This window comes from Streptomyces sp. MBT65 (assembly GCF_016612545.1).
Lineage (GTDB): Bacteria > Actinomycetota > Actinomycetes > Streptomycetales > Streptomycetaceae > Streptomyces.
Genome location: NZ_JAENRY010000018.1, coordinates 1 through 56,922 on the forward strand (window position 1 = coordinate 1; position 56,922 = coordinate 56,922).

Annotated in this window: 50 protein-coding genes, 3 pseudogenes and 1 riboswitch (1 of these 54 only partly in view); of the genes and pseudogenes, 29 read left to right on the forward strand and 24 right to left on the reverse strand. The window is 70.4% G+C overall.

From position 1 onward, the window contains the following. Window positions 1-126: 126 nt before the first annotated feature. Both JHN63_RS06725 and JHN63_RS52455 read right to left on the reverse strand, forming a co-directional pair. Window positions 127-336: pseudogene (locus JHN63_RS06725) on the reverse strand (response regulator transcription factor); the annotation flags it as partial. 70 nt (window positions 337-406) lie between these two features. After that, window positions 407-514 (reverse strand): annotated as a pseudogene (locus JHN63_RS52455) (ATP-binding cassette domain-containing protein); the annotation flags it as partial. Window positions 515-590: 76 nt separating this feature from the next. Here JHN63_RS52455 and JHN63_RS52460 point away from each other — a divergent pair. The 5 genes from JHN63_RS52460 (at window position 591) to JHN63_RS06750 (ending at window position 5,090) form a co-directional block, all read left to right on the forward strand. Further along, window positions 591-1,094 (forward strand): hypothetical protein, encoded by a 504-nt coding sequence (locus JHN63_RS52460; RefSeq protein WP_234476227.1) that lies wholly within the window; start codon window positions 591-593, stop codon window positions 1,092-1,094. A 331-nt stretch (window positions 1,095-1,425) separates the two neighbouring features. After that, entirely contained in the window at window positions 1,426-2,127 is a 702-nt protein-coding gene (locus JHN63_RS06735; RefSeq protein ID WP_234476228.1) for an ABC transporter permease, read from the forward strand. 146 nt (window positions 2,128-2,273) lie between these two features. Then, entirely contained in the window at window positions 2,274-3,206 is a 933-nt protein-coding gene (locus tag JHN63_RS06740) for a UTP--glucose-1-phosphate uridylyltransferase (RefSeq protein ID WP_200677909.1), read from the forward strand. A 100-nt stretch (window positions 3,207-3,306) separates the two neighbouring features. Then, window positions 3,307-4,215, forward strand: a complete 909-nt coding sequence (locus JHN63_RS06745; protein ID WP_200677911.1) for an RNA polymerase sigma-70 factor — start codon at window positions 3,307-3,309, stop codon at window positions 4,213-4,215. Between the two features lie 128 nt (window positions 4,216-4,343). Next, window positions 4,344-5,090: an SDR family oxidoreductase gene (locus tag JHN63_RS06750; RefSeq protein WP_200677913.1), complete on the forward strand. Its 747-nt coding sequence runs from the start codon at window positions 4,344-4,346 to the stop codon at window positions 5,088-5,090. Window positions 5,091-5,156: 66 nt separating this feature from the next. Here JHN63_RS06750 and JHN63_RS06755 read toward each other — a convergent pair whose 3' ends face one another. From JHN63_RS06755 to JHN63_RS06775, 5 genes are all read right to left on the reverse strand, one after another. Next, window positions 5,157-5,822: a nitroreductase gene (locus tag JHN63_RS06755; protein WP_200677915.1), complete on the reverse strand. Its 666-nt coding sequence runs from the start codon at window positions 5,820-5,822 to the stop codon at window positions 5,157-5,159. 61 nt (window positions 5,823-5,883) lie between these two features. Next, window positions 5,884-7,473, reverse strand: a complete 1,590-nt coding sequence (locus tag JHN63_RS06760) for a cytochrome bc complex cytochrome b subunit (RefSeq protein ID WP_200677917.1) — start codon at window positions 7,471-7,473, stop codon at window positions 5,884-5,886. 176 nt (window positions 7,474-7,649) lie between these two features. Then, window positions 7,650-8,999 (reverse strand): NAD(P)/FAD-dependent oxidoreductase, encoded by a 1,350-nt coding sequence (locus tag JHN63_RS06765; protein ID WP_200677919.1) that lies wholly within the window; start codon window positions 8,997-8,999, stop codon window positions 7,650-7,652. A gap of 66 nt (window positions 9,000-9,065) precedes the next feature. Next, window positions 9,066-10,130 carry a tartrate dehydrogenase gene (locus JHN63_RS06770; protein WP_200677921.1) on the reverse strand — a complete coding sequence of 355 codons (1,065 nt, stop codon included), beginning with the start codon at window positions 10,128-10,130 and terminating at the stop codon, window positions 9,066-9,068. A gap of 96 nt (window positions 10,131-10,226) precedes the next feature. Then, entirely contained in the window at window positions 10,227-11,135 is a 909-nt protein-coding gene (locus JHN63_RS06775; protein WP_200677923.1) for a LysR family transcriptional regulator, read from the reverse strand. A gap of 115 nt (window positions 11,136-11,250) precedes the next feature. Here JHN63_RS06775 and JHN63_RS06780 point away from each other — a divergent pair, with 115 nt between their 5' ends. Further along, complete coding sequence (locus JHN63_RS06780; RefSeq protein ID WP_200677925.1) at window positions 11,251-12,153, forward strand: alpha/beta fold hydrolase; 903 nt, start codon at window positions 11,251-11,253, stop codon at window positions 12,151-12,153. Between the two features lie 92 nt (window positions 12,154-12,245). On the opposite strand, the gene JHN63_RS06785 is transcribed toward JHN63_RS06780, so the two are convergent. Together JHN63_RS06785 and JHN63_RS06790 are read right to left on the reverse strand one after the other, a co-directional pair. Beyond that, window positions 12,246-13,181: an SDR family oxidoreductase gene (locus JHN63_RS06785; RefSeq protein ID WP_200677926.1), complete on the reverse strand. Its 936-nt coding sequence runs from the start codon at window positions 13,179-13,181 to the stop codon at window positions 12,246-12,248. Window positions 13,182-13,238: 57 nt separating this feature from the next. Continuing rightward, window positions 13,239-13,871 carry an NADPH-dependent F420 reductase gene (locus JHN63_RS06790; protein ID WP_200677927.1) on the reverse strand — a complete coding sequence of 211 codons (633 nt, stop codon included), beginning with the start codon at window positions 13,869-13,871 and terminating at the stop codon, window positions 13,239-13,241. Window positions 13,872-14,107: 236 nt separating this feature from the next. Here JHN63_RS06790 and JHN63_RS06795 point away from each other — a divergent pair, with 236 nt between their 5' ends. Beyond that, window positions 14,108-15,010, forward strand: a complete 903-nt coding sequence (locus JHN63_RS06795) for a LysR family transcriptional regulator (protein ID WP_200677928.1) — start codon at window positions 14,108-14,110, stop codon at window positions 15,008-15,010. Window positions 15,011-15,214: 204 nt separating this feature from the next. Here JHN63_RS06795 and JHN63_RS06800 read toward each other — a convergent pair whose 3' ends face one another. Both JHN63_RS06800 and JHN63_RS06805 read right to left on the reverse strand, forming a co-directional pair. Then, window positions 15,215-17,605, reverse strand: a complete 2,391-nt coding sequence (locus JHN63_RS06800; RefSeq protein WP_200677929.1) for an ABC transporter permease — start codon at window positions 17,603-17,605, stop codon at window positions 15,215-15,217. 31 nt (window positions 17,606-17,636) lie between these two features. After that, window positions 17,637-18,329 (reverse strand): ABC transporter ATP-binding protein, encoded by a 693-nt coding sequence (locus JHN63_RS06805; RefSeq protein WP_200677930.1) that lies wholly within the window; start codon window positions 18,327-18,329, stop codon window positions 17,637-17,639. A gap of 249 nt (window positions 18,330-18,578) precedes the next feature. On the opposite strand from JHN63_RS06805, the gene JHN63_RS06810 reads away from it, so the two are divergent. Both JHN63_RS06810 and JHN63_RS06815 read left to right on the forward strand, forming a co-directional pair. Next, window positions 18,579-19,901: a sensor histidine kinase gene (locus JHN63_RS06810; RefSeq protein WP_200677931.1), complete on the forward strand. Its 1,323-nt coding sequence runs from the start codon at window positions 18,579-18,581 to the stop codon at window positions 19,899-19,901. After that, window positions 19,898-20,578 carry a response regulator transcription factor gene (locus JHN63_RS06815; protein WP_200677932.1) on the forward strand — a complete coding sequence of 227 codons (681 nt, stop codon included), beginning with the start codon at window positions 19,898-19,900 and terminating at the stop codon, window positions 20,576-20,578. Before JHN63_RS06810 ends, JHN63_RS06815 begins: the two co-directional genes overlap by 4 nt. 64 nt (window positions 20,579-20,642) lie before the next feature. On the opposite strand, the gene JHN63_RS06820 is transcribed toward JHN63_RS06815, so the two are convergent. From JHN63_RS06820 to gcvT, 7 genes are all read right to left on the reverse strand, one after another. Continuing rightward, window positions 20,643-21,806 (reverse strand): DUF6183 family protein, encoded by a 1,164-nt coding sequence (locus JHN63_RS06820; protein ID WP_200677933.1) that lies wholly within the window; start codon window positions 21,804-21,806, stop codon window positions 20,643-20,645. A gap of 136 nt (window positions 21,807-21,942) precedes the next feature. Continuing rightward, window positions 21,943-26,739: an RICIN domain-containing protein gene (locus JHN63_RS06825; RefSeq protein WP_307781836.1), complete on the reverse strand. Its 4,797-nt coding sequence runs from the start codon at window positions 26,737-26,739 to the stop codon at window positions 21,943-21,945. 370 nt (window positions 26,740-27,109) lie between these two features. Further along, window positions 27,110-27,364: a hypothetical protein gene (locus JHN63_RS06830; protein WP_200677937.1), complete on the reverse strand. Its 255-nt coding sequence runs from the start codon at window positions 27,362-27,364 to the stop codon at window positions 27,110-27,112. A 152-nt stretch (window positions 27,365-27,516) separates the two neighbouring features. After that, window positions 27,517-28,884, reverse strand: a complete 1,368-nt coding sequence (locus JHN63_RS06835; RefSeq protein WP_200677939.1) for an L-serine ammonia-lyase — start codon at window positions 28,882-28,884, stop codon at window positions 27,517-27,519. Window positions 28,885-28,995: 111 nt separating this feature from the next. After that, window positions 28,996-30,255, reverse strand: coding sequence for a serine hydroxymethyltransferase (gene glyA, locus JHN63_RS06840; protein WP_200677941.1), 1,260 nt, complete (start codon window positions 30,253-30,255; stop codon window positions 28,996-28,998). Between the two features lie 15 nt (window positions 30,256-30,270). Further along, the gene (gcvH, locus tag JHN63_RS06845; protein WP_200677942.1) at window positions 30,271-30,648 is read right to left on the reverse strand and encodes a glycine cleavage system protein GcvH; all 378 of its coding nucleotides are present in this window, start codon (window positions 30,646-30,648) and stop codon (window positions 30,271-30,273) included. 111 nt (window positions 30,649-30,759) lie between these two features. Next, window positions 30,760-31,881, reverse strand: a complete 1,122-nt coding sequence (gcvT, locus tag JHN63_RS06850; protein WP_200677943.1) for a glycine cleavage system aminomethyltransferase GcvT — start codon at window positions 31,879-31,881, stop codon at window positions 30,760-30,762. Window positions 31,882-32,025: 144 nt separating this feature from the next. Beyond that, window positions 32,026-32,139, reverse strand: a riboswitch (glycine riboswitch). A gap of 148 nt (window positions 32,140-32,287) precedes the next feature. Between gcvT and JHN63_RS06855 the strand changes: the two genes are divergently transcribed. The 10 genes from JHN63_RS06855 to JHN63_RS06900 all read left to right on the forward strand — a co-directional run bounded on the left by JHN63_RS06855 (window position 32,288) and on the right by JHN63_RS06900 (window position 43,708). Then, window positions 32,288-32,977, forward strand: a complete 690-nt coding sequence (locus JHN63_RS06855; RefSeq protein WP_200677992.1) for an AAA family ATPase — start codon at window positions 32,288-32,290, stop codon at window positions 32,975-32,977. 64 nt (window positions 32,978-33,041) lie between these two features. Further along, window positions 33,042-33,827 carry an enhanced serine sensitivity protein SseB gene (locus JHN63_RS06860; RefSeq protein ID WP_200677944.1) on the forward strand — a complete coding sequence of 262 codons (786 nt, stop codon included), beginning with the start codon at window positions 33,042-33,044 and terminating at the stop codon, window positions 33,825-33,827. A 123-nt stretch (window positions 33,828-33,950) separates the two neighbouring features. Next, window positions 33,951-34,739 carry an enhanced serine sensitivity protein SseB C-terminal domain-containing protein gene (locus tag JHN63_RS06865; RefSeq protein WP_200677945.1) on the forward strand — a complete coding sequence of 263 codons (789 nt, stop codon included), beginning with the start codon at window positions 33,951-33,953 and terminating at the stop codon, window positions 34,737-34,739. 336 nt (window positions 34,740-35,075) lie between these two features. Then, entirely contained in the window at window positions 35,076-36,083 is a 1,008-nt protein-coding gene (locus tag JHN63_RS06870) for an ABC transporter permease (protein ID WP_200677946.1), read from the forward strand. Window positions 36,084-36,156: 73 nt separating this feature from the next. Further along, window positions 36,157-37,956, forward strand: coding sequence for an ABC transporter substrate-binding protein (locus tag JHN63_RS06875; protein WP_200677947.1), 1,800 nt, complete (start codon window positions 36,157-36,159; stop codon window positions 37,954-37,956). Between the two features lie 110 nt (window positions 37,957-38,066). Further along, window positions 38,067-39,065 carry an ABC transporter permease gene (locus JHN63_RS06880; RefSeq protein WP_200677948.1) on the forward strand — a complete coding sequence of 333 codons (999 nt, stop codon included), beginning with the start codon at window positions 38,067-38,069 and terminating at the stop codon, window positions 39,063-39,065. Continuing rightward, on the forward strand, window positions 39,062-40,159 hold the full coding sequence (locus JHN63_RS06885) for an ABC transporter ATP-binding protein (protein ID WP_200677949.1): 1,098 nt from the start codon (window positions 39,062-39,064) through the stop codon (window positions 40,157-40,159). The genes JHN63_RS06880 and JHN63_RS06885 overlap by 4 nt, the downstream gene beginning before the upstream one ends. Before the next feature lie 23 nt (window positions 40,160-40,182). Beyond that, on the forward strand, window positions 40,183-41,445 hold the full coding sequence (locus JHN63_RS06890; protein ID WP_200677951.1) for an ABC transporter ATP-binding protein: 1,263 nt from the start codon (window positions 40,183-40,185) through the stop codon (window positions 41,443-41,445). A gap of 191 nt (window positions 41,446-41,636) precedes the next feature. After that, window positions 41,637-43,028 (forward strand): M1 family metallopeptidase, encoded by a 1,392-nt coding sequence (locus tag JHN63_RS06895; RefSeq protein ID WP_200677953.1) that lies wholly within the window; start codon window positions 41,637-41,639, stop codon window positions 43,026-43,028. Window positions 43,029-43,051: 23 nt separating this feature from the next. Beyond that, complete coding sequence (locus JHN63_RS06900) at window positions 43,052-43,708, forward strand: trimeric intracellular cation channel family protein (protein WP_200677955.1); 657 nt, start codon at window positions 43,052-43,054, stop codon at window positions 43,706-43,708. On the opposite strand, the gene JHN63_RS06905 is transcribed toward JHN63_RS06900, so the two are convergent. Further along, window positions 43,617-44,855, reverse strand: coding sequence for an esterase family protein (locus JHN63_RS06905; RefSeq protein ID WP_200677957.1), 1,239 nt, complete (start codon window positions 44,853-44,855; stop codon window positions 43,617-43,619). The genes JHN63_RS06900 and JHN63_RS06905 overlap by 92 nt on opposite strands. A gap of 163 nt (window positions 44,856-45,018) precedes the next feature. Here JHN63_RS06905 and JHN63_RS06910 point away from each other — a divergent pair, with 163 nt between their 5' ends. Then, entirely contained in the window at window positions 45,019-45,882 is an 864-nt protein-coding gene (locus tag JHN63_RS06910) for a thioesterase family protein (RefSeq protein WP_200677959.1), read from the forward strand. Window positions 45,883-46,044: 162 nt separating this feature from the next. Here JHN63_RS06910 and JHN63_RS06915 read toward each other — a convergent pair whose 3' ends face one another. Next, window positions 46,045-46,632: a TIGR03086 family metal-binding protein gene (locus tag JHN63_RS06915; protein WP_200677960.1), complete on the reverse strand. Its 588-nt coding sequence runs from the start codon at window positions 46,630-46,632 to the stop codon at window positions 46,045-46,047. 78 nt (window positions 46,633-46,710) lie between these two features. Between JHN63_RS06915 and JHN63_RS06920 the strand changes: the two genes are divergently transcribed. After that, the gene (locus JHN63_RS06920; RefSeq protein ID WP_200677961.1) at window positions 46,711-47,697 is read left to right on the forward strand and encodes a YafY family protein; all 987 of its coding nucleotides are present in this window, start codon (window positions 46,711-46,713) and stop codon (window positions 47,695-47,697) included. Window positions 47,698-47,837: 140 nt separating this feature from the next. Beyond that, entirely contained in the window at window positions 47,838-48,206 is a 369-nt protein-coding gene (locus JHN63_RS06925; RefSeq protein ID WP_200677962.1) for a hypothetical protein, read from the forward strand. 86 nt (window positions 48,207-48,292) lie between these two features. Here JHN63_RS06925 and JHN63_RS06930 read toward each other — a convergent pair whose 3' ends face one another. Beyond that, window positions 48,293-48,934 carry a TetR family transcriptional regulator gene (locus tag JHN63_RS06930; RefSeq protein WP_200677963.1) on the reverse strand — a complete coding sequence of 214 codons (642 nt, stop codon included), beginning with the start codon at window positions 48,932-48,934 and terminating at the stop codon, window positions 48,293-48,295. A gap of 141 nt (window positions 48,935-49,075) precedes the next feature. On the opposite strand from JHN63_RS06930, the gene JHN63_RS06935 reads away from it, so the two are divergent. The 3 genes from JHN63_RS06935 (at window position 49,076) to JHN63_RS06945 (ending at window position 50,841) form a co-directional block, all read left to right on the forward strand. After that, window positions 49,076-49,243 carry a hypothetical protein gene (locus JHN63_RS06935; protein WP_200677964.1) on the forward strand — a complete coding sequence of 56 codons (168 nt, stop codon included), beginning with the start codon at window positions 49,076-49,078 and terminating at the stop codon, window positions 49,241-49,243. Window positions 49,244-49,315: 72 nt separating this feature from the next. Further along, window positions 49,316-49,603 (forward strand): DUF4190 domain-containing protein, encoded by a 288-nt coding sequence (locus JHN63_RS06940; protein WP_200677965.1) that lies wholly within the window; start codon window positions 49,316-49,318, stop codon window positions 49,601-49,603. A 74-nt stretch (window positions 49,604-49,677) separates the two neighbouring features. Continuing rightward, window positions 49,678-50,841, forward strand: coding sequence for a cysteine desulfurase family protein (locus JHN63_RS06945; protein WP_200677966.1), 1,164 nt, complete (start codon window positions 49,678-49,680; stop codon window positions 50,839-50,841). 14 nt (window positions 50,842-50,855) lie between these two features. Here the strand turns inward: JHN63_RS06945 and JHN63_RS06950 are convergent, their stop codons facing one another. Next, on the reverse strand, window positions 50,856-52,421 hold the full coding sequence (locus tag JHN63_RS06950; protein WP_200677974.1) for a multicopper oxidase family protein: 1,566 nt from the start codon (window positions 52,419-52,421) through the stop codon (window positions 50,856-50,858). Between the two features lie 214 nt (window positions 52,422-52,635). Beyond that, window positions 52,636-53,412, reverse strand: coding sequence for an N-acetylmuramoyl-L-alanine amidase (locus JHN63_RS06955; RefSeq protein ID WP_200677976.1), 777 nt, complete (start codon window positions 53,410-53,412; stop codon window positions 52,636-52,638). A 60-nt stretch (window positions 53,413-53,472) separates the two neighbouring features. Here JHN63_RS06955 and mnmA point away from each other — a divergent pair, with 60 nt between their 5' ends. Then, window positions 53,473-54,603 (forward strand): tRNA 2-thiouridine(34) synthase MnmA, encoded by a 1,131-nt coding sequence (mnmA, locus tag JHN63_RS06960; protein WP_200677978.1) that lies wholly within the window; start codon window positions 53,473-53,475, stop codon window positions 54,601-54,603. 49 nt (window positions 54,604-54,652) lie between these two features. On the opposite strand, the gene JHN63_RS06965 is transcribed toward mnmA, so the two are convergent. Beyond that, window positions 54,653-54,976 (reverse strand): DUF427 domain-containing protein, encoded by a 324-nt coding sequence (locus JHN63_RS06965; RefSeq protein WP_200677979.1) that lies wholly within the window; start codon window positions 54,974-54,976, stop codon window positions 54,653-54,655. A gap of 51 nt (window positions 54,977-55,027) precedes the next feature. On the opposite strand from JHN63_RS06965, the pseudogene JHN63_RS06970 reads away from it, so the two are divergent. The 3 genes and pseudogenes from JHN63_RS06970 to ureG form a co-directional block, all read left to right on the forward strand. Beyond that, a pseudogene (locus JHN63_RS06970) lies at window positions 55,028-55,598 on the forward strand (TIGR00730 family Rossman fold protein). A gap of 7 nt (window positions 55,599-55,605) precedes the next feature. Next, window positions 55,606-56,304, forward strand: a complete 699-nt coding sequence (locus tag JHN63_RS06975; protein ID WP_200677981.1) for an SDR family oxidoreductase — start codon at window positions 55,606-55,608, stop codon at window positions 56,302-56,304. A 209-nt stretch (window positions 56,305-56,513) separates the two neighbouring features. Next, on the forward strand, window positions 56,514-56,922 hold the 5' portion of the coding sequence (gene ureG / locus JHN63_RS06980) for an urease accessory protein UreG (RefSeq protein ID WP_200677983.1). The gene runs 269 nt beyond the window's last position; only the first 409 of its 678 coding nucleotides appear in the window; its start codon is at window positions 56,514-56,516; the stop codon falls past the right edge of the window.

Below are 56,922 nucleotides of genomic sequence, written 5' to 3' on the forward strand. Positions count from 1 at the left end.
CGGCGCGCGAGCGCGTTGTCCTCGTACGCGGGCGGGCGGATCGCTCTGCGGCGGACCACCGCGTCCGACCCCTGCGTGGTCGCCGAGTTCTGGGTTTCGCCGGTGAGAAGTGCGGAAGTGCGGGGGCTAGACCAGCCCCGCGTAATGGACGGTCAGGGCGATCTGGACCCGGTTGGTGTGGTCCAGCTTGGTGAGGATGTGCGAGACGTGGGCCTTGACGGTGGCCATGCTCATGTACAGCTCGGCCGCGATCTCCGCGTTGGTCTTGCCCTGGCCCACGGCCACGGCGACCTCCCGTTCCCGTTCGCCCAGCCGGTCCAGTCGGACGCGGGCCTCGGCGGACTCCGGTCGGCGCGGGCCGGTGCCGTCGCCGTTCCGGCTGCCGGCCGGCCGGATCTGCGCGCTGCCGGACGGTGCCGGTGCTCGGTTCCAGCAGCCCGGCGGCCAGCGACAGCAAGGTCGTCTTGCCGGCGCCGTTCGGGCCGACCAGCGCGCAGATCCGGCCGGCCGGCAGCCGGAACGGCGACGNCGGCCATGGGTTCGTCGAGCAGCAGCAGCCGGGGCCGTTTGCCCAGGGCCAGCGCACCCGGGTGGCCTTCGCGCTGGCCCTGGGCAAACGGCCCCGGCTGCTGCTGCTCGACGAACCCATGGCCGATCTCGACCCGCTGGTCCGGCGCGAGCTGACGGACCTGCTGCCGGCCGAGGCCGACCGGCACGGTTCGACCGTCGTGATCTCCTCCCACCTGGTCGCCGAACTGGAGGGAGCCTGCGATTTCCTGGTGCTGATCGACGGTGGCACGGTCAGGCTCGCCGGCGACGTGGCCGAACTCATCGGCGCGCACCGGACCGTCTCCGCCCCCGACGAGCAGGCGGACCGGCTGGTGAGACTGCCCGGCCAGACGACGGTCGAGCCCCGCAGCGCGGCCGGCCGCACCACGGCACTGATCCGCCCGAGGGGCCCGCTCCCGGCGGAGCACGACCCCGCCCCGCCGAGCCTGGAGGAACTGCTCCTGGCCCATCTGCGAACAGCCGACACACCCCCGCTGATCACACCCGCGGCACGCGCCGGCGCACACCACGAGGTGACGGTATGAGCGGTTCCCCGACCACCGACACCCCCTCGCGTACGACGAGTTCGGGGCCGCGTCCACGTCTGAGACCGGTGCCGCGGCTGCGCGGGCTCACCTGGCTGGTCTGGCGGCAGAACCGGCTGGCGTTCTGGATCGGTATCGGCGCGGCGGTCGCCGTGGCGGCGTACGCGATCGTGCGCCACCAGGAGATGACGACCGCCATCGCACAGGGGCATCTCGACGCCTGTCGGGGCACCACCGTCCCGGCCGGGGACTGCTCCCACAAGCTCAACGCCTTCGCGCAGCGGTACCAGTTCCCGATGCGCCGCCCGCTCCAGGCCATGCCGGCGCTGCGTTGGTCTTCGGCCTCTTCCTCGGCGGTCCCCAACTGGCCCAGGAGTGGGAGTCCGGCACCTACCGGACCGTGTGCACGCAGTCCGTCACCCGGCTGCGCTGGTTCGCGGCCAAACTGCTCCTCCCGGTGACTCTGACGGTACTGATCAGCGGCACGATCGCCGCCGCGACGACCTGGTGGTGGCGGCCGGCGGGCTCCCTGCTGGGCGGCTGGTTCCCCTGGTGGCAGTGGTATCCGTACGACGGTGTCGGCCCCGTCGTGGTCGGTCTCTCGGTGCTGTCCCTGCTCATCGGCGTGACCGCGGGCCTGATCCTGCGCCGCACCGTCCTGGCGATGGGCGCGACCGTGGTGCTGAGCGCGGCCGCGATGTACCTGCTGGAGCAGGTCCGCGCCCATCTGCTGCCCACCACCCTCGCCACGGTCCAGCACACGACGGACTCGGCGGCCCCGTCGAACGCGTGGGTCCTCGCCGAGGGCGCGGTCGACGCGGCCGGCCGCAAGGTGTCCGATCCGCCGGGTTGCTACGCGGTCGACGACTACACGAAGTGCCTTGTCCGGCACGGCAGGACGGGCCGCTGGGCGGAGTTCCATCCGTCGTCCCACCTGTGGCCCTTGCAGTGGGCGGAGACGGGCCTGTGCCTGCTGGCGGCGGGGGCGCTGGCGGGGGTGTGCGTCGTGTGGATCCGCCGCCGCACGGTCTGAACCGTCACCCGATTCCCGATTCCCGGCTCCCGTCCCCGAACCACTGCCTGAAGAGCGCCCAGGTCACCGACTCCGGCGACGGCGGGTGAACCGGCCTCGCTTCATGAAAGTGTGAAGGCCGCCGCACCCGACCGGAGAGAGACGTGATGTCCCCAACCATTCGCAGGGCCGTGATTCCCGCCGCCGGGCTCGGCTCCCGGCTGCTGCCCCTGACGAAGGCGACGCCGAAGGAGATGCTGCCGGTCGGTGACAAGCCGGTCATCGAGCACACCGTCCGCGAGCTGGTGGACTCCGGCATCACCGACATCACCATCGTCGTCTCGGGCGGCAAGTCCCTGATCCAGGAGCACTTCCGCCCCAACCCCGCCCTCGTCGAGCAACTCCGCGAGGACGGCAAGACGGCCTACGCGGACGCCGTGGAGGAGGTCGCGGAGCTGGCCCGGCAGGGGCACATCACCTACCTCGACCAGTACGGTCCCTACGGCAACGGCACCCCCGTACTGAACGCGGCCCGTTCCTTCGGCGACGAGCCGGTGCTCGTGCTGTGGCCCGACGACGTCTTCGTGGCCGAGGTCCCGCGGGCCCAGCAGCTGATCCGCGCCTACGAGCAGACCGGCTGCCCGGTGCTGGCCCTCATGCCGATGGACCCCGTCGACTCCCAGCGCTACGGCGTGCCCGTGGTCAAGGAAGACCTCGGGGACGGTCAACTGCGCATCACCGGCCTGGTCGAGAAGCCCGAGCCCGCCGCCGCGCCCTCGGCGTACGCGGCGATCGGCGGCTATGTCGTCACGCCCGGGATCATCGACGAACTGCGCGAGCAGACCCGCCGCTGGTACGAGCTCAGGACCGGCGAGGTCTATCTGACCGACGCCATCAACGCCTACGCCGCCTCCCGCGCGGTGTACGGGCAGGTCATCCAGGGCCGCTGGTACGACACCGGCAACCCGGCCGACTACCTGGTCGCCCAGATGGCCTTCGCGCTCGCCCACCCGCAGTACGGCCCCATCGTGCGCGGCCTGGTCGCCGAACTCGACGTCGACCGTGCGGCCGCCGTTCACCGGGCGGGGACCGGCACCTGACCCGTCGCCCGTCGCGGCCGTACCGCCCGCAGCGCCGTGACCTGCGCCGCCGGGCCGCGCAGACGCTTGCGCGAACCGGGTCGGAACGAAGGCGGCACGCATGGGTATCGGGGACGGTACGGACTCCCTCGACGAGGCGACGGACGTGTTCATGGCGGCGCGTCCCCAGCTCTTCGGCATCGCCTACCGCGTGCTCGGCAGTGCCACGGAGGCCGAGGACGTGGTCCAGGACGCGTGGCTGCGGTGGCAGGGCACCGACCGTGACGTGGTCCGTGAGCCCAAGGCGTTCCTCGCCACCGTCACCGCCCGGCTGGCGCTCAATGTCGCCCAGTCCGCCAGGGTGCGCCGCGAGTCGTACATCGGACCCTGGCTGCCGGAGCCGGTCGACACACGCGCGGATCCGCAGTTGGGCGCCGAGCGGGCCGAGGCGCTCGACACGGCGGTGCTCCTCCTGCTGGAGCGGCTCAACCCGGTGGAGCGGGCCGCGTATGTGCTGCGGGAGGCCTTTGACTACCCGTACCAGCAGATCGCGGACATGCTGGAGACCAGCGAGACCAACACGCGCCAGTTGGTGAGCCGGGCGCGCCGACACCTCGCGTCGGAGCGCCACAAGCCCGTCGACGTCACCGAGCACCGACGGCTGATGGAGGTGTTCCTCACCGCCGCACAGACCGGTGATCTGGCCGTGCTCGAAGGCATCCTCGCCCAGGACGTGGTCAGCTACACCGACGGGAACGGACTGCGCGGGGCGTCCAGGATCCCGGTCGTCGGCCTGGTGCACGTCTCCCGCTACCTGGCCGCCTTCGCGCCGCGCTTCTGGCCGGGCAAGGAGATCCACTGGGTCGAGGCCAACGGCGGACCGGCCGCCCTCGTCACGGCCGAGGGGACACCGGTGCTGCTGCTCACCCTCGACATCTCGGAGCGCGGCATCGAGCGGGCCATGTGGGTCATGAACCCGGAGAAGCTGGCACCGTACGTGGCCTCCCTGGACGGCGGCGCCACGTCCTGAGCTGTCACAACGCACCGGAGGGGCCGGCTGTCGAACAGGAGGTGTCACAGACGGAGCCCGTGCCCGGTCTTCAGTGGTGCAGGCGCCAGCTGGTGCAGGCATCAGTGAAACCCGAAAGGAAATCCGTCATGAAGGTCGTAGTGATCGGTGGCACCGGGCTCATCGGCTCGAAGGTGGTCGCCGGGCTCGGGGAGCTCGGGCACGAGGCGGTCGCGGCGGCGCCCAGCACCGGCGTGAACACGCTGACGGGCGAGGGACTGGCCGAGGTCCTGGAGGGGGCGTCGGTGGTGGTCGACGTGTCGAACTCGCCCTCGTTCGAGGACCAGGCGGTCATGGACTTCTTCCGCGCCTCTACGACGAATCTGCTGAAGGCGGAGACCGAGGCGGGCGTCGCGCACCACGTGGCGCTGTCCGTGGTCGGCACCGAACGCCTCCTGGGGAGCGGGTACTTCCGCGCCAAGCAGGCCCAGGAAGACCTGATCAAGGCGTCCGGCAACCCCTACACCATCGTCCACGCCACCCAGTTCTTCGAGTTCGCGAAGGGACTCGCCGACGGGGTCACCGTGGGCGACACCGTGCACCTGCCCGACGCGAAGATCCAGCCCATCGTCTCCGACGACGTGGCCGCGGCCGTCGTCCGCGCCGCCGTTGGGGACCCGGTGGGCGGCGTGGTGGAGGTCGCCGGTCCCGAGGCGTTCCAGCTGGAGGAGTTCATCCGCATGGGACTCAGCGCGCAGGACGACCCCCGCAAGATCGTCACCGACCCCCAAGCGACGTACTGGGGCGCCGAGTTGGAGGAGGACACGCTCCTGCCGGGGCCGGGCGCGCAGATCGCCGGGACGCGGTTCGCCGACTGGCTTTCGCGGCAGAAGTAGGGATCAGTAAGTAGAGACCGTTCACTCCGGGTGGCCCTTTCCTTCGAAAGGGCCACCCGCGCTGTCTCATCCCTCGACGAACGTGACCGTCTCCGCGAGGGGAGCCCTGCCCGTACGGGGATGGTCGACCGTGACGTCCTCGTATCCGATCGACATGCCGCAGAAGAGCGTGAGTTCGTCCGGGGGCGACAGGATCTCCGTGACGCTCCCGCGGAACTTCGCCCAGGCCATCTGCGGGCAACTGTGCAGCCCTTCGGCGCGCAGCAACAGCATGACGGTCTGCAGGAACATGCCGGTGTCGGACCACTGGGCCGGGCCCAGATCGCGGTCGATGTAGCAGAACAGGGCGGTCGGCGCACCGAAGCAGTCCCAGTTCGCGGAGGCGGCCCGCTGGCGCGCCTCGATGTCCTCGCGCGGGATGCCGAGCGCGCCGTAGTGCTGCTCTCCGAAGGCGGAACGGCGCTCGCGGTAGGGCGACTTGAGCGTCGGCGGGTACTGCTCGTACTCCGGCTCGTCCCAGGGGTCGCCCGTGGCCAGGCGTTCGCCGGCGCGTTTCTTGATCTCGGCCAGCGGTTCGCCGCTCACCACGTACGCGCGCCACGGCTGGATGTTCGAGCCGGACGGCGCCCAGGCCGCGGCGGACAGCACGCGCTCCAGCACGTCCCTCGGGACCTCCCGGTCGGTGAACCCGCGTGCCGCGCGCCGGCTCATGACCGCCTCGTAGACGTCCAAGGCTGTTCCTCTCCTCATCTGTCGACAGGTGCTCAACTGCCCTTCTCCGCAACGGGTTTGGTCATCGCTGCAGTTCTTCGGCCGGTATTTCCTTGTGCTCGAACTCCCGCGCCGTCGGTTTGGTGATCTGCGCGTTCTCGCCGTAGAGGCGCTCGCTGAGCCGGGCGCGCAGATTCCGGGGGCCGGACTCGATCGGGCGGTACTGCTCGTGCTGGGTGAGCAGGTGCAACTGCTCCCGGTCGAGCGGCTCGTGGACCTCGACGAACTCTCCGTCGGGCAGGCGTTTGACGATGCCGGTCTCGCGTCCGTGCAGTACCTTTTCGCGGTCGGCGCGCTGAAGTCCCAGTGCCCATCGCCTGGTTACGGAGTACGCCGCGACGGGCACGACGAACAGACCGATGCGGACGGCCCATGTCACCGACTCGACCGACATATGGAGACGGACGGCGATGATGTCGTTCCCGGCGCCGATCAGGGCCACCGCGTAGAAACTGAGCCACGCGACGCCAAGTGCCGTGCGTACCGGGCGATTTCGGGGTCGGTCCAGCAGGTTCTGCTCGCGTGCGTCCCGGGTCACCCAGGACTCGATGAACGGATACACGCCGAGGGCGAGGAAGAAACCGACGCCCGCGCTCAGCGGGATCAGATTGTCGAGCGCGAGGGTGTGCCCCCAGAAGGTGATCTCCCAGCCCGGCATCACCCGCAGCAGTCCGTCCGCCACGCCCATGTACCAGTCGGGCTGCGAGCCCGCCGAGACCTGGTCGGCACGGTAAGGCCCGTATTGCCAGACGGGGTTGATCTGCGCGACCGCCGCGACGACGAGGACGGCGCCGGTCACCAGCAGGAAGTATCCGGCGGACTTGACGGCCCGTACCTTGGCGGACACACCCACGATGTTGGTGTTGGTGCGTCCGCGGCCCGGGTACTGGGTGTGCCCGTGGGCGAGCACCAGGGCCAGATGCGCGATCAGGAGTCCCACCATGAGGGCGGGGATGATCAGCACATGGATGGTGTTGAAGCGCGCCACCAGATCGTGGCCCGGGAACTCGCCGCCGAAGAGGAACATCGACACGTACGTCCCGACGATCGGGATGGACAGGATCGTTCCGTTCACGACGGCGAGGCCGGTGCCGGAGAGCAGGTCGTCCGGGAGGTCGTAACCCGTGAGTCCCGCGAACATGGCGAGGACCAACAGCAGGAATCCGAAGAGCCAGTTGACCTCGCGCGGCTTGCGGAAGGCGCCGGTGAAGAACACCCGCATCATGTGCGCGAGCAGGGAGGCCACGAAGATCAGCGCCGACCAGTGGTGGGCCTGCCGGATCAGCAGACCGCCGCGGACGTCGAAGGAGATGCGCAGGGTCGAGGCGAACGCCTCCGACATCAGCTGGCCGCGCAGCGGTGCGTAACTGCCGTCGTACCGCACCTCGTTCATCGACGGATGGAAGTAGAAGGTCAGATACACGCCCGTGACGACGAGGATGACGAAGCTGTAGAGGCAGATCTCCCCCAGCAGGAACGACCAGTGGTCCGGGAAGACCCGTCGCGTTCCGCCGCGGATCAGGCGGCGGACACCCAGACGTCCGTCGGCCCACTCGGCCACTCTCTCGCCCTTTGTCCGTACGGCCTGTTGGTCCCCTTCGAGATCCTGCATGGTCACCCCGTTCGACGGTCAAGGAAAAGCGCGGTGCTGCCTGTAAGGCGGTGCCGCCCTGCCTTTAAGACCGGGGGAGCGCCGCATGTGTGACATGCGGTCGCCGCGCCCCCGCACCGCAGTGGCACGACGGTGTGGTCGGTCACCATGCGGGCGACGTGTCGCTGCCCGTCGAGTCAGGTGGGCCTCCTCGTCCGGTCGGCGACCGGGCCCTGCGCGCGCCCGTTCGTGACGAAGGCGTCCCGCGGGTGCTGTACGGAGGCGAGGGAGACGAGGTCACGGCCGGTCAGGGCGGCCGTGAGCCAGACCGCCAGGACGCGGATCTTCCGCTCCCAGCTGGGCACCGCCAGCACGTGATAGCCCCGGTGCATCAGCCAGGCCGGGAAGCCCTTGATGACGATGCCCTTGTACTGGAAGATGCCCCGCCCCAGGCCCAGCGTCGCCACCACGCCCAGGCTGCTGTGGCGGTAGGTCCGCACGCGCCGCCCGCGCAGATCGGCCACGAGGTTCTTCGCGAGGAGCCTGCCCTGCCGTACGGCGTGCTGGGCGTTCGGTACCGTGCGGGCGCCCGGCAGGGGCGAGGCCAGGTCCGGGATGGTCGCGTCGTCCCCGGCCGCCCACACGTCCGGCACCGGTGCGCCGTCCGTGCCCACCCGCAGGTCGGGGCGGACCAGGAGCAGGCCGCGCTCGTCGACCGGCAGGTCGGTGTGGTTGTGCACGACCGGGTTCGAGGCGTTGCCCGCGGCCCAGACGATCAGGGTGGAGTCGTACTCCTGGCCGTCGGAGAGGACGACATGGCCGTCTTCGGCGGACAGCAGCTGTGTGTTGAGGTGGACGTGCGCGCCACGGCGTTCCAGATGGCGCACCACCCACGCGCCCGGCTTGTCGCTCACCTCGGGCAGGATGCGGCCGCGGGCCTCGACGAGGTGGAAGGAGAGGTCGTCCGGGGCCAGTTCGGGATAGGACCTGAGCATCGCGGCCGCCAGCGACAGCAGTTCGCCGAAGCCCTCGACGCCGGAGAACCCGCCTCCGACGAACGTGACGGTGAGCAGCTTGCGCCGCTCGGGGCCGGGCGGCAGCGACGCGGCCTGGTCGAACGCGGTCATCAGCCGGTCCCGGATCGCCACGGCCTCCTCCACGTGCTTGAGACCGATGGCCCGCTCCGCGAGGCCGGGGACGGGGAAGGTTCGGGTCACGGCACCGGCGGTGACCACGAGGATGTCGTAGCGCAGCTCATAGGCGTCTCCGCGCACCGGGCGGACGGTCACCGTACGGTCCGCGTCGCGGATCTCGGTCACGGTCCCCGCGATCAGCCGGGTACGGCCCAGATGGCGGCGCAGCGAGACGACGGCGTGCCGTGCCTCCACCGAACCGGCCGCCACCTCCGGCAGGAACGGCTGATAGGTCATGTACGGGCGCGGGTCGACGACGGTGACCCGCGCCTCGCCCGGACGCAGCTTCTTCTGCAGGCCCCACGCGGTGTAGAAGCCCGCGTAGCCGCCGCCGACGATCAGGATCTGTCGCATGACTCCCTCTGCTTCGTTGTCCGTCACCAGATGGACCGGGCAGAGTGGGCCGCTGTGACATCCCGGTCACAGCAGGTCGACGAGCCCCGCCGTGAACTCGGCCGTCGTCGCCGTGCCGCCGAGGTCCGGGGTGCGCAGCCGGGTCGTGGACAGCAGCGTGGCGATCGCGTCGGTGACGGCGCCGGCCGCCTCCGGGTGGCCGAGGTGGTCCAGCATCATCGCGGCGGACCAGATCGCGCCGAGCGGGTCGGCGATGCCGCGCCCGGCGATGTCGGGGGCCGAGCCGTGCACCGGCTCGAACATGGAGGGGAAGTCCCGCTCGGGGTTGAGGTTGGCGGCGGGCGCGATGCCGATGCCGCCGGCGATCGCCGCCGCCAGGTCGCTGAGGATGTCACCGAAGAGATTGGACGCCACGACGACGTCGAAGCGCCCGGGATCGAGCACGAACTTCGCGGCCAGCGCGTCGATGTGCTCCTGGTCCCACGCCACCCCCGGGTGCAGGGCGGCGCGCTCGGCGACGAGTTCGTCCCAGAAGGGCATCGTGTGCACGATCCCGTTGGACTTCGTCGCCGAGGTCAGCCGCCCGGACCGCCCGGCGGCCAGCTCGAAGGCGTAATCCACAACCCGGGTCACGCCCTTGCGCGTGAACACCGCCTCCTGCACGGCCGTCTCCTCCGGCAGCCCCCGGTACAGCCGCCCGCCGATCTCGCCGTACTCGCCCTCGACGTTCTCCCGTACGACGACGAAGTCCACCTCGCCCGGCCGGGCCTCGCGCAGCGGGCTGGGCACGCCGTCGAAGACACGGATCGGGCGCAGGTTCACGTACTGCTGGAAGCCGCGCCTGATGGGGATCAGCAGCCCCCACAGCGAGACATGGTCCGGGACCCCGGGGTAGCCGACCGCCCCGAGCAGGATCGCGTCGTGCCCGCGGATCAGGTCCAGCCCGTCCGCGGGCATCATCGAGCCCTCCGCGAGATACCGCTCGCAGGACCAGTCGAAGGTGTCGTAGGCGAACGCGATCCCGTGCCGGCCGGCAACGACGTCCAGCACCCGACGGGCCGCGGGCACGACCTCGGCGCCGATGCCGTCACCGGGGATCAGGGCGATGCGGTGCTTCTTGAAGGGAGACATGGCAGCGATTGCAGCAACGGTCCGTCCGCCCCGTCCAAGACCGACTGCCCATGTGCCTTATAGGCCGTGCTTATGAACAGTGCTTATGAGCAGTGCTTATGAAGGCGGTTCTACGGCGGTGTCGGCGTCCTCCGGCAGTGCCGTGCGCAGGAACGCGCGCGCCGCCGGGGTCGTCGTGCCGTGCCGGGCGACCAGGGTCACCCGCAGGGTCGTGCGCGGCTCCAGGTCCAGTACCCGGACGCCCGTCCGCAGGGCCGGCTCCCGCCAGGCGTCGGTGACCACGGCGAGGCCCGCGCCCGCGAGGACCAGCGGGAGGATCGCCACCCGGTGCTCGGTCTCGACCGCGAGGGTCACCGCCACGCCCTCGGCGATCAGGTCGTCGACGTACCGGCGCATCCCGGTGCCCTGCTGCCCGACGATCAGCCGGTGCCCGGCGAGGTCCTTCCGGTCCACCGCGGTCGTGCCCGGGGCGAAGGGGCCGTCCGGCGGCGCGAGCAGCACGAACCGCTGCTCCGGGAGCGGGTGGGTGCGGACCTCCGTGTCCGGGACCGGGTCCGGGGAGGCCAGCAGGCCCAGCTCCGTGACGCCGGTGCGCACCATCTCGATCACGTCCCGGGCGGTGAACGCGGCCCGTACGGTCACCGACACACCCGGATGGGCCCGGTGGAAGCGGCTGATCATCCCGGTGAGCGGGGCGAGGGCCTGGGACGGCATGGCCGCGATCCGCACCCGGCCGGTGCGCAGCCCGTGCACCGACTCGACGCTCGCCCGCGCCAGTTCGAGGCCGCGGACCGCCGCGCGGGCCGGTTCGATGAGCGCCGTACCGGCATCGGTGAGGACGACCCTGCGGCCGACGCGGTCGAAGAGGTCGCTGCCGAGGTCCCGTTCCAAGGCCCGGATCGCCTGGGAGAGCGAGGGCTGGGAGAGGTAGAGCGCGGTCGCCGCACGGTTGAAGCCGCCGTGGTCGACCACCGCGAGGAAGTACTCCAACTGCCGGACGTCCATGGTGCGTTGCGCCTTCCCTCACCCGTACGTGGAAGAACCGTCGATAGGCCACGCCTATCTGCATTGTCGGCCACGGGTCTTGGACGGGCCGCCCGGGCCCTGCTGGGATCGGACCATGAAGAGTCCGCTGCTCGCAGCCTTCGCCCGGCACACCGTCGACGCGGACGGTGTCCGTATCCACGTGCGGACGGCCGGGCAGGGACCACCGGTCCTGCTGCTGCACGGCTACCCCCAGACCCACGCCATCTGGCACCACATCGCCCCGCGCCTGGCCGAGACCCACACCGTGGTCCTCACCGACCTGCGCGGCTACGGCGACAGCGACAAGCCGCCGTCGGACGCCGGGCACACCCCGTACGCCAAGCGGGCCATGGCCCGTGACCAGCTGCTGGTCATGCGGGAGCTGGGCTTCGAGCGGTTCGCGGTGGCCGGGCACGACCGGGGCGGCCGGGTCGCCCACCGCCTGGCCCTCGACCGTCCGCGGGCGGTCTCCGCGCTGGCGGTCCTGGACATCGTGCCGACCCGGCACGCCTATCTGCACGCCGACGCCGACTTCGGGCGCGGCTACTACCACTGGTTCTTCCTGACGGCGGGGAACGGCATCCCCGAGCATCTGATCGGCGCCGACCCGGAGTTCTGGATCCGGGCCCGGATGGGCGCCCGCCACCACGGCGGCACCCCCTTCCACCCGGACGCGCAGGCCGAGTACGTGCGCTGCTTCTCCGACCCGGCCGCGATCCACGCCTCCTGCGAGGACTACCGCGCGGCCGGCTCCATCGACCTCGTCCACGACGAGGAGGACGCGACGGCCGGACGCCGACTCACCCAGCCGCTGCTCGCGCTCTGGGGCGAGCACAGCTTCGTCGGCCGCCACTACGACGTCCCGGCCGTCTGGTCCGGGTACGCCGACGACGTCACGGGTGCGGGGCTGCCCTGCGACCACTACGTCCCCGAGGAGGCACCGGAGGAGACCCTCGGCCACCTCCGGTCCTTCCTCGCGGCGCACGACACGCCCTGAACCCAGCTCCATCGTGATGGCCGATCCGGATCGCGGCGACCTACGGACACCGCGTCGCGGTGGCCCGTGCCGCGCGGATGGCGTCCATGCCGTCAACCGGCCGGGAAATAATGGCCGTTGTCCAGATCGGCGAGCAGGCCGGGCTGAGCGGGTTCCCAGCCGAGGGTCCGGCGGGTGACGAGGTTGGACGCCGGGTAGCTCTGCGTGACGATGTTCGCGAGGAACCCGAAGTAGCCCGGCACCATCAGCACGTCCGCCGGAACGCTCACGACGGGCAGGCCCAGGCGGCTGCCGATGGCCTCGGCGATCACGCGGAGCGGGACGGCCCCGTCCCCGACCGCGTGCCAGTACCTGCCGGCCGGCCCCTTCTCCAGCGCCAGGCGGAACAAGGAGGCGGCGTCGCGGGCGTGCACGGCGTTCCACAGGTTCGCGCCGTCGCCGGGGTAGCCGACGTAGCCCTTCTCCTTCGCGAGCGCGATCAGCTGTACGAGGAAGCCGGCGCGATCGGTCGTGCTGTGCGCGATGTTGGCGATCCGCACGACGGAGGACCGCACTCCCTGTTCGGCGAGGCCGACCACGGTGGTTTCCACGACGTTGCGAACCCGCAGGGTGCCCCTGTGCTCGTCGCCGCCGGGAAGGGCCGGGTCCTCCTCGGTGGCCGGCCGGCCCAGGTTCCCGGGCGAGCCTATGCTCCCGGCCGCGACCAGCGGCTTTCCGGTTCCCGCCAGTGCCTCGCCGTACGCGAGCATGATCGGGAGCTCCGCGGCGGCCACGGCGTCGATCCCGCCGGACGGAAGCAGGTCCTGCCGGTGCGCGACATGGATGACGCCGTCGGAGTCCGCGGCCGCCTCCTTGAGCCCGTCGAGATCCTCCAGGCCGCCGCGGCGCACCTTCGCGCCGAGCGCGGACACCGCCGCCGCGGCCGTGTCCGACCGGGCCAGACCGGTGACCTCGTGTCCGGCGGCGATGAGCTCGGGGATGATGTACGAACCGGAATGACCGGTCCCGCCGGTGACGAAAACGCGCACGCTACTGCTCCTTGTGAATGGTGTGGCGCGAGAAGTGGTGGTGGGGGTGCGGTGCGGTCAGCCGAGAAGGCTGACGCCGAGGGAGAAGTCGGTGTGCTTGACGGAGTGGGCGACGAGGCCCAGCTCCAGCAGGCCGGCGTTCTCCAGCGCCCGCGCCATGGCCAGCCGCCCGGTGTCCAACGGGCGCAGTCCCAGGCTCTCGACGAACGCCGACACGCGCGCCTTCGCCTCGGGGTCGTCGCCCGCGATGAACACGTCCAGGGGACGGCCCTCGGCCGAGCCGGCGGCCAGCACATGGGAGAACAGGGTGTTGAACGCCTTGACGACATGAGTGTCGGCGGGGGCGGCCTTGGCGATCTCCTCCGCGCCGGAGCTGCCGTCGGGGGTGACAAGGCCCGTGAGATCGGGGGCGACGGGGTTGGTGATGTCGACGATGATCTTGCCGCGCAGTGCGTCCCCGTACGCGCCGACCACCGCCGCCGCGCCGGCGTACGGCACGGCGAGGACCACGATGTCCCCGGCCGGGGCCGCGCCGGCCGTCCCGACAGTGGCGCCGTCGAGCGCGGCGGCCAGTTCCTCGGCCTTGGCCGGGTCGCGGCCGATGATCTCGACGGCGTTGCCGCCGGCGAGCGCCCGGCCGGCCAGGGCGCGGGCCATGTTTCCCAGGCCGACAATGCTGATGCCGCTCATTGGTGTTCCTGCTTTCTGAAGCTGAAGAGGACGCCATGACCACTCGTCGTTGTTGTCGGCGGTCATGTCGTCAATTCCGGCGAATTCCTGTGCTGAATTCCTGTGCCGAATTCTTGTGTCGAATTCGGTCCGGCCCTCTTGGGTACCTATTCAGGTTGCCATTGGTCCGAGTGGAAAGTCCAAGACCAATTTCGGCCCTGGTGATACCTTGGAGGCATCACCGGCCGGGAGGCGCCATGGATCTGGACCTGCGCAAACTGCGGTACTTCGTCGCCGTGGCCGACCGCTTGCACTTCGGCCGCGCCGCTGAGGAGCTGCATATCGCGCAGCCGGTGCTCAGCCGGCAGATCCGCGCGCTCGAGCAGGATCTCGGCGCCTCGCTGTTCACCAGGGATCGCCATGGCGTGGCGCTCACCGACGCGGGCCGGCAACTGCTGGCCGACGCCGGTCCGCTGCTCGCCTCCGCGCACGCGGTCCGCCGCCGGGCGTCCGTGGCCGCCCGCGGCAGTCGGCGGCTGACGGTCGGTTTCCGGGCCGGCATCCCGGTCGTCCCGGCGGCGCGGGCGTTCGAGGCCCGGCACCCGGACGTGATCGTGGACGTGCGGCGGATCGAAGGGGACGAGCAGGCCCCGATGCTGCTCGACGGCCGCATCGACGTCGGCTATGTGCGGCTGCCCATCGACGAGTCCGGCCTGCGCGTCACCCCGCTGTACACCGAGCCGCGGGTGGCGGTGCTGCCCGCCGGCCACCGGCTGGCCGGCAAGGAGGAGGTCACCGAGGCCGAGCTGGCCGGCGAACCGCTGGTCTGGCACGCCGACCCGAGCACGCAGCCCACCAGGCGCCCGCACCCCAACGCCGGATATGTGGTGCGCGGGGTGGACGAGACGCTGGAGCATGTCGCGGCCGGGCGGGGCATTTCGTTCCTGGCCCGTTCGGCGGCCGTTTTCTATTCCCATCCGGATGTCGTCTATGTGCCCATTCCGGATCTGGCTCCCGACCAGGTGTGCCTCGCGGCGGCGGAATCGCACACCTCGCCCGTGGTCGACGACTTCTTCAGCGCGGCTCAGGCGGCGGCCGAGATCACGGCGGAATGTGGGAACTATGAAATGTGGCAGCAGGGAATCGATGCCATTTCATAACACGGTTGAGCAGTCCGCTTTGCGATAGCGGCGCCGACAAAGTGGTGCGGCAGACAGTGCTGACGGCTCGCGGTCGCGGGGGAGGAGCGGCCGCGCCCCGGGTTGTCGAGGGACACCCCGGGAACGGGCGCTGTGCGGGGAGGAGGACCGACCGCACTCACCAGGAGGGCAGTCCCGGCGAGTGCCAGTGCGCGCGCTGACCGCCTACTCCGTGCGAAGTGCCGTCGCCGTGCGGGCCCTGGCCGCCCAGCCCGCCGGAAGCAGCGCCCCCAGCACGGCGATCGCGACGCCGGCCAGCCCCAGCAGCACCAGCTGGGGAGCGTCGTACACATCGAGGATCGACGGCGGCAGATTGGTGCCCGCCGCGTGCCCCATCACCGGCAGTACGAAGCCGTGCAGAGCGAACCCGAGCGGTACCCCGATCAGTCCGCCGAGCACGCCGATCCCGGCCACCGAGGCGAGTACGAGGCTCACGGTCTGCCGCGGCGACATACCGAGTGCCTTGCAGACGCCCAGGTCGTGGACCCGTTCGCGGGTGTCGAGGACGACGGAGTTGAGCACACCGAGGCCTGCCACGGAGACCAGCATGAGGGTGAGCAGCACCGCGATCGCGTCCAGGACGAGGATCATGTTCTCCTGCTGCGAGGGGGAGTTGGCGATGACGTCGCCGCCCAGCGGCTCCACCACCGCGTGCAGCTTCGCGGCGTACGCGGCGGGGGAGACACCCGGCTTCACCTCGATCTGGAAGGCCTGGGGCGCTGCCCCGGCGAAGCTCGCGAGGTCCGCGTGGATCGACAGGCCGTCGTTCGAGGTGTCGAAGGCCTCGCCGACGATCTTCAGGGCCTGGGTGTCCTTCCCGAGGGTGACCCGGACCGTGTCGCCGATCTCGGTGTCGGTCCGTTCCAGGAAGTTCGTGGGTACGACGGCCTGCCCCGCGCCGGTGATCCAGTGCCCGGAGATCATCTCGTAGCTGCCGGGACGTGAATCGCCCTGGTAGAGGGTGGCCTGGACCGAGCCGGAGATCCCCGCCACGGTGACGTCGTCCTTGGCCATGCCGTAGTACGAGGCCGTGCCGGCCTGCGCCTCGATGGCGGCGCGGATCTTCGCCGGGTCGGCGGACGGAAGACCGGCACTTCCCTTCCCGGGGTGCAGGTGGCGGACTCCGCCTCCGGCGCCGCCCGGAACGGTCTGCCCGCCGGCGACGGCGGTGACCGCCGCGCGGTCCTCGGGATCGGACGCGGTGCCGACCGCGTTCAGGGACGAGGTCAGCCCCACCGCGAAGGTCGCCGCGACCGTGCCGAAGGCCACCGCGAGCAGCATCGCGGCCGTACGGACCGGATGGGCGAAGGGACTGGCGAGTCCGTAGGTCACCGCCCGCGGCAGCGGCAGCCGCCCGACCGCCCGGTGCGCCCACTGGCCGCGCCCGGTGCGGGGGGCCCGGCCGATCGCGATGGCCTCGACCGTGCGCAGCCGCCCGGCCCGCAGCGCGGGGACCAGCGCCGCGATCCCGACGATCAGCAGCGTGCCGGCCGGTACGACGACGTCCACCCACCAGGCCACCGTCAGCGAGGCGCTGCCGTAGACCTGCTCGGTGTCCTTCAGCAGGGGAACGGCCAGCACATTGCCGAGCACGACCCCGAGGGCGATACCCGCGCCGGCCGGGATCAGAGCCTGGGCGACATAGGCCCGTACGACCTCGCGCGGGGTGAAGCCGATGGCCTTGAGGATGCCGATCCTGCGCAGGCCGGTGCCGACCGCGCCGCTGACCACGCTGCTGATGATGATCACGGACATCACGATGCCGAGCACGCCGAAGGCCACCATGAACGGGATGGTCGCCGCCGCGCCCGTGTCGGCGGCCCGCTTGGTGTCCAGGTAGGACTGGGTGCCCAGCAGGGCCCCGGACGGTACGGCGGCGGTGAGCTTCTTGCGGTCGGCGGAGAGCTGCGCCTTGGTTCCCGCGGAGTCGAAGCGGTAGAGCATCTGCCGTGTGACCGGTGTGTCCTTCGAGGCCAGCGCACCGACCTGTTCCGGGGTCGCCCAGGCATCGGCGGTCTCGGCGGCCGACACCGCGAAGCCGACGATCTTCAGGGTCGGGCTGTCGGCGGCGTCCGAGGCCTTCAGGGTGGAACCGACCCCGAGGAAGGGGCCTTTGAACGACGCGGAGAGAACGATCTCGCCCGGCTTCGTGGCCCACCGGCCGGACTGGAGGTCCAGGTCGTCCACGTCGGCGTGCGGACCGGACCGCCCGACCAGACTCAGGTCCGGCAGGTGCCCGCCGTCCGGATCGACCGGGCTGATGGTCGTCGACGGATAGGGCCCCGCGCTCGCGGTGACGCCGTCCAGCCGTCTCGTCGCCTTCAGTTGTGCCGCACTCACCTTGGCCGGATCGAACTGCGCGGTGATGTGCGGACCGTGCTGCTTGGCGAAGGCGTGGTCGAAGGGGGCGTTCGAGGCGACGATGAGCGACCCGGCGATGACGGCCGCGGCGACCGCCATCATGGTGGCCACGGCGATCACCACCGTCTGCACCCGCCGTCGGCCCACCCCGGAACGTACGACCCGGCCGAGCGCGCCGGTGCCGTAGAGGTTCATCGGACGGCCTCCGTATGCGTGTCGAAGAAGCTCATCGGACGGCCTCCGCACGCGTGTCGAGGGAGACATGGCCGTCGACGAGTTGAACGGTGCGGCTCGCACACGCCTGAGCCAGCGCCATGTCGTGCGTGACCAGCACCAGGGTCTGCCCGCCGCGGTGCAGCTCCAGCAGCAGCTCCCGTACGTCGTGGCCCGAGGCGGTGTCGAGCGCGCCGGTCGGTTCGTCGGCGAGCAGCAGCGCCGGCCGGTTGACCAGCGCCCGGGCGACCGCGACCCGCTGGCGCTCGCCGCCGGACAGCCGGCCCGGGTAGGCACGGGCGTGTCTGGTCAGGCCCAGCAGTTCCATCAGCTCGTCGGCGCGGGCCGCCGCCTTGCGCCGCGGGGTCCCGGCCAGTTGGGCGGGGAGCTGGATGTTGTCGGCGACGGTCAGGTCGTCGAGCAGATTGAAGAACTGGAAGACCATGCCGATCCGTTCGCGGCGGAACCGGGCCAGCGCGTGCTCGCTCAGCCGGTCGATCCGCTGCCCGGCCACGGTCACGGCTCCTTCGGTCGGCTTGTCGAGGCCGGCGACCAGGTTCAGCAGCGTGGACTTGCCGCTGCCGGAGGGACCGGTCACGGCGAGCGCCTCGCCCTGGGCGACGCTGACGTCCAGCGGTCCGAGTGCGGGAGCGCCGGCGCTGTCGTAGCGCTTCGCCACGCCCGCCAGTTCGATCACGTGAGTCATGGGTGTGGTCCGTCCTCGCGGTCGAGAGGGAGTTGGTCGAAGGGGAGTTGGTCGAGAGGGAGATGTCTGTGCCGGCCCAGCGAAGGTAGGGCCGTGGCCCGGTGGGGCGCGTCGGCCGCGGCACCGACATCAGGGCCTCCCTGCGAAGGAGGTACCCGCGGCCTCATCCCTGCGAAGTACGCCTGAGGGACGGTGACTTGGCCGCGCAGGAGGACGCGGAAGGGGGTGCGGGGACCGCACAATGAGCCGGTGGAGACGGAGGCGTGGCAGGGCTGGCGTCGGCAACTGCGCGACGCGCTGCGGTCGGAGGCGGAGGACGCCCCGCGGTCGCGGCGGGCCGTGCGCGCCGATGTGGTGCTGGCGGTCGTGCTGACCCTTCTCGCGCTGTTCGTGGCGTCGCGCTATCCCGGTGACGGGCCGGTTCGGATCAGCTCGAAGGTCGAGTCCGGGTACGCCCGGGACGGGTTGACGGTCCCGCGCCCGCCCACGCCTCCCGTACCGGGCCCGCGGGTCATGGAGAGCGAACCCTCCGCCCCGGCCTGGCCGTTGGTCGTCCTGTCCGCGCTGCCGCTGGCGGCCCGGCGCAGATATCCGCTCGCCACGTTCGGGGTGGTGCTGGGCGCGGCGGTGGTCATCGGCGGCGACGCCTCCTGGATCAACGTGCTGACCTGCGTCATCGGTGCCTACAGCGCCACCATGTACAGCCGTCACCGGGCGCGGGCGACGGCCGGTCTCGTCGTCGCCGCCGTGCTGGCCGGCCTCGCGTTCCGTAACACGGATCCGGTGTTCCCCGGCTGGTCGAGCCCGGCGGTCGTGCTGCTGGTCGCCGGGGTGCTGGCCAGCACCGTCCGCTTCTGGCAGCGGCGGCTGGCGGCCAGCCGGGACCGGTACACCCGGCTCCAGCAGGAACAGGAGGAGAGCATGCGCCGGGCCGTCGAGGAGGAGCGGGCCCGGATCGCCGCCGAACTGCACGACGTCGTCACCCACAATGTGAGCGTGATGGTCATCCAGGCGGGCGCGGCACGCAAGGTGATGGACGCGGCGCCGGAGCGGTCCAAGGAGGCCCTGCTGGCGGTGGAGGCCGGAGGCCGGGCCACGATGGCCGAACTGCGCCATGTGATGGGCCTGTTGGCCGCCCCGGACACCGGCCGCCCCGACAGCCCCGCCGACGGCCTCGAACCGCAGCCCGGCCTCGGGCAGCTCGACGCCCTGATCGAGCGGGTACGTGGAGCCGGGACACCGGTCGGTGTCGCGATGTCGCTGCCGCCCGACCCGCTGCCGCCCGGGGTGGACCTCGCGGCCTACCGCGTCGTACAGGAGGCACTGACCAACACCATCAAACACGCGCCCGGCGCCGATGCCTCCGTCACCGTCGGATACACCGGAGACGTCCTGGAGATAGAGATCACCGACACCGGAGCCACCCGCGACGCCCCTCGGGCGGACGGCAACGGCCGCGGACTGATCGGGCTGCGGGAACGACTGGCGGTCTACGGCGGTGAACTGACGGCCGGTCCGACCCTCGCCGGCGGCTACCGGATCAAGGCCCGGGTCCCGCGGCGGACGGCGTGAACCGGCCGGCGCTGCGCGCCGTCATCGCCGACGACCAGGCCCTCGTACGCACCGGCTTCGCCATGATCCTCGCCGCGGACGGCATCGAGGTGACGGCCGAGGCGGCCGACGGAGCGGAGGCGCTCGCCGCGGTCCGGCGCACCCGGCCCGACGTCGTGCTCATGGACATCCGGATGCCGCGGATGGACGGCATCGAAGCGACCAGACGGATCCTCGCCGACGGCCCGGACGGCACCAGGGTCATCATCCTGACCACCTACGACCTCGACCACTACGTCTACGCCGCGCTCACCGCCGGCGCCAGCGGCTTCCTGCTCAAGGACGTCAGCCCCGAGCATCTCGTCGCCGCCATACGCCTGGTGCAGTCCGGCGACGCGCTGCTCGCCCCCGCGATCACCCGCCGGCTGATCGAACGCTTCGCCCAGCGCGAGGAGGACCGGCCGACCGGTCTCCACCGCGACCTGTCCGGCCTGACCCCGCGCGAACTGGAGGTCCTCCGCCTGCTCGCGACGGGCCTGAGCAACGCCGAACTCGCGGACCGCCTGCTCCTCAGCCCCACCACCATCAAGACCCACATCGGCCGCATCCTGTCCAAGCTGAACCTGCGCGACCGCGTCCAGGCCGTGGTCCTCGCGTATGAGACGGGACTTGTCTCGCCGGGGGGCGGGGGCTCCTAGGCCAGGACCCATCCCCTCAGCATTCGATCCCTCACCACTCGATGATGTTCACCGCACGCCGGGATCAGTCGGTGTCCGTGGCGGCGAGGACCGCGATCTCCTGCCCGCCCGGTCGCAAGGCGGCCACGGCGAGGTCCCAGGCCACTTGGTGGAACCAATCCGATGAGGGGTCGGCGATGAACCAGTGTGTCTGCTCGACCAGCGTGGCCGTGTGAGGGAGCGGCGCCTCCGGGGCGGCGCCGACCAGGCCACCGAGAGAACGCCAGGCAGCGAGTCGCCCGTACGCACCGAACATGCCGCTGCCGTAGGCGGGGCTGCGCACCGCCGCGGTGAGCAGTACCCGCAGCACCCTGTCGGAGTCGGCCGGGTACAGCCGGGCCCTGCTCTCTCCCGTCGGCCATGCTGTGAGTGGCAGCCGCTCGAAGACAGCCGCGAAGTCGTCCGGTGAGACAGCGGACGCGGACCAGAACTCCTGCGCGGCGACCATGCCGTTGGACTCCTCCACCCAGTGCCGCACCGCGGCGCTCATGGCCTCGGCCACCTCCGGAACGGTGATGTCCGCTGGATCGACCGCAGCACTGCGCAGGCGCATCTCCGGCGAGACACGGAGTTCGGGTCGGTCGCTCTGCTTCTCCACCGTTGCCGGGGGCAGGGCCCACGTCCAGTCCTGCGGGGCGTGCGCCGGCCTGAGCAGCGCGCGCTCCGCCGGCAGCAGGTGGAGCGGCAGGGGCGCGAGCGGATGCCCCTCCGCCACGAGCGCTTCGCCGAAGGACCGCAGAAGGGGGTACGCGGGGACCGCGACGCCTTTGAGCACCAGCTCGTGCAGCAGACAGGCCTTGAACTCGTCCGACGCCGCGGTGCCGAGCTGCTCGCCGTAGACGACCGGGACGATGTCCGAAGGCCGATGCCCCAGGGCCACCATCTGGGCCAGCCGCCGCTCGGCCCGGGTCTGTGCCGACTCTCCGGCCCGCAGGCTGCTCGGCAGGCACATCAAAGCGCGCAGGCTCCGCTGTCCCGCCGTGCCGGCAAGAGCTGTCTGCAACCGGTCGAGCAGGAAGGCGTGTTCAGATGAATCCTCGTCCTCCTGGGCGGCCCGGTGGGCGAGCTCCGCGCCGAGCAGTGCCGCCCACTCGAAGTCTTCGGACGAAACCCGGTGCTGGATCTCTTCGCCGAGCGTGGACGCGGCTGAGACGTCACTGTCCAGCAGTTCTTTGATCCGTTCAGTCATGTCGCTGTGCATGGTGGAATCACTTTGCCTCACGCTCGTCACGTCCGGGACGCGGCCGGCGCCCTACGACGCCGGCCGCGTCCCGTTCTTCTGCTTCTTCTACGACGCGGCGTCTTCTACGACGCGGCGCGGACCGTTACGGCGCGGCCACCGGATAGGCGCTCAGAATCTCCTTGGTCTGCGGATTGACCGCGATCTGGAGATACTTCTCGCCCCTGGTGCCGATCGTTCTTCCCATGGGGAAGACGAACCTGAAAGCGTCCGCGGGATCCTTTATCGCCTTGCTCTGCATGGCCCATGCCTCGTCCACCAGGGCGAGCACCTTGGCGGGGTCGTGCTCGATGAACACCGTGTGCGACACCTTGGAGGCGTCGGGCACCGTGTGGGCGAGCACATGGTCGATCTTGGTGCCGTACTTCTTGTCGAAACCGTAGATCAGCCCGCCGGGTGATTCGAGCTTGCCGCCGCCCAGATCCGCGAAACCGACCGGACAGAACGTGTTGTGCACGAGAACGGGCGTGGTCCCCGCCAGCACGTAGTAGGTGTGGATGTCGGCGACGCCGAGGTTGTAGGCGGAGTGGAGCCGCTGGTAGCGGTGGACGCCTACGACGGTGACGGTCCCGCCGTCGCTGCTGCGCAGCGTCTGGCCGGGCTCGAGATCGCCCGCGTCGACCCATCGGTGGGCGCTGGGCGACCAGAACGGGTGGTGCTGGGTGGCGGTGATCCGTGACCGGCCCGCGTCGATCGTGATGTCGGCGAAGTCGGTGTCGTCCGGCGTGTAGACGGTGTCGGTGACGGTGCGGCCCGCGGTCCGGCCGCTTCCGGGATCGGTGGCGAGGACCGCGTCACCGGTCCTGACGTACCTGATCTCCTTGGTCGTGCCGTCGGCCATCACCACGTGCGTGGTGCCGGGGAAGCTGTTGGGCCGGCATGCCATGCGGGCTTCCTCGTAGGCGTTCACCGAGCGCTCGATGCTCGCCAGCGCCTCCGCGTCGATGTCCAGAGCACGCAGTGCCTTCAGCGCGTCGGCGACGCCGATGCCGGTACGCATGGCGGCGTCCACGGCACGGATCGCGTCGGCGACCTTGCCGATGGGCCCGCCGAGCGGGAGCCAGGACGCGGCCCAGAAGCAGTCGCTCGCACTGCCCTCGCCGCCGCCGAAGGCCTTGTGGTAGCAGCCGGTGAAGTCACCCTTGATCGACTTGGCTATGCCCTTCCAGACGTCGACGGTCGCGTCCCAGGTGGAGATCTTGACCGTCTTGGTCTGGTCCTTGACGGTGACCGTCTTCAGGAAGTGCGTGTCGTCGGACGGGCAGCCGGCCGGGGTGGCGGGCACGTCCGGGTTCCCGCACACGTAGAAGCTGACCACCGCGTCGAAGTGCGCGATGTACACCATCGTGTCGCAGACGACGATGTCGTGGCACTCGTTGGGGAGGCGCTCGGGCTCCCCGCGCGGCCTGATCTCGTCGATGACGGAGAAGACCCCGCCGACACCGGTCCCCGAGCCGCTCTTGACGTTCTTGCTTGCCTGAGCCGCCTCCGCTTCCGTGGCGGCCTGTTGGGCTTCCTCGGAGTACTTGTCGGCGTCCTTGGCCGCCTGTTCGGCTTCGGTGGCGGCGGTGTCGGCGCGGGTGGCGGCGGCGCGGGCGTCCTTGGCGTCCTGTTCGGCCCGGGCCGCCGCGGCGCGGGCGGCCGAGGCGTCAAGTTCGGCCTGGTCGGCGGAGGCGCGGGCGTCCTTGGCGTAACCCTCCGCGTTGCCGGCCGCCTTGTCGGCGGCCGCGGCGTCGACGGTCGCCTGCTGGTCGTAGTCGATGGTGCGGGCCAGCGAGGCGGCCGCCTTGGAAGCGGCGGTGGCGGCGTCGGCCGCGTAGCCGAGGGCTTCCTTGGAGTAGGTGCGGGCGTCGGCCGCGTACTGGGCGGCGTTCGCGGCGTGCTGGTAGGCCTCCTTGCTGTCGCCCTGTGCCTGGTCGGCGAGGTTCTTGGCGGCCTGGGCCTCGACCGCGGCGTTGGCGGCGTGCGCCTGGGCGACGGCCTGCTGCTGCTCCGCGATCGACTTCGACGCCTGTCCGGTCAGGACGACCAGGCCGGCTGCGGAGTCGGTGTCGACGTAAGGAGAGCCGAGTTGGACGGCGTCGTTGGCGGGGGCCGCGACCTGTTCGGCCGACTTGGCGGCATCGACAGCCGCCTGGGCGGTGACATGGGCGAAGCCGACGGCCTTGGCCGCCGCGGCGATGGCCTTCACGGCCTCCGCGTTGGCGGCGAGGGCCTGGCTCTTCGCGTCCTTTGCGTGCTGTTCGGCCTCGTCGGCGAGTGTGACCGCGGCCTTGGCCTCGGCGGCGGCGTCCTGGGACGCCTTGATGGCGTCGGCGACCGCGGCCGTCGCGGTCTTCACCGCGGCGTCGGCCTTGAGCTTGTCGGCCTGGGCGGCGTCGGAGGCGGCGCGTGCGCGCTTGGCGGCCGCCTCGGCCCGGGTGGCGGCGGCGTCCGCGGCGGCTGCGGCCTCGGTGGCGGCACGGGCCTCGGAACTGGCGTTGTCCGCTGCTGTCTCGGCGTCGCCGGCGGCCTTGTCCGCCTCGTTCGCCGCCGCGCGGGCGTCCTCCGCGGCGGAACCGGAGCTGATCTTGTCGGCGTAGGCGTCCTTGGCGTCGGCCTTCGCCCGCTTGGCGTTGGCCTCCTGCCGCGCGTCCCAGGCGTCGTCACGCATGGCCTTGGCGTGGTCCCTGGACTTGACCGCGTCGTCCCGTTTGCCCTGGGCGGTCTTCTCGGCGGACTCGGCCCGGCCCTTGGCGTCACCGGCCTTGGTCGCCTCGGCCTCGGCGTTCTTCCTGTGCTCAGCGGCCTCGGCCTGCTCGGCGGCGGCCGTCTCCTTCTCGGCCTTGGCCGTCTTCTCCTCGGCCTCCGCGGTGAGCCGCTTGGCATGGGCGTCGGCGGCGGCCGCCTTCGCGTCTCCTTCGGCCGCGAGTGCCACCGTGAGCTTGGCCTCCGCGGTCTCCTTGTCCTTCTTCGCGTTGTCCCGGTGCACCTTGGCCGCGTCCGCGGCCGCCTTGGCCTGGAACTCGGCCGTCTTCGCGGCCTCCTTGCGGAACTCCGCCTTGGCCTGCGCGGCCTGCGCCAGCGCACGCTGCGCGATGGTCGCACTGTCCCCGGCGGCGGCCCGGGTGGCGGCCTCGGCCGTCTCACCGGCCTTCACCAACGCCGTCAGAGCCGCGACCGTGCCCTTGGTCACCTGTGCTTTCTGCTGGCCCACCAGCAGACCCCGGCCCCTCGGCGCACCGTTGGCGTCGGCAGTGCTGTACGCGGTCTGCAACGCGGCGTCCGAAGCGGTCGCGGACTTCTGCGCGGCGGCCAACTGCGCCTTGAGCACGGCCAGTTGGGTCTTCGCGCCGGTCTGGGCGGCGGTCACCCCGGTCTTCGCCTGGGTGAACTGCGCCTTGTCCGGGTAGCCCAGCCGGGTGTCGCCGGTGTGCCCCTTGGGCACGATGCGCAGCTTCTGCGAGGCCGAGCTGTTGCAGGTCAGCAGCGAGGAGTTCTTGCTGTTGTCGAACGAGGGCAGGTTCAGGCACTTGTCCGTCGCGGCGTTACGGAACACGCCCGCCGCCCGCACATCGAAGTCCCACTGCTGCGCCTTGCTGCCGTTGCAGGTATAGATCTGGATCTTCGTACCGTCGGCGTTCTTGCCGCCGGCCACCTCCAGGCACTTCTGCGACTTGGTGTTCACCAGGGCGTAGCCGTCGGCGTACGAGCCCTGGAACCGCCACTCCTGCGCCGGGCCGCCGCCGCAGGTGTAGACCTGGATCGCGGTGCCGTTGGCCGTGGCGCCGCCCTCCACGTCCAGGCACTTGCCCGTGGCGCCGGGGATCTCGATGCTCAGCGGGGCGTCGCCGATGTAGCCGATACCGCCCGCGGACCAGTAGTCCTGCCAGCGGGTGGCGTGGTCGGCGATCCAGGAGTGCCCGAGCATCTCACCCAGGGCCTTGGTGCCCTTGGTCAGTGCGTCGACCGCCGCCTTGTTGGCGTCGAGGATCTGGTTGCGCTGCGTGGTCTGGGAGACGATCTCCTGCTGCCACTCACCGGCCGCGGTGGACGTGATGTCGTCCAGCACACCGTTCGGATCCAGCGGATCACGCCAGCCGCACGCGGCGAAGCGGGACTTCACGTCCTCCACCGCGATCCGGTACTCGGGCGTGCCCGGCTGCGGTGCGGTGCGCGGGAAGCCGCCCGAGGCCAGGAAGATCCGCGCGTCGTCCGCACCCGGGTTCGCACCGGGACCGCCGTGCATCCACTCGAACGCGGCGTGCTCGGCCAGCGCCTGGTTGAACTCATCCCTGGTCCTGCCCACCGAGCTGGGGTCCTGCCCGTACCGGGGGGTGCCCACCTGGTCGACGGTCGCGAGGGTCTTCTCGTCGGCCGCCGGGGTCTCGTCGTCGTAGAAGTCGGAGTCCGTCTTCCAGTACCGGTCGGAGATCCAGGACGTCAGACCGGTCTGTTCGTAGAACGACTGCTGCCCGTCGTTACTGGTGCCCGGTGGCCAGTGGAACCCGGTCTCGGTGAACCCGTCCGGCGTCGCCAGACCGGCCAGCGGCTTCTTCCAGGACGCCTGGAGCGCGGACAGCGCAGCGCTTTCCTTGCTCGCGGCGGTCTTGTCCGCCTCGTATGCGACGGCCAGCGGCGTCTTCTCCCAGTTCTTCCGGTCGGCCGCGACACGCAGCTTCTCCGGAGTCTGGTTCAGGCCGTCCTGCGCGGTCGCCGCCATCGACGTGCCGCCCAGCCGCAGCACGTCGGCCATCAGACACTGGTCCTGCCGCAACTGCTCGCCGGTCGTGTCCTCGTACCAGGGATAGGAGTCACTCGCCGGCTCGGACCGCGCCGGCGCCGCCCCGGGCTGGACCGCCAGCCCGGCCAGTACCGCCAGCGCCACGGCAGAGGTGGTCACCAACCCTGAACTGCGCGATCTGGCCAGGCCGGATCGTGGTGTGGAACGCAAAGAAGCATCCTTGTCTTCGTCAAGGGGGATGCGTGCCGGGAGAGCATCGAAGAACAGCTGGAGAGCAGCCCAGAAGCCGTACGAACACGCACGGCGGCATGACGAAGCGAATCTTCCCCGTGAACGACGGTGTTCCCCCGGTCGCTGATAGATGTGCGCAGACACGGGCTGGTCAGGCCTGGTCATGCGCCGACATCATATGAACACGTAATGTCCACGTAAAGTCCCCGCCTGGATGTCAAGCCGGCCGGCCGCGGACATCCGAGCTGGTCAATGCCCGGATCCGAACGAACGCAATGACCCAGCTCCCGCGGCCGTTTCATGACCGTGCGAGGGTCGCCGCATTCCCTGTGCGGGTGGTGGCGTCGCCGCGGAGTAGTACGTCGTCGAAGGCGGTGACCTGCTGGCCGACGTCAACGAAGCGATCCGGGTGGCCGGTAGGGGCGGGTCCGTGCCGGAACGAGCGGCCGAGGACGTCGATGTCGCGGGCCGTCCGGCGCGCGCCGAACCGGGCGGGGCTGCGCAGGTCGTTGCAGACGTGGCCGGAGGTGGTGTCACGCCTGGGGTCGGCCATCAGGCGAGCACCGCCGCAACTGCGGGGCGGATGACGGAGCGAGCATCCAACTCGCGTGCGACGTCGTGGAGTTGCGGACGTCACGGCGCCATGAGCAGGGACGACCCTGTCAGTGCTGAAAGACGACAACGCCCTGCTCAGCCCCCACCCCCTCAACACTCGATGATGTTCACCGCAAGCCCACCCCGAGCCGTCTCCTTGTACTTCACGCTCATGTCCGCCCCCGTCTCCTTCATCGTCTTGATGACCTTGTCGAGGGACACCTTGTGCGACCCGTCCCCCCGCATCGCCATCCGCGCGGCGGTCACCGCCTTCACCGCCGCCATCCCGTTGCGTTCGATGCAGGGGATCTGGACGAGGCCGCCGACGGGGTCGCACGTGAGGCCGAGGTTGTGTTCCATGCCGATCTCGGCCGCGTTCTCGACCTGTTCGGGGCTGCCGCCGAGGACCTCGGCCAGCGCGCCCGCCGCCATGGAGCACGCGGAGCCGACCTCGCCCTGGCAGCCGACCTCGGCGCCGGAGATGGAGGCGTTCTCCTTGAAGAGCATGCCGATGGCGCCGGCGGCCAGCATGAAGCGGACGACGCCCTCCTCGTCGGCGCCGGGCACGAAGTTGATGTAGTAGTGCAGGACGGCCGGGATGATGCCCGCCGCGCCGTTCGTGGGGGCGGTGACGACCCGGCCGCCCGCCGCGTTCTCCTCGTTCACCGCCATCGCGTAGAGCGTGATCCACTCCATCGCGTGCGCCAACGGGTCGCCCTCCGCGCGGAGTTGGCGTGCCGACATGGCGGCCCTGCGGCGGACCCGGAGGCCGCCGGGCAGGATGCCCTCGCGGGACATGCCCCGCGAGACGCACGCCCGCATCACACCCCAGATCTCCAGCAGCCCGGTTCGGATCTCCTCCTCCGTACGCCAGGCGCGCTCGTTCTCCAGCATCAGCGCGGAGATCGACAGACCCGTCTCCTGGGTGAGGCGCAGCAGCTCGTCGCCGGTGCGGAAGGGGTACTTGAGGACCGTGTCGTCCAGCTTGATGCGGTCCGCGCCGACCGCTTCCTCGTCGACGACGAAACCGCCGCCCACCGAGTAGTACGTCTTCGACAACAGCTCGGCGCCCGCCGCGTCGTACGCCCACAGCGTCATGCCGTTCGCGTGGTACGGCAGCGTCTTACGGCGGTGCAGCTTCAGGTCGTTGTCGAAGGAGAACGGGATCTCGTGCTCGCCGAGGAGGCGGATGCGCCCCAACTCCTTGATCCGCTCCACCCGTTCGTCGGCCCCCTCCACGTCCACCGTGCGCGGCGACTGGCCCTCCAGGCCCAGCAGCACCGCTTTCGGGGTGCCGTGCCCGTGGCCGGTCGCGCCGAGCGAGCCGTACAGCTCGGTGCGGACGGCGGCGACGGAGTCCAGCAGCTCCTCGTTGCGCAGCCGGCGCGCGAACATACGGGCCGCCCGCATCGGGCCGACCGTGTGGGAGCTGGACGGGCCGATGCCGATCGAGAACAGGTCGAAGACCGAGATGGCCACGGTGACTCCTCAGAACGCAAGACGTGCGGGGTGGTGCAAGGGGAGGGACACCGCGCACACCTCCCAGTGTGCGCGGCGCCCCCGGTGGCCGACTACGGCCGGACGGGCCGACTACAGCCCGGGGTACAGCGGGTACTTCTCCGCCAGCGCCGTGACCCGGGCCTTCAGACCCGCCACGTCGTACGACGGCTTGAGCGTCTCGGCGATCACGTCCGCCACCTCGGCGAAGTCCTCGGCCGAGAAGCCGCGGGTCGCCAGCGCCGGCGTCCCGATGCGCAGGCCCGACGTCACCATCGGGGGCCGCGGGTCGTTCGGGACGGCGTTCCGGTTGACCGTGATGCCGACCTCGTGGAGCCGGTCCTCGGCCTGCTGACCGTCCAGCTCGGAGTTCCGCAGGTCGACCAGGACCAGGTGCACGTCCGTACCGCCCGACAGGACGTCGACCCCTACGGCCTTCACGTCGTCCCGCACCAGGCGCTCGGCCAGCAGCCGCGCCCCCTCCACGGTACGCCGCTGCCGCTCCTTGAAGTCCTCGCTGGCGGCGACCTTGAAGGAGACCGCCTTCGCGGCGATCACGTGCTCCAGCGGACCGCCCTGGAAGCCGGGGAAGACCGAGGAGTTCAGCTTCTTCGCGAACTCCTTCTTCGCCAGGATGATGCCGCCGCGCGGGCCGCCCAGCGTCTTGTGGGTCGTGGACGTGACGACGTCCGCGTACGGGACCGGGTTCGGGTGGAGGCCGGCCGCCACCAGCCCCGCGAAGTGCGCCATGTCGACCCACAGATACGCCTCGACCTCGTCCGCGATCCGGCGGAACTCGGCGAAGTCCAGCTGGCGCGGGTACGCCGACCAGCCCGCGATGATGACCTTCGGGCGGTGCTCCTTGGCGAGCTTCTCGACCTCGGCCATGTCGACCAGGCCGGTCTGCGCGTCCACGTGGTACGCGACCACGTCGAACTGCTTCCCGGAGAAGTTCAGCCGCATCCCGTGGGTCAGGTGACCGCCGTGCGCCAGGTCCAGCCCGAGGATCGTGTCGCCGGGCCGGGCCAGCGCGAACAGCGCGGCCTGGTTCGCCGAGGCGCCCGAGTGGGGCTGCACATTGGCGTACTCGGCGCCGAACAGCTCCTTGACCCGGTCGATCGCGATCTGCTCGGCGACATCGACGTGCTCGCAGCCGCCGTAGTAACGACGGCCCGGGTACCCCTCCGCGTACTTGTTGGTGAGGACCGAGCCCTGCGCCTCCATGACCGCGACCGGAGCGAAGTTCTCCGAGGCGATCATCTCCAGCGTGGACTGCTGCCGGCGCAGCTCGGCGTCGACCGCGGCGGCGATGTCCGGGTCGAGCTCGTGCAGGGGCGTGTTCAGAACAGACATCAGGTGTACGACTCCTCAGCCGGCGGAAAACGCGGTGTACTCGTCGGCGGAGAGCAGGTCGGCCGGCTCCTCCGCGACACGCACCTTGAACAGCCAGCCCCCTTCGAAGGGCGCCGAGTTCACCAGCGACGGGTCGTTCACCACATCCTCGTTGATCTCGGTGATCTCGCCGCCGACGGGCGAGTACAGGTCGGACACCGACTTCGTCGACTCCAGCTCACCGCAGGACTCGCCCGCGGTCACCGTGGAGCCCACCTCGGGGAGCTGGGCGTAGACGACATCGCCGAGCGCGTTGGCCGCGAACTCGGTGATGCCGACCGTCGAGACGCCGTCCTCGGCGACCGACAGCCACTCGTGCTCCTTGCTGTAGCGCAGCTGCTGGGGGTTGCTCATGGCCTGAATTCTCCTGTACGCGGGGGAGTGCTGATGAATGGGGGACTACGGAGGACATCGGCGGGCAGGGTCGATCCGCCCCGGGTCACAGACGTGACGCTACGACGACTGTCACTTCTCGCGCTTGTAGAACGGCAGCGCCACGACCACGTAGGGCTCGTGACTGCCCCGGATGTCCACGCCGACACCGGCCGTGCCCGGCGCCGCGTGCGCGGCGTCGACGTAGGCCATGGCGATGGGCTTTCCCAGCGTGGGGGAGGGGGCGCCGGAGGTGACCTCGCCGATCACCTGTCCGTCGGCGACGACGGGGTACCCGGCGCGCGGGACCCGGCGGCCCTCGGCGACCAGTCCGACCAGGACGCGCGGGGGCTGCGAGGCGGCGCGCTCGGCGGCCGCCTCCAGGGCCGTACGCCCGACGAAGTCGCCGTCCTTCTCGAACTTCACGACCCGGCCGAGCCCGGCGTCGAACGGGGTGAGGGAGGTGGACAACTCGTGGCCGTACAGCGGCATCCCGGCCTCCAGGCGCAGGGTGTCGCGGCAGGACAGGCCGCACGGGATCAGTCCGGCCGAGGCGCCGGCCTCGGTCAGGGCCAGCCACAGCTTCTCTGCGTCGGCGGGGGAGACGAACAGTTCGAAGCCGTCCTCGCCGGTGTAGCCGGTGCGGGCGATCAGCGCGGGGACGCCCGCGACCGTGCCGGGCAGGCCGGCGTAGTACTTCAGGCCGTCGAGGTCGGCGTCGGTGAGGGACCTGAGGACGGCGGCGGACTCGGGGCCCTGCACGGCGAGCAGCGCGTACGCGTCCCGGTCGTCGCGGACGACCGCGTCGAAGCCGGCGGCCCGCTCCACCAGCGAGTCCAGGACAATCTGCGCGTTGGACGCGTTGGCCACCACCATGTATTCGGTGTCGGCCAGCCGGTAGACGATCAGGTCGTCGAGGATCCCGCCGTCGGCCCGGCAGATCATGGTGTAGCGGGCCCGGCCGACGCCCACGGAGGCGATGTTGCCGACGAGCGCGTAGTCGAGGAGACGGGCCGCGTCCGGTCCCGTCACCGTGATCTCGCCCATGTGGGAGAGGTCGAAGAGGCCGGCCCTCGTGCGGACGGCGAGGTGCTCGTCGCGCTCCGAGCCGTAGCGCAACGGCATGTCCCAGCCGGCGAAGTCGGTCATCGTCGCACCGAGCGAGCGGTGCAGCGCGTCGAGCGCGGTACGACGGGGGGCGGCGGTACTGCTCATCGGTCGGTCTCCCAAGGCATGACGGCGAGGTCGTTCCTCCCCATCTGTCATCGGGACCTGAGAGGTTCGCCATGACCGCGCGCGGGCCATGGGTTGCACCTTGGGTGGGACCACCGGGACGGGCGGTCCGCTTTTCAGATGTGCCTCGCCCGCGCGGTAACGGGGCCTGAGAGATTCAAGGGAGGGACTTGCTCCTTCGGCGCCCCAGATGCCCTACGACCGATGTCGTACGACTGGGGACTCTCCCGCGCGGATTCAAGCGGCCGGTATGCAGTTGGCGGGCACATCATCGCACAGGCTTTGTAACAGGCCTGTGGCCGGAAGCGAACGGAACCGCGAGACACCGTGCATTACCTTCTCTTTACGTTCAGTGGGGAGAACCTTTCCTGACCCCGCAGGGAGGACGATCACGGTGACAAGGACCACGGTGTACGCCACGACCTCGGCCGTAGCGCTGCCGAAGCAGCCCTCGGCCCCGGCCAGGGAGGCATGCCCGGCCCGCCCGGTACCGACCGTCCGCGACCTCCGCGAGCGCGCCGGCCACAGCCCGCACGGACTCCGCTTCGGCCCCCGCGACCTCGTCGTGGTCACCGGCCTGCCCGGCAGCGGCAAGTCCACGCTGATGCGCCGCGCGGTGACCGGCGACGGCGTCCGCGTCGACAGCCAGGACACCCGGGACCGCTGGGACGCCCGCATGTCCCGCACGGCGAAGGGCCTCCCGTACGCGGTCTACCGCCCCCTGGTCCGCCTCGCGCACTACGCGGGACTGCACCGCGCGCTGCGCTCCACGTCCGGCGCCGTCGTGCACGACTGCGGTACGCAGACCTGGGTGCGCGGCTGGCTGGCCCGCGCCGCCGAGCGCCGGGGCGGCGCGCTGCACCTGGTGTTCCTCGACGTCAGCCCGGACACCGCGCTCGGCGGCCAGCGCGAGCGAGGGCGCGGGGTCTCGCGGTACGCGTTCCTGCGCCACCGCAGGGCCGCCGCCCGGCTGCTGCGCTCGGTGGAGCGCGGTGACCTGCCCCGGGGCGTGCACTCGGCGGTCCTCCTGGACCGGGACGCGGCGGACGTGCTGCGCCGGATCGACTTCGGGGACTGAGCCGCTAGCCTTTTCAGCCACAGCAGGGTTACAGCAGGCGGTTTCACCAGCAGGCGGTAGGTAGATGGACTTCCCGGCGGACTTCCCCGGTCAGGCGTACCCCCACCCGCATCCGCACGGCGGATGGCCGGGCAACGAGCTGGAGGAGGTGCTCTCGGTGTCCCTCGGCCTGCCCTCGGCCGGCGGCCGGATCGTCGAGGTGCTCGGCCGCAGCTTCGTCTGGGTCCCGCTCCCCAGCGGCGGCGGCCCGCGGAGCGGCCCCCTCGACCTGCCGACGCTGGACATCGAGGGGCAGGCGTACGTCCCGGTGTTCAGCTCCGAGGAGCAGTTCCGGCAGGTCGTCGGCTCGCATCTGTCGTTCACGATCGCGCCCGCGGTGGAGTTCGCGCGCGGGCTGCCCCCGCAGGTCGGCATGGCGGTGAACCCGGGCGGCACGGTCGGTGTCCCCCTCCCGCCGCTCGCCGTGGCCGAGCTGTGCCGCATCGGCCGCACCGCCCTCGACGGCCCCACCAGCGGCGGCCGGGTCCGCCTCTTCGAACCCGACTGGCAGGACGACCCGGTCGACTTCCTCGCCGCGGCCTCGGCGGAGTTCGCGAACACCGGAGTCGTCAGCACGGCCCGCCGCTGCCTCGCCGCCATCGAGACGGCCGACCCCGTGATGTTCGTGGGCGTCGAACTCACCAACTGGGACGGCGACTTGAGAGCGGCCCCGATGGACGCCCTGTCCCGGGCCCTCACCACGACCCAGGTCAACTGGCCGGTCAACCTGGTCCTGCTGGACGTGACCCAGGACCCGGTGGCGGACTGGATGCGCCAGACAGTGCGCCCCTTCTATACACAGGGTCACTAGAAGGTCCGGGCCGGCCACGAGCGACCCGCACTCGCGAACGCACCCCGGGCCCCCACCCCTTGGGCGCTTAAGCTGTTTCCAGAACCGCGACAACGCAGGGCACCTACCAGAAGGAGCGGACACGTGAGCGCCAGCGGCACCGCGACCGGCCAGGTCGAGCACATGCTGCGCCAGGTGACGCCCGGGCGCTACGACGCCTACGAGGCACTCCTCCGCGCCCTCGCGACCCCGCACTCCGGCCAGATCTGGATGCTCCTGTGGCACGGCCAGTCCGGCTCCCCGGACGCCCAGTACGGAAACATGCAGGTCGACAAGTACGGCTACGCCCCCTGCGTCACCTCCGCCCAGGAACTCTCGGCGAGCGGCTGGAACCGCTCCTACGAGGTGGTCGACGGCCTGGACGTGGCCCGCACCCTGTATCCCGACCACTTCGGTCTCTGGCTCAACCCGCACGCCCCCGGCGGCGGCGTCGGCATCCCCTGGCTCGACCTGCGCCGGATCGCCACCGGCCTGGAGCGCCAGCCCGCCGGACCCCTGCGGCTGTCGGAGCCGGGCATCGAGATCCCGCAGTTCTACGCCCTGCTCACGCAGAACGCCCACCGCACCCCCGCGGTCCGCTCGCTGCGCCGCGCCTGGGTGCAGCCCGCGCTCGGGGCGCCGTATCTCGCGATCGGTCTGGACGTCTACGACACCGGCCCGGCGGCCGTGGACTCGGTGCGCGGCATGATGCAGCAGTCGATCGGCGCGGTCCCCGACGGGCTGCCGGTCTCGACCGTGGCGATGTCCGACGAGTACGACCCGGTGGCCCTCTGGCTGCGGGCGAACGCCCGCCCGTTCTACGACCGCGAGGCCCACGCGGCGCCCGCCCAGGCGGGCGGGTACGGATACCCACCCGTCCGTGGTGGATACTGACCCGGCGAGTCCTCTTCTCCGCTTCTCCGCAGGATTTACGTCTACGACACATTTCTTCGCGCGTAGATAGCGGTGAGATGCCCAAAATGGCGTCGAATTGGCTTTGTGTCCCAAGTGTCTTGCGTCCGGGGTGCGTTACCCACTGTCCGTATAACGGAACCCTCCAGGCTGCATCACGTTTGCGCATCCATTCGCCGTCAACCCTGGCAGCAGATCACCAAAGCGTTGAAGACTCCCGCACCAGGGGCCGTTCGCCCCGATGTACGACGGACTGATCACGCCGCCACAGCGGCAAGTGTGGGCCGGCTACCGCCGGTTGAGAGGGGTCCCTGCCAGATGACGGCACCATTGCACGAGCCGACTGCGGATACGGCCCCGAGCGCGGCCGAGGAAGCGGCGGCAGTGAGCGCCGAGGCGAAGGCGGTCCAGGGGCGTTCCCTGGGCCGGATCGCCTGGGAACGGCTCAAGCGGGACAAGCTCGCCCTGACGGGCGGCATCGTCGTGCTCGTCCTCATCCTGCTCGCCCTGCTCGCGCCGGTCATCACCCACCTGCTCGGGCAGGACCCCGACGCGTACAACGAGAACCTGATCGACCCGCTGTTCGGCACCCCCAAGGGGTCGCTGGGCGGCATCAGCGGCGATCACCTGCTGGGTGTCGAGCCGGTCAACGGCCGCGACATCTTCGCCCGCATCCTCTACGGCGCCCGCGTCTCGCTCCTGGTGGGCTTCCTGTCCGCCATGGTCGCCGTCGTCCTCGGCACCGTCCTGGGCATCCTGGCCGGCTTCTTCGGCGGCTGGATCGACTCGTTGGTGAGCCGCGTGATGGACGGCCTGCTGGCCTTCCCGCAGCTGCTGTTCACGATCGCCCTGGTCTCCGTCATGCCGAACGACCTGCTGGGCCTGTCCGGGTCCAACGTGCGCGTGTTCGTGATGATCCTGGTCATCGGGTTCTTCGGCTGGCCCTACATCGGGCGGGTGGTGCGCGGGCAGACGCTCTCGATGCGTGAGCGCGAGTACGTCGAGGCCGCCCGCTCGCTGGGCGCCGGGCGGTTCTACATCCTGTTCAAGGAACTGCTGCCCAACCTGGTCGCGCCCATCATCGTGTACACGACCATGATGATCCCGACGAACATCCTCACCGAGGCCGCGCTCAGCTTCCTCGGCGTGGGCGTCAAGCCGCCCACCGCGTCCTGGGGACAGATGCTGTCGAGCGCCATCGACTACTACGAGTCAGACCCCATGTACATGGTGGTCCCGGGTGTGGCGATCTTCATCACCGTCCTGGCCTTCAACCTTTTCGGCGACGGCGTGCGCGACGCGCTCGACCCGAAGGCGTCCCGCTGAACATCCGTACCACCCCCATCTGTCCCGTGGCACCAACACGGGGTCTCTCATCTAGTCCGGAGGATCCGAGATCGTGACAACCCAACGCACTCCAGGGCGGCGCAAGAAGGCATTCGCCGCCGCTGCTGCGGTCGCCGCACTGCTGACCACGGCGGCGTGCGGCGGCGGTGGCAGCGACGACAACAGCGGTTCGAAGACCGGTGCCGCCGGCTTCGACGCCGCGAACAACAAGGTCGCCCAGGCCTCGCTGGTCAAGAAGGGCGGCACGCTGCGCTTCGGTGGTGCCCAGGACGCCGACTCGTGGGACACCACGCGTGGTTACTACGGCTTCATGTGGGACTTCGCGCGCTACTACAGCCGTCAGCTGGTCACGGGCAAGACGGAGCCGGGCAAGGCCGGCGCCGAGCTCACCCCGGACCTCGCCACCGGTCTCGCCAAGGTCACCGACGGCGGCAAGACCTACACGTACACCCTGCGTGACGGCATCACGTGGGAGGACGGCAAGGCGATCACGTCCAAGGACGTGAAGTACGGCATCGAGCGCGTGTGGGCGCAGGACGTGCTGTCCGGCGGTCCGACGTACCTGAAGGACTTCCTCGACCCCAAGGGCGAGTACAAGGGTCCCTACAAGGACACGACCAAGGACAAGCTCGGCCTGAAGTCGATCACCACGCCGGACGACAAGACGATCGTCTTCCACCTCCCCGAGGCCAACTCGGACTTCCAGGAGGTGCTGGGTCTGGTCTCGGCCTCCCCGGTCCGCCAGGACATGGACACCAAGTCCAAGTACGGCCTGAAGCCGTTCTCCTCCGGCCCGTACAAGTTCGAGTCGTACAGCCCCGGCAAGAGCCTGACGCTGGTGCGCAACACGAACTGGAAGCAGTCCTCGGACCCGGTCCGCAAGGCGTACCCGGACAAGATCACCGTCCAGTTCTTCTCGGACGCCAACCAGCTCGACCAGCGCCTGCTCAACGGCGACATCGACCTGGACATCAACCAGACCGGCATGTCCCCGCAGGGCCGCACCACCGCCCTGAAGGAGCACAAGGCCAACCTGGACAACCCGGTCTCGGGTTACATCCGCTACGCGACCTTCCCGACGAGCGTGGCGCCGTTCGACAACGTCGAGTGCCGCAAGGCCGTCATCCTCGGCGCGGACCACGTCTCGCTGCAGACCGCGCGCGGTGGCCCGGTCGCCGGTGGTGACATCGGCACCAACATGCTCCCGCCGTCCGTCCCGGGCGCCGAGGGCCAGAAGTACGACCCGTACAAGCTCGCGGGCGCGAACAAGAACGGCAACATCGCCGAGGCCAAGGCGGCCCTGAAGGCGTGCGGCAAGCCGAACGGCTTCTCCACCACCATCGCGGTGCGCAACAACAAGCCGGTCGAGGTCGCCACGGCCCAGTCGCTCCAGGCGTCGCTGAAGAAGATCGGCATCAACGCGCAGATCGACCAGTTCGACGGTTCGCAGACCAGCGGCATCATCGGCAGCCCTTCGAACGTGAAGAAGAAGGGCTACGGCATCATCATCATGGGCTGGGGCGCCGACTTCCCGACCGTCCAGGGCTTCGGTCTGCCGCTGTGGGACAGCAAGTACATCCTGCCCAGCGGTAACAACAACTTCGCCCTGATCAAGGACAAGACCATCGACGGTCTGTTCGACAAGTTCGTCACCACGCTGGACGAGTCGGGCAAGACCCAGATCTCGACCGAGATCAACCACAAGGTCATGGAGGGCGCGTACTACCTGCCCTTCGTCTTCGAGAAGTTCATCAACTGGCGTGGCGACAACCTCGCGAACGTCTACACGACGGACAACTACAGCGGTACGTACGACTTCGTCAATCTCGGCCTGAAGAACCCGAAGAAGTAAACCGGCACACCCGCCGTACGGCACGAAAGGCAGGTGAAGGCCGGCGCGGCGTGGTCGCGGGCCACCGGACAACCTCCGGTGGCCCGCGACCCCGCGGCGGGCCGTAAGCTGTGCTCGCTTATCTCATCAGGCGGCTGTTCGCCGCCGCAGTGATGCTCGTGGTCATCGTCATGGTGGTCTTCGGCATCTTCTTCCTCGTCCCCAAGTGGGCGGGCGTGGACATCGCCGCGAGTTTCGTGGGCAAGCAGGCCGACCCGGCATCCGTCGAGGCCGTACGGGAGAAGCTGGGCCTGAGCGACCCGATCTACTCCCAGGTCTGGGAGTTCTTCAAGGGCATCTTCGCCGGCCGCACCTACTCCGGCGGCGGTGACGTCACGCACTGCGCCGCACCCTGTTTCGGCTACTCCTTCCGCAGCGAGCAGGCCGTCTGGCCGGTGCTCACCGACCGCTTCCCGGTGACCCTGGGTCTCGCGCTCGGTGCCGCCGTGCTGTGGCTGGTCTTCGGTGTCGCGGCGGGTGTGCTCTCCGCGCTCAAGCGGGGCACCATCTGGGACCGCGGCGCGATGGTCGTCGCCCTCTCCGGTGTCTCCCTCCCCATCTACTTCACCGGCATGCTCAGCCTGGCGATCTTCACCTACGGGCTGCACTGGCTGGACGCCCAGTACGTGCCGCTCAGTCAGAGCGTCGGCGGCTATTTCGGCGGCATGATCCTTCCCTGGATCACCCTCGCCTTCCTGTACGCGGCGATGTACGCCCGGATCACCCGCGCCACCATGCTGGAGATCCTCGGTGAGGACTACATCCGCACCGCCCGCGCGAAGGGCCTGACCGAACCGGTCGTCATCGGCAAGCACGCCATGCGCTCCACATTGACCCCGATCCTGACCATGCTCGGCATGGACCTCGGCGCCCTCATCGGCGGCGCCATCCTGACGGAGTCGACGTTCAACCTGCCCGGCCTCGGCCGCGCGGTCCTCGACGCCATCAAGAACCAGGACCTGCCCATCATCCTGGGCGTCACCCTGATCACTTCTCTCGCGGTGCTTCTCGCCAACCTCGTGGTGGACATCCTGTACGCCGTGATCGACCCCCGAGTGAGGCTCTCATGACGGAACTCAGCAAGAGCGGGGCAGCGGTGGGCGAACCCACGTCCGCCTCGCCCGCGCCCTCGGCCTTCCTCGAAGTGCGCGACCTCAAGGTGCACTTCCCGACCGACGACGGTCTGGTCAAGTCCGTCGACGGGCTCAGCTTCGCGCTGGAGAAGGGCAAGACCCTCGGCATCGTGGGCGAGTCCGGCTCCGGCAAGTCGGTGACCTCGCTCGGCATCATGGGCCTGCACACCGCCGGCCAGTACGGCAAGCGCAAGGCGCAGATCTCCGGCGAGATCTGGCTGGACGGCACCGAGCTGCTCTCCGCCGACCCCGACCACGTGCGCAAGCTGCGCGGCCGGCAGATGGCGATGATCTTCCAGGACCCGCTCTCCGCGCTGCACCCGTACTTCACGATCGGCCAGCAGATCGTGGAGGCGTACCGGATCCACCACGACGTCGACAAGAAGACCGCCAAGCGCCGCGCGGTCGAGATGCTCGACCGGGTGGGCATCCCGCAGCCCGACAAGCGCGTGGACAGCTACCCGCACGAGTTCTCCGGCGGTATGCGCCAGCGCGCGATGATCGCGATGTCGCTGGTCAACAACCCCGAGCTGCTGATCGCGGACGAGCCGACGACCGCCCTGGACGTGACCGTCCAGGCGCAGATCCTCGACCTCATCCGCGATCTCCAGAAGGAGTTCGGCTCCGCGGTCATCGTCATCACCCACGACCTGGGCGTCGTCGCCGAACTGGCCGACGACATCCTGGTGATGTACGGCGGCCGGTGCGTCGAGCGCGGTCCGGCCGAGGACGTGTTCTACCAGCCCCGGCACCCCTACACCTGGGGCCTGTTGGGCTCGATGCCCCGGCTCGACCGCGAGCAGCAGGAGCGGCTGATCCCGGTCAAGGGCTCCCCGCCCTCGCTGATCAACATCCCGTCCGGCTGTGCCTTCAACCCGCGGTGCCCCTACGCGGACCTCCCGAAGGACAACCTGACCCGCACGGTCCGCCCCGAGCTGGCCGAGGTCGGCAGCCGCCACTGGGCGGCCTGCCACCTGGACGCGGAGCAGCGGGAGCGTATCTGGACCGAAGAGATTGCGCCGAAGCTGTGAGCGAGAAACCCAAGGACACAGCAGTGAGCATTCCTGTGCAGAGCGAAGGCAGCGTGGCCACCAAGGGCGGTGTCGCCCCCGGCGAGACCCTGCTGAAGGTGACCGGGCTGCAGAAGCACTTCCCGATCAGGAAGGGACTGCTGCAACGGCAGGTCGGCGCCGTGCACGCGGTCGACGGCCTCGACTTCGAGGTCAAGGCCGGCGAGACGCTGGGCGTCGTGGGCGAGTCGGGCTGCGGCAAGTCGACGATGGGCCGGCTGATCACCCGGCTGCTGGAGCCGACCGGCGGCACCGTCGAGTTCCAGGGCAAGGACATCACGCACCTCGGGGTGGGCGGCATGCGTCCGCTGCGCCGGGACATGCAGATGATCTTCCAGGACCCGTACTCGTCGCTGAACCCGCGCCACACCATCGGCACGATCGTCGGCGCTCCCTTCAAGCTCCAGGGCGTCAACCCCGAGGGCGGGGTCAAGAAGGAGGTGCAGCGGCTGCTGGAGGTGGTCGGGCTCAACCCCGAGCACTACAACCGCTACCCGCACGAGTTCTCCGGCGGTCAGCGCCAGCGCATCGGCATCGCCCGCGCGCTCGCCCTGAACCCGAAGCTGGTCGTGGCCGACGAGCCGGTGTCCGCGCTCGACGTGTCGATCCAGGCGCAGGTGGTCAACCTGCTGGACGACCTCCAGCAGGAGCTCGGCCTGACGTACGTGATCATCGCGCACGACCTCTCGGTGGTCCGGCACGTCTCGGACCGTATCGCCGTGATGTACCTCGGCAAGATCGTCGAACTCGCCGACCGCGAGCTGCTGTACAAGGCGCCGATGCACCCGTACACCAAGGCGCTGATGTCGGCGGTGCCGATCCCGGACCCGCGGCGGAAGAACGCGAAGAGCGACCGCATCCTGCTCACGGGCGATGTGCCCTCGCCGATCTCGCCGCCCAGTGGCTGCCGTTTCCACACCCGCTGCTGGAAGGCGACCCAGATCTGCACGACGACCGAGCCGCCGCTTCTTCAGCTGCAGCCCGGCCAGCAGGTCGCCTGCCACCACCCGGAGAACTTCGCGGACCAGGCGCCGCAGGACACGGTCCTGCTGTCGGCCGCGAAGGAGGCCGAGAAGCTGGTCGGCGACGCGGTGCTGGAGGAGTCGGCGGAGACGTCGGTGGCGGTGGCGGCCACGCTCGCCGAGGCGGCGGCCGAACCGGCCGCCGAACCCGCGGAGGCCACCGAGCCCGAGGCCGTCGAGCCGGAAGCCACCGAGCCGGAAGCCTCGACCGGCGAAGAGAAGTAGACGCAACCGGCCGTCCGTACGCCCCCGTTGACCGATCCAGGTCACCGGGGGCGTTCGCATGCCGGGGTCGGTCACGGTCAACTACCCTGTGACGCATGACAAGTTGGTAAAGTCATGTACATGACATGCGAGGTGAGGGCAGAGTCCTGCGTGTCCGACTGATCGGAAACACGCACCGAAGGGACGACTTCATGGCACTCTCCCGTTCGGCACGTCTGGGGGCCCTCGCGACCGCGGCGGCCTCTTTTCTTGTCATCGCCGCTTCCCCCGCCCCCACCCCCGGCGCCGACGGCATCGGTGACCCCTACTTCCCGCAACTGGGCAACGGCGGCTTCGACGCCCGCCACTACACCCTCGACGTCGCCTACAACCCCGACACCGACCGCCTGGATGGGCGTACGACCCTCACGGCCCGCGCCACCCAGAACCTCTCCTCCTTCGACCTGGACCTCCAGAAGCTGGAGGTCACCAAGGTCCAAGTGAACGGAAGACGGGCCCAGTTCACCCGCACCGGCGACGAACTGCGCATCACCCCACGGGACTTCCTCCGCAAAGGCAGGGACTTCACGGTCACCGTCACCTACGGCGGGGTACCCGAACCCCTCAACGGACCCATCGTGTTCGGCTCCGACTACGGCTGGATGAAGACCGCCGACGGAGTCTTCGTCGCCTGCGAACCCAACGCCGCCTCGACCTGGTTCCCGTCCAGCGACCACCCCTCCGACAAGGCCACCTACGACATCCGTATCAAGGCCCCCAAGGGCCTCACCGGAGTCTCCAACGGCCGGCTCGTCTCGACGTACGACAAGGGCGACTCGACGTACACCCACTGGCGGGAGTCGAAGCCGATGGCGACCTATCTCGCCACCGCCACCATCGGGAAGTTCGACGTGAAGACGGGCACGACGCCCGGCGGCACCCCGATCTACGTCGCCATCGACCCCGTCCTCGCCAACAGCAACAGCGTCGACGTGTACGCCGTGACGGCCGCCGCCACCGACTACTGGTCGCAGGTCTTCGGGCCGTACCCCTTCGAGGAGACCGGCGCGATCGTCGACGACATGCCGGAGGCCGGGTTCTCGCTGGAGGTGCAGTCCAAGCCCGCCTACTCGGCCGTGCGCAGCGAGTCGACGATCGTGCACGAGCTGGCGCACCAGTGGTTCGGCGACTCCGTGTCGGTCGCGCACTGGAAGGACATCTGGCTCAACGAGGGCTTCGCGACCTACGCCCAGTGGCTGTGGGCCGAGCACCAGGGCACCCGCAGCGCGCACGACTCGTTCCTGGCCGGCTACAACGCCCGCCCCGCCGAGAGCAGCTTCTGGCAGACCGTCGTGGCGGACCCGCAGCGCGACACGATGTTCGCCTCCGCGGTCTACCAGCGCGGCGCGATGACCCTCCAGATGCTCCGCGAACGCATCGGCGACACCGCGTTCTTCAAGCTGCTGCCCGCCTGGACGAAACTCCACCGCTACGGCAACGGCGACACGGCCGGCTTCATCAGGCTCGCCGAGAAGATCAGCGGCCAACAGCTCGACGACCTGTTCCGGACCTGGCTCTACACGACGGGCAAGCCCACCCTCTGACGACCCACGCGTAACAATGCGGTGTGCTTCAGCAACTGTTCAGTCCCTCCGTCCAGCACACGCTCGACCTCGTCGGCATCTTCGTGTTCGCCATCTCCGGCGCGCTGCTGGCCGTCCGCAAGAACTTCGACGTGTTCGGCATCGCCGTGCTCGCCGAGGTCACCGCGCTGGGCGGAGGGATCTTCCGGGACGTGATCATCGGGGCGGTGCCCCCGGCCGCCTTCACGGACCTGGGGTACTTCATCACCCCGCTCTTCGCCGCGCTCCTCGTCTTCTTCCTCCATCCGCACGTGGAGCGCATCCAGGCCGGCGTCAACGTCTTCGACGCGGCGGGCCTCGGCCTGTTCTGCGTCTCGGGCACGGTGAAGGCGTACGACTACGGGCTCAGCCTCACCTCCTCCGCCGCCCTGGGTCTGGCCACCGCCGTCGGCGGCGGTGTGCTGCGGGACGTCCTCGCCAACGAGACCCCGTCCCTGCTGCGCTGGGACCGCGACCTGTACGCGGTCCCGGCGATCGTCGGCGCCACCATCTCCGTCCTGTGCATCCACTACGACGCGCTGACCCCCCTCACCAGTGGGCTCGCGATCGTCACCGCTTTCGTGCTGCGCCTGCTCGCGATGCGGTTCCACTGGCGAGCTCCGCGTGCGTGGAACCGGCGTTCGACCGTCCGTGAGGAGTAGTGGTCCCGGTCTTGGCGTGCGGATGGTTCTTGCCCATCTCCAGCGTCAGCCAGCGGAACACGGCCTTCACCTGCGGCCGCCACAGCGCCATCGTGTGACCGCCGTCGCTGCGCGGCAGGAACACCACGTGCACGGTCGTCGGCGCCTCCGCGACCGATGCCAGGGCGGTGCCCGCCTCGTAGCCGTCGCCGGACTCGCCCGAGATGTACAGCGCGATTGGGGGCGGGGTCTTCTTCGCCTTCAGCAGCAGGTACGGGTTGTTCTCGGCGCGCAGCGTCGGGCCGGCCGCAGCGAGTGAATTGCGTTCGGCGATCGGGTCGTTGTAGCCGGACATGCCCACGGCCGCGCGATAGCGGTCCGGGTGGGCCACCGCCAGCTTGACCGCGCAGTGCGCGCCGGCCGAGTAACCGGCCACCGCCCAGCCCGAAGGCGCGGGCTCGGCGCGGAAGTTGTCCATGACCATCTTCGGAACGTCGACGCTCAGCCAGGTGTCGGCGTTGACCGTGCCGGTGATGTTGGCGCAGCCGGTGTCGACGCCGGCCAGCAGGTTGGTGCGCGGCGCGACCAGGATGAAGGGCGCGACCCGGCCGCTCTTCATCAGCGGCAGCAGTTGCGCGTTGGCGTGCAGCGACCCGAACCAGGCCTTCGCCGAGCCGGGGTAGCCCGGCAGCAGTTCCACCACCGGGAACTTGTGGTGGCGGTAGGCGGGCTCCTTGTACTGCGGCGGCAGCCAGACGTAGACCTCGGCGTTGACGCCCGACACCTGGCCCTTGAGCTGGGTGACCTCCACCCCGCCGGCCGCGCGCATGCCGGGACCCTCGGCGGGGGAGAAGGCCTGCTTCACCTTGGGCAGCCGGTTCAGCGAGATGTTGCCGGTGCCGTTCTTGCCGAGATTCGCGGCCTGCTGGACGTGGTTGCCGGTGCCGAGGAGGTCGGCCCAGTTGTCGTAGAGGTTGTTCTGGTTGTTGACCATGACGAAGACCAGGGTGACGGCCGTGGCCTGTGCGAACAGCAGCATCACGGCCCGTGCCGCCACGCGTACGGCCTTGGGGCCGCGCATCCGCGACCACAGCACGAGCGGCAGTATGAGGGCGACGATCGTCAGCACGACGGCGGTGTAGAGGAACGGAGTCCCGGTGAGGCTCATGTCCCCAAAGAGGGGGATCACCGGCCGCGGGTCACGGACGAGAACGGACACTTACCAAGAAATTGCCGGTTCCTCACCCGAGTGGCCGATGGTTTGCCGGTGTTTTCATATGCCCGCAACAGCAAAGCTACCGCTTAGTAATCACCTGTTGTACGGTTCATCCATGCGAGAAGCAGCATCCGCGCCGGCGCCCGTGCGGGCCACGATCGGCGACAGCGAGTTCGACCGCGACACGGCGGTCACCCGTCGCGCCCCGGGCGTCTACGACATCGACCTCTCGGCCGGCTGGACGATCATCAACGCGGTCAACGGCGGCTACCTCCTGTCCGTCCTGGGGCGAGCCCTGGCGGACGCGCTCCCGCACCCCGACCCGTTCACGATCTCCGCGCACTACCTCACGGCGTCCCAACCGGGCCCGGCGGTCATCCGCACGGACACGATCCGCACCGGCCGCACCCTCTCCACGGGCCAGGCGTCCCTCTTCCAGTACGACGAGGAGGGCGCGGAGGTCGAACGCATCCGCGTCCTGGCCTCCTACGGCGACCTGGACGCGCTCCCGGACGACGTCCGTACGACGGCCCGCCCTCCGGTGTTCCCGCCCCTGGACCAGTGCTTCGGCCCGGAGGACGGTCCCGCCCCCGTCGACGGCAGCTCGGCCATCACCGACCGCCTGATGCTCAAGCTGGACCCGTCCACCCTCGGCTGGGCCCTGGGCGCCCCCTCCGGCAAGGGCGAGATGCGCTCCTGGTTCGGCCTCGCGGACGGCCGCGACGCGGACCCGCTCTCCCTCCTCCTGGCGGTGGACGCGCTCCCCCCGACGGCCTTCGAGATCGGCTTGAAGGGCTGGGTCCCCACGGTGGAACTCACCGTCCACGTCCGGGCCCGCCCGGCCCCGGGCCCCCTGCGCGTCTCCATCACCACCCGCAACCTGGCCGGCGGCTTCCTGGAGGAGGACGCGGAGGTCTGGGACAGCACGGACCGACTGGTCGCCCAGTCACGGCAGTTGGCGCGGGCGAGACTGACCTGAGGGGGGCGACTCCGGGCGGGGTCGGTGAGCTGCGGGGCCGCGTTCGGGCCGAGGTAGTCGCCGGGGCGATCGACGGTGCGCCCCGGCCACCCGCTCGGCCCGCGCCGGGCGGGTCGGACCTGTGCCGGTCGTCGGACGGTCCGGCCCCTGTTTGCGACCGACTCAGCCGATCGGCTTCCGCCCCAGCCAAGCCGCCAACTGGCCGTAGACGTCGGCTCCTTCGGGGGCCGGCTGGGCCGTGGCGAAGGGGGTGTCGGCGTCCCGTTGCTCGTCCGGGAGGGCCCTGCGGGCGAACGTCAGCGCGAACTGGGCCAGTTCCGGGTCGAGTTGGAGGGGGTGGCCCAGGGCTTCCGAGAGGTCCCAGGTGTGGGTGACGCCCTCCATGACGTAGCCGGAGAGGGCGATGCGGCCCGGTACCTCGCCCCAGGGGACCCGGACCAGGGCGTCCAGGCGGGCGTCGTCCGACCAGGCCTTGGCGACCCGGGTGCGGGCCTCGTCGTACGCCGTCGGCCAGCCCTCGTCCGCGACGCCGTCCACGAAGGGGCGGACGGCCAGGCCGTCGCCGCCCTCGCCCACCGTCGCGATGCGGTGGGAGCCGCCGACGAGATGGCTCAGCAGGGTGCGTACGTCGAACTCCGTGCAGGGGGTGGGGGAGTCGAGCTGTTCCGGTCGTACCGTCCTGATCAGCGCGGCCACCTGCTCGGTGGCGCGGGTGTAGAGGGGGCGGGGGTCCGTGGTGTCTGTGTTCATGGGCGTCATGCTGGGCCCATAACCTGACAGTTTCCGTCAACATTTGCGCGGGGCTCTCGGGAGGTCGATCCTGAGGGCGTGAAGGCCGACCGACTCCTCTCGATCCTGTTGCTTCTCCAGACCCGGGGCCGCGTTCCCGCGCACGAACTCGCCGCCCGGCTCGAAGTGTCGGTGCGGACCGTCTACCGGGACGTCGAGGCGCTGTCCGCCTCCGGGGTGCCGGTGTACGCCGAGCGCGGGCGGCACGGCGGGATCGAGCTGCTCGCCGGGTTCCGCACGGACGTCACGGGACTGACCGCCGACGAGTCACGCGCCCTGTTCATCCTGGCCGCACAGGGCGCCCACGCCGCCCTCGGCCTCGACGCCGCGCTCGGCTCCGCGCTGCGCAAGGTGATGGCCGCGCTGCCCGCGCCCTACCGCCCGGCCGCCGAGGTGACCTCCCGGCGCATCCTCGTCGACGCCACCCGCTGGAAGAGCGGGCCCCAACTCGCCGTGGACCTGGACGTGTTGCAGGACGCCGTCCTCACCGACCGTCGGCTGCGCCTGCGCTACCGGCACAGCGGCGCCAAGGAACCCAGCACCTACACCGTCGACCCGTACGGCCTCGTCTCCAAGGCCGGCGTCTGGTACCTGGTCGCCGACCGCCGGACCAGACCCCGCCTCTTCCGCGCCGACCGCGTCCACTCGGCCACCCTCCTGCCCGACCCCGTGAAGCGCCGCCCGGGCGTCGAACTCGCCCACGCCTGGGAGGAGTTGCGCCGCCAGGTCGAGGAACGCCCCGGCGGGCTCGACGTCACCGTCCGGGTCCGCCGCGCCCGCCTCGACATGTTCCTGCGCCTCAGCGCCTCCTCGCTCGCCGAACTCCCCACGGATGACGGGAGGAACGGAGAGAGCGACTGGGTGAGGGTCCGCCTGACCTACGGCGTCGTCCGCGAGGCGCGCCAACTGCTCCAGTTCGCCGACGCGTTGGAGGTCGTATCACCGCCGGAGGCACGCGCGGAGGTGGCCGCCGCGGCCGCTTCTGTCACGGAGCTGTACCAGCGAGTAGGCGAGCCCCGATCGTGAACTCGCAGGTCAGGGAGGCTTCTTGGGGCGCCCTTTACCCGGCGCACAGGAGGGGGACAGGGCGCCGACAAGGAAGCCCTAAGCGGCGTTGATTGAGTTCCCGCCACAAGGCCTCCTCATCGTTTTTGGAGTTGTTTCTCATGAAGCGTGCGCGTCTCCTCCCCGCAGTGGCCCTGCTGGCGCTCTCGCCCCTGGCCCTGGCGGCCTGCGGCTCTAGCGGCTCCACCTCGTCGTCCTCCGGCAGCGGCAACTCCGGCTCCACGCAGTCCTGTTCCGCGCCCACCGGCAACGCCACGGCACGGCCCAGCGGGGCCCCGTCCGGCGCGCCCACGGGCGCCGCGGCCTCGGGCATGCCGACCGGTCGGCCGACGGGCATGCCGACCGGCAACGCCTCCGGCATGCCGAGCGGTGGCCCCGGCGGAGGCGGCGGCCAGGGCGGCGGCCCTGGCGGTGGCTGCGGCGGCGGGCCCGGCGGTGGCCAGATGAGCGGCGCCCCGCAGCAGGGCTGACCGCGGCTCCCGCACGACAGGGGCGGCACGCTCGTACACCGGGCGTGCCGCCCCTGTCGTATGCCCGCCGCCCGGGTGTCGGGTGTTCAGCCGAGCCAGTGCCGCCGACCGACGCTGATCAACCGCATCTGGCGCGTGGCGAGTTGGGTGACGCGCTCGCGCTCCTCGCCGGAGAACTCCGTGGTCTCCGCGGCCTCCATGGCTTCCATGAAGAGCGAGGCCGTGATGAGCATCTGGTCGACATAGAGATGAGCGAGCATCAGCAGGTCCTCGTCGTTCCAGCCGTCGGACTCCGGGTCCTTGGCGAGTTCGGCCTTCACCTCCTCGGCGAACCGGGCCAGTTGCTCCCGGATGGCCTGCCGTACCGGCTGCACCCCGCCGTGCCGCTCGCGGGCGATGAAGCGCACGTGCGCCGGATACGTGTCCACGTGGTGGGCGATCAACTCGACCGCGCGCGTGATGCGTTGACCGCTGTCCGCGGGGGCCACCGTCTGCCGGATCATCGGATGCAGACTGCCCAGCGCCTCCTCGACGAGCGCGACCCCGAGGTCCTCCGTGGAGCGGAAGTGCCGGTAGAAGGCGGTCGGGGCGACGCCCACGGCGCGGGTGACCTCACGCAGCCCCAGACTGCTCAGGCTCTGCTCCTCCAGCAGCCCCAACGCGGCGTCCAGCAACGCCTGTCGGGTCTTCTGCTTCTGCGCCTGCCGGATGCCGAGGGTGTGACTCATGTCATCCAGTTAACAACTGTTCTCCGTAATTGGAAAGTCGTCGGACGCGCTAGACTCAAGTTCAGTGAACAAGTGTTACTACAACCGTTCACCGAAACGTAACGAGAGCCGTCCCGGCCGTCTCGGAGGGGGATTCATCCCATGCTGTTCCTTGTCGCAGCGCTGCTGCTGTTCGGCGTCGTGGTGGGCACCGTGGCCCACGCGCCGCTCGCCTTCACCGCCGTCGCCGCCACCGTCATCGCCGTATGGCTGGGCATCTTCGCCCTCCGCGAGCGACACGGCCGCCGTACCCGTACGACAGCCAACTGACGCTCCACGGCTGCCAGTTCGCCGCCCGTCCCGCCACCCACCACCCACCCGATCATCGGGAGCCGAACCACCATGCAACTCACCGCACCGGCAAGCAGCAGCACCGCCACCGCCGTCAAGCCCACCGGCCGTCGTGACGCCGACGGCATGGCCGTCGCGTCCTTCATCCTCGGCCTCGTCGGTCTGCTCGTGCTCAATGTCTTCCTCGGCCCGATCGCCATCGCCCTGGCCGGCGTGGCGCTGTGGCGCGGCACCGCCCGTCGCGGGCGTGCCTTCCTCGGGCTCGGGCTCGGGATCGCCGATCTGCTGGTCCTCGTCGCCTTCATGCAACTGGACAGCACCGTCTCCTGGAGCTTCTAGGAAGCGCGCCGGATCCGTACCGGCGTCCCCGCCCCTCCGGGGTGCGCACCGGGGACCGTAGAATCGGCGTCACCATGGCATACCTCGACCACGCCGCGACCACCCCGATGCTTCCCGAGGCAGTCGAGGCGATGACGGCCCACCTGAGCATCACGGGCAACGCCTCCTCCCTCCACGCTTCCGGCCGCAAGGCCCGCCGTACGGTCGAAGAGTCCCGGGAGACCCTCGCCGAGTCGCTCGGCGCCCGCCCGAGCGAGGTCGTGTTCACCTCCGGCGGCACCGAGGCCGACAACCTCGCGGTGAAGGGCCTGTACTGGTCCCGCCGCGACGCCGACCCGGCCCGCACCCGGGTACTGGCCAGCCCCGTCGAGCACCACGCCGTCCTGGACGCCGTCCACTGGCTGGGCGAGCACGAGGGCGCCACCGTCGAGTACCTCCCGGTCGACTCCTACGGCCGGGTCCACCCCGAGGTGCTGCGCGAGGCGATCGCCCGCAACCCCGACGACGTCGCCCTGGCCACCGTGATGTGGGCCAACAACGAGATCGGCACGGTGCTGCCGGTCCGCGAACTCGCGGACGTGGCGGGGGAGTTCGGTGTCCCGCTGCACGCCGACGCGGTGCAGGCCTTCGGTCAGGTGCCGGTCGACTTCGCCGCCTCCGGGCTCGCCGCGATGACGGTCTCCGGCCACAAGATCGGCGGCCCGTACGGCATCGGCGCGCTGCTGCTGGGCCGCGAGTACACCCCCGTACCCGTCCTGCACGGCGGCGGCCAGGAACGCCATGTCCGCTCCGGCACCCTCGACGTCCCCGCGATCGCCTCCTTCGCGGTCGCCGGCCGCCTCGCCGCCGAACAGCGCGAGTGGTTCGCCCGCGAGATCGGCGCCCTCCGCGACGACCTCGTCACGGCCGTCCGTACGGCGGTCCCGGACGCGATCCTCGGTGGCGACCCGGTGGACCGGCTGCCGGCCAACGCCCACTTCACGTTCCCCGGCTGCGAGGGCGACTCCCTGCTGCTCCTGCTGGACGCGCAGGGCATCGAGTGCTCCACCGGCTCGGCCTGCACCGCGGGCGTCGCCCAGCCCAGCCATGTCCTGCTCGCCACCGGCACCGATCCGGACCTCGCCCGCGGCACCCTGCGCTTCTCGCTCGGCCACACCTCCACGGAGGCCGACGTGGAGGCCGTGGCGAAGGCGATCGGCCCGGCGGTGGAACGTGCGCGCGCCGCCGGGCTGACCTGAGAGGACCGCTCCTCCTAGGACTCCGTCACCATGAGGGAGGCCATCATGCCCTCGTCCTCGTGCTGCAACAGGTGGCAGTGGAGCATGTACATATAGGTGTCGTCGGAGAAGTCGGTGAACTCCATGGCGATCTTGATCGAGCCGCCACCGACCACCTCGTAGGTGTCGTACCAGCCGAGCTGGACCCCGGTGGGATCCTCGCCGTTGATGGAGATCAGCTGATACGGCACGTCGTGCAGGTGGAACGAGTGTTCCAGCTGGGTGGAGTTCTGGATCGTCCAGATCTCCTTCGAGCCGACCGTCGTACTGATCATCGCCATCGCGGCCATCGTCGTGCCCGCCGACCCGTTGATCAGCATCGTGGCGCCGTTCTGGCCCAGGGTGATGGTCCGGGTGGTGAAGTCGGTCGTGTCGTACCGGTCGATGGTGTTGAGGGTGCTGGGCAGGTCGTCCGGGGTGTCGGAGCCGCTGGCCGTGATCGCGAGGAAGTCGTACGTGCCGCTGCCGCCGCGGATCCAGCCGGTGGTGATCACGGCCTGGAGGGTGGCGTCCGCGGTGAGGTCCATCGTGAACTCGGCGCGGGCACCGGCCACCAGGCGGATCGTGGTCACATCGGTGGCCTCGGTCAGATAGCCCTGGTCGGTGCTGATCTGGGTGAGGGTGCCGCCGTCACTGCGCTGGATGGTGATGATGTCGGACGGCGAGGCGTTCAGCGCGCGGAAGCGGGTGCGGGTCTTGGTGGCGGTGAAACCGAGCGTGGTGGAGTCCACGTTGGTTCCGTTGACCAGGAGGGGGAAGGTGGTGGTGCTGAGCCGATAACCGGCCGCGTCGTACTTGATGTCCCCGGCGGTGTCCACGGCGAGGGACTGGAAGATGAGCGGGACGTCGTCGACGCCGTAGTCGCTGGGCAGCGCGGTGGACGCGTCCGTGGAGTCCTCGACGATGATCATGCCGGCCAGACCGTGCACGGCCTGCTTGGCGGTGGTGCCCAGGGCGTGCGGGTGGTACCAGAGCGTGGTGGCCGGGTCCTTGACGGTGAACGTGGGGGACCAGGTCGTGCCGTCCGCGAAGGCGACCTGGGGGCCGCCGTCCATCTTCGCGGGCACGTGGGCGCCGTGGAAGTGGACCGTCGTGTCCTCGCCGATGTTGTTGGTGATGTTGAGCAGGACCACGTCGCCGTTGGTCCACTTCATGGTCGGGCCCAGGAAGTCCTGGTTGTAGCCCATCGTGCTGCTGGTGACGCCCGAGATCACCTCGGCGGTGCCGGTCTTGGCCTCCAGCGTGTACGTGGTGACGCCGTCGGCGGTGGTGCCCTCCAGGAGGTCGGGGATGGTGAGGGTGGTGTCCGCCGCGGAGGCCTTGTTCTTCGCCGCGCCGTTCAGCAGGGAGAAGGCGCCGCCCGCCGCCGCGACCGCCGCGATGCCGGTCCCGGCCATGCCGCCGAGGAACTTGCGCCGGTGCAGACCCTTGCCCCGGGCCGCGATGTCCTTGCCGTGCTCGCGCTTCTCGGCGACGGATTTGCGGTGGTTGCCCTGTGCGTCGGTGTTCTGGCCGGACGCGGGCTCGCTGGTGTGTGTCATGGCGCCAGAGATTTGACCTAAGGCCTGTGTAAAGACTGGGCGACACTTAGTAGTCAGCAGGGCAAGCTATGAAAGGTGTGCGTGCGCGATCGCTCCCCAACTCACCTTGAGGGGATGCGGAGTTGACGTACTCCAGGTCACATCCGGAGCAGGGGACGCATCGGACACCGTCGTAACTGAAATGACTCATAGCCAAACCCTCGTGTGGCGCGAATCACACCTGCGTCCGGTGTGCCCGCCTTACGAGTGTCATGTACCGGTCCCAGTCCCAGTACCGCCCGGGGTCCGTGTGATCGGTCCCGGGCACCTCCACGTGCCCGATGACGTGCTCCCGGTCGACGGGGATGCCGTAGCGCCGGCATATCTCCGCCGTCAGTCGCGCGGAGGACGTGTACATCGCGTCGGTGAACGAGGACGCCCGCTCCACGAAGCCCTCGTGCTCGATGCCGACACTGCGTTCGTTGTACGACCGGTTGCCCGCGTGGAAGGCCACGTCCAGCTCCCGGATCATCTGCGTGACCGCCCCGCCCTTGCGGACGATGTAGTGCGCCGCCGCCTGGTGCGCGGGGTCCTGGAAGGCCTTCACCGCGCTCGCGTAACCGCCCTGGGTGACATGGATGACCACCATGTCTATCCCGTAGTCGTCCGGCCGGTCCGCCCGCCGGTAGTTCGCCGAGGACGCCGCCACCCACGTCGCCCCCCGGAAGTCGACCGCCCCCGGAGTCCGCGGCTTCTCCACCCCCGGCAGCCGCCACCACAACCGCGCCAACTCGTCCCGGGCCAGCACCCCGGTCCCTACGGCGGCCAGGGCGCCGCCGATGAGCAGCGCGCGCCGACCGGGGTGCCGACGGGTGGTCTCCGGCGACCTCTGCCTGCCGCCCGGCGGTTTCTCCGCGCCGCCCGGCGAGCTCTTCCCGCCACCCGGTGGCATCGACGCGCCGCCCGGCGGCTTCGCCGTCCGGTCGTTCCGATCGCTCTGTGTCTCCCCCATGTGATCGTCAACGGATACTCGCGGGCCCCGGTTCCCGACGCCCCGTACCCTGGAAGGGTTATGACTGAGACCTCGCCGCGCCCCCGCCCCCTTCGCGTACTCGCCGCCATGTCCGGCGGAGTGGACTCCGCCGTCGCCGCCGCCCGAGCCGCGGAAGCCGGCCACGACGTGACCGGCGTCCACCTCGCGCTCTCCGCGAACCCGCAATCGTTCCGCACGGGCGCGCGTGGCTGTTGCACCATCGAGGACTCCCGGGACGCCCGCCGCGCCGCCGACGTCATCGGCATCCCGTTCTACGTCTGGGACCTCGCCGACCGCTTCCGCGAGGACGTCGTCGAGGACTTCGTCGCCGAGTACGAGGCCGGCCGCACCCCGAACCCCTGTCTGCGCTGCAACGAGAAGATCAAGTTCGCCGCGCTCCTCGACAAGGCGCTCGCCCTCGGCTTCGACGCGGTCTGCACCGGCCACTACGCCCAGGTGATCGTGAACGAGGACGGCACCCGCGAACTGCACCGCGCCTCCGACATGGCCAAGGACCAGTCCTACGTCCTCGGCGTCCTGGACGAGCGGCAGCTCGCGCACGCCCTCTTCCCGCTCGGCGACACGGTGACCACGAAGGACGAGATCCGCGCGGAGGCCGAGCGCCGCGGCCTCGCGGTCGCCAAGAAGCCCGACTCGCACGACATCTGCTTCATCGCCGACGGCGACACCCAGGGCTTCCTCGCGAACCGCCTCGGCAAGGCCGAGGGCGACATCGTCGACGAGTCCGGGTCCGTCGTCGGCTCGCACGAGGGCGCGTACGGTTTCACCATCGGCCAGCGCAAGGGCCTGCGCATCGGCACCCCGGCCGCCGACGGCAAGCCGCGCTACGTCCTGGACATCTCCCCGGTCGACAACACGGTGACGGTCGGCCCGGCCGCCTCCCTGGACGTCAGCGGTCTCACCGCCGTGAAGCCTCGCTGGTGCGGCACGGCCCCCACCGGGCCCGGCACCTACACCGCCCAACTCCGCGCCCACGGCGGCGAGACCGAGGTCACCGCCGAACTCGTCGATGGCACCCTGGAGGTGTCCTTCACCGAGCCGGTACGGGGCGTGGCCCCCGGCCAGGCGATCGTGCTCTACGACGGCACGCGCGTGGTGGGGTCGGCGACGATCGCGACGACCACGCGCGCGGCGACGGCGATGGCCTGAGACCAGGGCCGTCGCCCGTCGCGCCCCGAAGGAAGCGGTCAGTCGTCGCTCACAGCACCTCTACGTCGTAGAAGCAGAGGTGGTCCTTGATCTGCGCCACGTCGGGCTTGGGGTCGGGATACGCCCACACCAGGTCGGCCGCGTCCGGGAGGGACCAGTACGACGCGTCGCCCTTGAAGGGGCAGTGGGTGTGGGTCTCGGAGGGGGTCAGGAGGTCGAGGCGTACGTCCTCCGGAGGGAGGTAGTAGCGCACCGGCGAGCCGGTCTCCTTCAGGACGAGGGGACGGTCGCTCTCCGCCAGCACCTGGTCGCCGTGGACGACGCGTACGTGCCGGTCGCCCTGCTCGATCGTGATCGTGTGTCCGTCAGCCATACCGGAAAAGCACTCGCGGGCGCCCGGTTCTTCCCGCGTACGGTGACGGGTATGAAGATCTGTGTCTTTCTCTCCGCCGCCGACCTGGACGAGCGCTACACCCGCCCCGCGCGGGAGTTCGCGGAACTGCTCGGCAAGGGCGGGCACACGCTCGTGTGGGGCGGTTCCGACTCCGGGCTGATGAAGGTGGTCGCCGACGGTGTGCAGGCGGCCGGTGGACGGCTGGTGGGCGTCTCGGTGACCTTCCTGGCGGCGTCGGCGCGGCCGGGCGTCGACGAGATGGTGGTCGCGGCCGATCTCGCCTGGGGGTCCCCCCGCGCCCTTTAGGCAGTGGGGGAGCAAGAGGCTGCTCCTGGAGAAGGCCGACGCCGTGGTCGTCATGGTGGGCGGTACCGGAACGCTGGACGAGGCGACGGAGATCCTGGAGCTGAAGAAGCACGGCCACAGCGACAAGCCGGTGGTGCTGCTGAACACCGCGGGCTTCTACGACGGCCTGAAGACCCAGTTCCGGCGCATGGAGGACGAAGGATTCCTGCCCGTCCCGCTCACCGACCTGGTGTTCTTCGCGGAGGAGCCGGTAGGGGCGCTGGCCTACCTGGAGGAGTCGTTCGGTACCCGCTGATGCGAGCATGGCGGGCATGCCTACACATGTGATCACCGGGGCCGGTTCCGGCATCGGCGCGGCCGTCGCCCGCCGGCTGCACGCGCGCGGGGACGAACTCGTGCTCCACGCGCGCGACGCGGGCCGCGCGAAGGAACTGGCCGCGGAGTATCCCGGGGCGCGCACCCTGGTGGGCGACCTGGCCGACCCCGACAAGCTCAGCTGGGCGTTCTCGCACCAGAGCCTGCCCGACCGCGTGGACACGCTCCTGCACATCGCCGGGGTGGTCGACCTCGGCCCGGTGGGCGAACTGACCCCGAAGACCTGGCGCCACCAGCTCAACGTCAACCTGATCGCCCCCGCCGAACTGACCCGCCACTTCCTGCCCCAACTGCGGCTCTCCGGCGGCCACGTCCTCTTCGTGAACTCCGGCGCCGGCCTGCGGGCGAGCGCCGACTGGTCCGCGTACGCCGCCTCCAAGCACGGCCTGAAGGCCCTGGCGGACTCCCTGCGCCACGAGGAGCACGGCAACGGCGTCCGCGTCACCTCGGTCTACCCCGGCCGCACCGCCAGCCCCATGCAGGCCAAGGTCCACCAACAGGAGGGCAAGCAGTACGACCCCGCCCAGTGGATCGACCCCGAGTCCGTCGCCACGACGATCCTCATGGCGATCGACCTGCCGGGGGACGCGGAGGTCAACGACGTGACGGTACGACCGGGCCGGTGAGGTTGCCCCCGGGGCTCCGCCCCAGACCCCGCCAAGGGGCTCCGCCCCCTGGACCCCCGATCGGCCCCGAAAGGGCCTCGTCCTCAAGGGCCGGACGGGCTGGATATTGCCGGCCTGGATGAAGAGGGGCCGGAGCTGAGAGATGTCGGCCCGGTTGAAGAAGGCGCCGAAGCCGCAAGCACAGTAGAAACACGTAAGGAGCCGCTCCTATGCACCTCGACCACACCCACGACGGCCCCGCCGCCGTCAGCGCCGACGCGCATCGCCCCGACGGCACCCACCGTGCCCTGCGCATCGGGCTCGGCGGGCCCGTCGGGTCCGGTAAGACCGCCACCGTCGCCGCGCTCTGCCGGGCCCTGCGGGACGAACTCTCGCTCGCCGTCGTCACCAACGACATCTACACGCGTGAGGACGCCGAATTCCTGCTGCGGGAGGCCGTGTTGCCGCCCGAGCGGATCGCCGCCGTGGAGACGGGAGCCTGTCCGCACACCGCGATCCGGGACGACATCTCCGCCAACCTCGAAGCCGTCGAGGATCTGGAGGACGAGGTCGGGCCGTTGGATCTGATCCTGGTCGAGTCGGGTGGGGACAATCTCACCGCGACCTTCTCCAAGGGGC

Excerpts from the sequence above, each read along its gene's own strand:
- JHN63_RS06740 (WP_200677909.1), top strand. The coding sequence starts at position 2,274 with ATGTCCCCAACCATTCGCAGGGCCGTGATTCCCGCCGCCGGGCTCGGC.
- JHN63_RS06745 (WP_200677911.1), top strand. The coding sequence starts at position 3,307 with ATGGGTATCGGGGACGGTACGGACTCCCTCGACGAGGCGACGGACGTG.
- JHN63_RS06750 (WP_200677913.1), top strand. The coding sequence starts at position 4,344 with ATGAAGGTCGTAGTGATCGGTGGCACCGGGCTCATCGGCTCGAAGGTG.
- JHN63_RS06760 (WP_200677917.1), bottom strand. The coding sequence starts at position 7,473 with ATGCAGGATCTCGAAGGGGACCAACAGGCCGTACGGACAAAGGGCGAG.
- JHN63_RS06765 (WP_200677919.1), bottom strand. The coding sequence starts at position 8,999 with ATGCGACAGATCCTGATCGTCGGCGGCGGCTACGCGGGCTTCTACACC.
- JHN63_RS06770 (WP_200677921.1), bottom strand. The coding sequence starts at position 10,130 with ATGTCTCCCTTCAAGAAGCACCGCATCGCCCTGATCCCCGGTGACGGC.
- JHN63_RS06775 (WP_200677923.1), bottom strand. The coding sequence starts at position 11,135 with ATGGACGTCCGGCAGTTGGAGTACTTCCTCGCGGTGGTCGACCACGGC.
- JHN63_RS06780 (WP_200677925.1), top strand. The coding sequence starts at position 11,251 with ATGAAGAGTCCGCTGCTCGCAGCCTTCGCCCGGCACACCGTCGACGCG.
- JHN63_RS06790 (WP_200677927.1), bottom strand. The coding sequence starts at position 13,871 with ATGAGCGGCATCAGCATTGTCGGCCTGGGAAACATGGCCCGCGCCCTG.
- JHN63_RS06795 (WP_200677928.1), top strand. The coding sequence starts at position 14,108 with ATGGATCTGGACCTGCGCAAACTGCGGTACTTCGTCGCCGTGGCCGAC.
- JHN63_RS06800 (WP_200677929.1), bottom strand. The coding sequence starts at position 17,605 with ATGAACCTCTACGGCACCGGCGCGCTCGGCCGGGTCGTACGTTCCGGG.
- JHN63_RS06805 (WP_200677930.1), bottom strand. The coding sequence starts at position 18,329 with ATGACTCACGTGATCGAACTGGCGGGCGTGGCGAAGCGCTACGACAGC.
- JHN63_RS06820 (WP_200677933.1), bottom strand. The coding sequence starts at position 21,806 with ATGACTGAACGGATCAAAGAACTGCTGGACAGTGACGTCTCAGCCGCG.
- JHN63_RS06830 (WP_200677937.1), bottom strand. The coding sequence starts at position 27,364 with ATGGCCGACCCCAGGCGTGACACCACCTCCGGCCACGTCTGCAACGAC.
- glyA (WP_200677941.1), bottom strand. The coding sequence starts at position 30,255 with ATGTCTGTTCTGAACACGCCCCTGCACGAGCTCGACCCGGACATCGCC.
- gcvH (WP_200677942.1), bottom strand. The coding sequence starts at position 30,648 with ATGAGCAACCCCCAGCAGCTGCGCTACAGCAAGGAGCACGAGTGGCTG.
- gcvT (WP_200677943.1), bottom strand. The coding sequence starts at position 31,881 with ATGAGCAGTACCGCCGCCCCCCGTCGTACCGCGCTCGACGCGCTGCAC.
- JHN63_RS06860 (WP_200677944.1), top strand. The coding sequence starts at position 33,042 with ATGGACTTCCCGGCGGACTTCCCCGGTCAGGCGTACCCCCACCCGCAT.
- JHN63_RS06870 (WP_200677946.1), top strand. The coding sequence starts at position 35,076 with ATGACGGCACCATTGCACGAGCCGACTGCGGATACGGCCCCGAGCGCG.
- JHN63_RS06885 (WP_200677949.1), top strand. The coding sequence starts at position 39,062 with ATGACGGAACTCAGCAAGAGCGGGGCAGCGGTGGGCGAACCCACGTCC.
- JHN63_RS06895 (WP_200677953.1), top strand. The coding sequence starts at position 41,637 with ATGGCACTCTCCCGTTCGGCACGTCTGGGGGCCCTCGCGACCGCGGCG.
- JHN63_RS06905 (WP_200677957.1), bottom strand. The coding sequence starts at position 44,855 with ATGAGCCTCACCGGGACTCCGTTCCTCTACACCGCCGTCGTGCTGACG.
- JHN63_RS06910 (WP_200677959.1), top strand. The coding sequence starts at position 45,019 with ATGCGAGAAGCAGCATCCGCGCCGGCGCCCGTGCGGGCCACGATCGGC.
- JHN63_RS06915 (WP_200677960.1), bottom strand. The coding sequence starts at position 46,632 with ATGAACACAGACACCACGGACCCCCGCCCCCTCTACACCCGCGCCACC.
- JHN63_RS06925 (WP_200677962.1), top strand. The coding sequence starts at position 47,838 with ATGAAGCGTGCGCGTCTCCTCCCCGCAGTGGCCCTGCTGGCGCTCTCG.
- JHN63_RS06930 (WP_200677963.1), bottom strand. The coding sequence starts at position 48,934 with ATGAGTCACACCCTCGGCATCCGGCAGGCGCAGAAGCAGAAGACCCGA.
- JHN63_RS06935 (WP_200677964.1), top strand. The coding sequence starts at position 49,076 with ATGCTGTTCCTTGTCGCAGCGCTGCTGCTGTTCGGCGTCGTGGTGGGC.
- JHN63_RS06940 (WP_200677965.1), top strand. The coding sequence starts at position 49,316 with ATGCAACTCACCGCACCGGCAAGCAGCAGCACCGCCACCGCCGTCAAG.
- JHN63_RS06945 (WP_200677966.1), top strand. The coding sequence starts at position 49,678 with ATGGCATACCTCGACCACGCCGCGACCACCCCGATGCTTCCCGAGGCA.
- JHN63_RS06950 (WP_200677974.1), bottom strand. The coding sequence starts at position 52,421 with ATGACACACACCAGCGAGCCCGCGTCCGGCCAGAACACCGACGCACAG.
- JHN63_RS06955 (WP_200677976.1), bottom strand. The coding sequence starts at position 53,412 with ATGGGGGAGACACAGAGCGATCGGAACGACCGGACGGCGAAGCCGCCG.
- mnmA (WP_200677978.1), top strand. The coding sequence starts at position 53,473 with ATGACTGAGACCTCGCCGCGCCCCCGCCCCCTTCGCGTACTCGCCGCC.
- JHN63_RS06965 (WP_200677979.1), bottom strand. The coding sequence starts at position 54,976 with ATGGCTGACGGACACACGATCACGATCGAGCAGGGCGACCGGCACGTA.
- JHN63_RS06975 (WP_200677981.1), top strand. The coding sequence starts at position 55,606 with ATGGCGGGCATGCCTACACATGTGATCACCGGGGCCGGTTCCGGCATC.